54 protein-coding genes and 2 pseudogenes (1 of these 56 cut by a window edge) are annotated in these 55,375 nt (G+C 71.8%); 34 read left to right on the top strand and 22 right to left on the bottom strand.

The window, feature by feature from the left end; genetic code table 11:
- Positions 1–43: 43 nt before the first annotated feature.
- The gene (locus tag ACFW2G_RS11595; protein WP_030009772.1) at positions 44–232 is read right to left on the bottom strand and encodes a DUF5999 family protein; all 189 of its coding nucleotides are present in this window, start codon (positions 230–232) and stop codon (positions 44–46) included.
- A gap of 261 nt (positions 233–493) precedes the next feature.
- Positions 494–1,114, bottom strand: coding sequence for a hypothetical protein (locus tag ACFW2G_RS11600; RefSeq protein WP_037929261.1), 621 nt, complete (start codon positions 1,112–1,114; stop codon positions 494–496).
- 495 nt (positions 1,115–1,609) lie between these two features.
- On the opposite strand from ACFW2G_RS11600, the gene ACFW2G_RS11605 reads away from it, so the two are divergent.
- The 3 genes from ACFW2G_RS11605 to ACFW2G_RS11615 all read left to right on the top strand — a co-directional run bounded on the left by ACFW2G_RS11605 (position 1,610) and on the right by ACFW2G_RS11615 (position 4,885).
- A complete protein-coding gene (locus ACFW2G_RS11605; RefSeq protein WP_037929259.1) occupies positions 1,610–3,142 on the top strand; it encodes a glutamate-cysteine ligase family protein in 1,533 nt (510 codons plus the stop codon).
- A 111-nt stretch (positions 3,143–3,253) separates the two neighbouring features.
- Positions 3,254–4,054, top strand: coding sequence for a CPBP family intramembrane glutamic endopeptidase (locus ACFW2G_RS11610; protein WP_384582140.1), 801 nt, complete (start codon positions 3,254–3,256; stop codon positions 4,052–4,054).
- Positions 4,055–4,138: 84 nt separating this feature from the next.
- Positions 4,139–4,885 carry a hypothetical protein gene (locus ACFW2G_RS11615; protein WP_157840319.1) on the top strand — a complete coding sequence of 249 codons (747 nt, stop codon included), beginning with the start codon at positions 4,139–4,141 and terminating at the stop codon, positions 4,883–4,885.
- A 54-nt stretch (positions 4,886–4,939) separates the two neighbouring features.
- On the opposite strand, the gene ACFW2G_RS11620 is transcribed toward ACFW2G_RS11615, so the two are convergent.
- Positions 4,940–5,764 carry a PhzF family phenazine biosynthesis protein gene (locus ACFW2G_RS11620; protein ID WP_384451861.1) on the bottom strand — a complete coding sequence of 275 codons (825 nt, stop codon included), beginning with the start codon at positions 5,762–5,764 and terminating at the stop codon, positions 4,940–4,942.
- Between the two features lie 278 nt (positions 5,765–6,042).
- Positions 6,043–6,591 (bottom strand): hypothetical protein, encoded by a 549-nt coding sequence (locus ACFW2G_RS11625; protein ID WP_384582138.1) that lies wholly within the window; start codon positions 6,589–6,591, stop codon positions 6,043–6,045.
- 247 nt (positions 6,592–6,838) lie between these two features.
- Between ACFW2G_RS11625 and ACFW2G_RS11630 the strand changes: the two genes are divergently transcribed.
- Positions 6,839–7,243 (top strand): hypothetical protein, encoded by a 405-nt coding sequence (locus tag ACFW2G_RS11630; RefSeq protein WP_384582136.1) that lies wholly within the window; start codon positions 6,839–6,841, stop codon positions 7,241–7,243.
- A 66-nt stretch (positions 7,244–7,309) separates the two neighbouring features.
- On the opposite strand, the gene ACFW2G_RS11635 is transcribed toward ACFW2G_RS11630, so the two are convergent.
- The gene (locus tag ACFW2G_RS11635; RefSeq protein WP_384582134.1) at positions 7,310–7,738 is read right to left on the bottom strand and encodes an SRPBCC family protein; all 429 of its coding nucleotides are present in this window, start codon (positions 7,736–7,738) and stop codon (positions 7,310–7,312) included.
- A gap of 179 nt (positions 7,739–7,917) precedes the next feature.
- Between ACFW2G_RS11635 and ACFW2G_RS11640 the strand changes: the two genes are divergently transcribed.
- Together ACFW2G_RS11640 and ACFW2G_RS11645 are read left to right on the top strand one after the other, a co-directional pair.
- On the top strand, positions 7,918–8,874 hold the full coding sequence (locus ACFW2G_RS11640) for a DMT family transporter (protein ID WP_384451868.1): 957 nt from the start codon (positions 7,918–7,920) through the stop codon (positions 8,872–8,874).
- A gap of 160 nt (positions 8,875–9,034) precedes the next feature.
- Positions 9,035–10,018: a DMT family transporter gene (locus ACFW2G_RS11645; protein ID WP_384582132.1), complete on the top strand. Its 984-nt coding sequence runs from the start codon at positions 9,035–9,037 to the stop codon at positions 10,016–10,018.
- On the opposite strand, the gene ACFW2G_RS11650 is transcribed toward ACFW2G_RS11645, so the two are convergent.
- Entirely contained in the window at positions 10,000–10,698 is a 699-nt protein-coding gene (locus ACFW2G_RS11650; protein WP_384451874.1) for a pyridoxamine 5'-phosphate oxidase family protein, read from the bottom strand. The genes ACFW2G_RS11645 and ACFW2G_RS11650 overlap by 19 nt on opposite strands.
- Before the next feature lie 37 nt (positions 10,699–10,735).
- Between ACFW2G_RS11650 and ACFW2G_RS11655 the strand changes: the two genes are divergently transcribed.
- Positions 10,736–12,070: an aminotransferase class I/II-fold pyridoxal phosphate-dependent enzyme gene (locus ACFW2G_RS11655; RefSeq protein ID WP_384582130.1), complete on the top strand. Its 1,335-nt coding sequence runs from the start codon at positions 10,736–10,738 to the stop codon at positions 12,068–12,070.
- 89 nt (positions 12,071–12,159) lie between these two features.
- Here ACFW2G_RS11655 and ACFW2G_RS11660 read toward each other — a convergent pair whose 3' ends face one another.
- Complete coding sequence (locus ACFW2G_RS11660) at positions 12,160–12,417, bottom strand: hypothetical protein (RefSeq protein ID WP_384451880.1); 258 nt, start codon at positions 12,415–12,417, stop codon at positions 12,160–12,162.
- Complete coding sequence (locus ACFW2G_RS11665) at positions 12,414–13,466, bottom strand: DMT family transporter (RefSeq protein ID WP_384582128.1); 1,053 nt, start codon at positions 13,464–13,466, stop codon at positions 12,414–12,416. The genes ACFW2G_RS11660 and ACFW2G_RS11665 overlap by 4 nt, the downstream gene beginning before the upstream one ends.
- A 74-nt stretch (positions 13,467–13,540) precedes the next feature.
- Here ACFW2G_RS11665 and ACFW2G_RS11670 point away from each other — a divergent pair, with 74 nt between their 5' ends.
- Positions 13,541–14,461, top strand: coding sequence for a LysR family transcriptional regulator (locus ACFW2G_RS11670; RefSeq protein ID WP_384451886.1), 921 nt, complete (start codon positions 13,541–13,543; stop codon positions 14,459–14,461).
- Between the two features lie 69 nt (positions 14,462–14,530).
- On the opposite strand, the gene ACFW2G_RS11675 is transcribed toward ACFW2G_RS11670, so the two are convergent.
- Positions 14,531–14,989 carry a pyridoxamine 5'-phosphate oxidase family protein gene (locus ACFW2G_RS11675; protein WP_037929233.1) on the bottom strand — a complete coding sequence of 153 codons (459 nt, stop codon included), beginning with the start codon at positions 14,987–14,989 and terminating at the stop codon, positions 14,531–14,533.
- A gap of 76 nt (positions 14,990–15,065) precedes the next feature.
- On the opposite strand from ACFW2G_RS11675, the gene ACFW2G_RS11680 reads away from it, so the two are divergent.
- Entirely contained in the window at positions 15,066–15,686 is a 621-nt protein-coding gene (locus ACFW2G_RS11680; protein WP_052031319.1) for a cysteine hydrolase, read from the top strand.
- Between the two features lie 303 nt (positions 15,687–15,989).
- Positions 15,990–16,418 (top strand): subtilase-type protease inhibitor, encoded by a 429-nt coding sequence (locus ACFW2G_RS11685; RefSeq protein WP_037929227.1) that lies wholly within the window; start codon positions 15,990–15,992, stop codon positions 16,416–16,418.
- A gap of 124 nt (positions 16,419–16,542) precedes the next feature.
- Here the strand turns inward: ACFW2G_RS11685 and ACFW2G_RS11690 are convergent, their stop codons facing one another.
- Complete coding sequence (locus ACFW2G_RS11690; protein ID WP_384582126.1) at positions 16,543–17,973, bottom strand: DUF2252 domain-containing protein; 1,431 nt, start codon at positions 17,971–17,973, stop codon at positions 16,543–16,545.
- A gap of 195 nt (positions 17,974–18,168) precedes the next feature.
- Positions 18,169–18,507 carry a carboxymuconolactone decarboxylase family protein gene (locus ACFW2G_RS11695; protein ID WP_384451896.1) on the bottom strand — a complete coding sequence of 113 codons (339 nt, stop codon included), beginning with the start codon at positions 18,505–18,507 and terminating at the stop codon, positions 18,169–18,171.
- 344 nt (positions 18,508–18,851) lie between these two features.
- On the opposite strand from ACFW2G_RS11695, the gene ACFW2G_RS11700 reads away from it, so the two are divergent.
- On the top strand, positions 18,852–20,486 hold the full coding sequence (locus ACFW2G_RS11700; protein ID WP_384451899.1) for an MFS transporter: 1,635 nt from the start codon (positions 18,852–18,854) through the stop codon (positions 20,484–20,486).
- Positions 20,487–20,507: 21 nt separating this feature from the next.
- On the opposite strand, the gene ACFW2G_RS11705 is transcribed toward ACFW2G_RS11700, so the two are convergent.
- Positions 20,508–21,968: an MFS transporter gene (locus tag ACFW2G_RS11705; RefSeq protein ID WP_384582124.1), complete on the bottom strand. Its 1,461-nt coding sequence runs from the start codon at positions 21,966–21,968 to the stop codon at positions 20,508–20,510.
- A gap of 54 nt (positions 21,969–22,022) precedes the next feature.
- Here ACFW2G_RS11705 and ACFW2G_RS11710 point away from each other — a divergent pair, with 54 nt between their 5' ends.
- The 9 genes from ACFW2G_RS11710 to ACFW2G_RS11750 all read left to right on the top strand — a co-directional run bounded on the left by ACFW2G_RS11710 (position 22,023) and on the right by ACFW2G_RS11750 (position 30,238).
- Entirely contained in the window at positions 22,023–22,868 is an 846-nt protein-coding gene (locus ACFW2G_RS11710) for a TetR/AcrR family transcriptional regulator (RefSeq protein WP_384582122.1), read from the top strand.
- A 372-nt stretch (positions 22,869–23,240) separates the two neighbouring features.
- On the top strand, positions 23,241–23,849 hold the full coding sequence (locus tag ACFW2G_RS11715) for an NADPH-dependent F420 reductase (RefSeq protein WP_384451908.1): 609 nt from the start codon (positions 23,241–23,243) through the stop codon (positions 23,847–23,849).
- A gap of 339 nt (positions 23,850–24,188) precedes the next feature.
- Complete coding sequence (locus tag ACFW2G_RS11720) at positions 24,189–25,037, top strand: HipA family kinase (RefSeq protein ID WP_384582120.1); 849 nt, start codon at positions 24,189–24,191, stop codon at positions 25,035–25,037.
- Positions 25,034–25,417, top strand: a complete 384-nt coding sequence (locus ACFW2G_RS11725) for a DUF3037 domain-containing protein (protein WP_384582118.1) — start codon at positions 25,034–25,036, stop codon at positions 25,415–25,417. The genes ACFW2G_RS11720 and ACFW2G_RS11725 overlap by 4 nt, the downstream gene beginning before the upstream one ends.
- Before the next feature lie 132 nt (positions 25,418–25,549).
- Positions 25,550–26,311, top strand: coding sequence for a 3-oxoacyl-ACP reductase FabG (gene fabG / locus ACFW2G_RS11730; protein ID WP_384451917.1), 762 nt, complete (start codon positions 25,550–25,552; stop codon positions 26,309–26,311).
- A 29-nt stretch (positions 26,312–26,340) separates the two neighbouring features.
- Positions 26,341–27,102, top strand: coding sequence for an SDR family oxidoreductase (locus tag ACFW2G_RS11735; protein ID WP_384451920.1), 762 nt, complete (start codon positions 26,341–26,343; stop codon positions 27,100–27,102).
- 152 nt (positions 27,103–27,254) lie between these two features.
- The gene (locus tag ACFW2G_RS11740) at positions 27,255–28,838 is read left to right on the top strand and encodes an ABC transporter substrate-binding protein (RefSeq protein WP_037929205.1); all 1,584 of its coding nucleotides are present in this window, start codon (positions 27,255–27,257) and stop codon (positions 28,836–28,838) included.
- 111 nt (positions 28,839–28,949) lie between these two features.
- Positions 28,950–29,618, top strand: coding sequence for a uracil-DNA glycosylase (locus tag ACFW2G_RS11745; RefSeq protein WP_384451961.1), 669 nt, complete (start codon positions 28,950–28,952; stop codon positions 29,616–29,618).
- Between the two features lie 95 nt (positions 29,619–29,713).
- Positions 29,714–30,238: a hypothetical protein gene (locus ACFW2G_RS11750; RefSeq protein ID WP_037929478.1), complete on the top strand. Its 525-nt coding sequence runs from the start codon at positions 29,714–29,716 to the stop codon at positions 30,236–30,238.
- Positions 30,239–30,326: 88 nt separating this feature from the next.
- Here the strand turns inward: ACFW2G_RS11750 and ACFW2G_RS11755 are convergent, their stop codons facing one another.
- Complete coding sequence (locus tag ACFW2G_RS11755) at positions 30,327–30,866, bottom strand: hypothetical protein (RefSeq protein WP_384582116.1); 540 nt, start codon at positions 30,864–30,866, stop codon at positions 30,327–30,329.
- Between the two features lie 143 nt (positions 30,867–31,009).
- Entirely contained in the window at positions 31,010–31,534 is a 525-nt protein-coding gene (locus ACFW2G_RS11760; protein WP_384451927.1) for a DinB family protein, read from the bottom strand.
- An 84-nt stretch (positions 31,535–31,618) separates the two neighbouring features.
- Here ACFW2G_RS11760 and ACFW2G_RS11765 point away from each other — a divergent pair, with 84 nt between their 5' ends.
- Positions 31,619–32,533 carry a Gfo/Idh/MocA family protein gene (locus ACFW2G_RS11765; protein ID WP_384582146.1) on the top strand — a complete coding sequence of 305 codons (915 nt, stop codon included), beginning with the start codon at positions 31,619–31,621 and terminating at the stop codon, positions 32,531–32,533.
- Here the strand turns inward: ACFW2G_RS11765 and lnt are convergent.
- The 3 genes from lnt to ACFW2G_RS11780 form a co-directional block, all read right to left on the bottom strand.
- Positions 32,469–34,043, bottom strand: coding sequence for an apolipoprotein N-acyltransferase (gene lnt / locus ACFW2G_RS11770; RefSeq protein ID WP_384582114.1), 1,575 nt, complete (start codon positions 34,041–34,043; stop codon positions 32,469–32,471). The genes ACFW2G_RS11765 and lnt overlap by 65 nt on opposite strands.
- A gap of 77 nt (positions 34,044–34,120) precedes the next feature.
- On the bottom strand, positions 34,121–34,594 hold the full coding sequence (locus tag ACFW2G_RS11775; protein WP_384451933.1) for a nuclear transport factor 2 family protein: 474 nt from the start codon (positions 34,592–34,594) through the stop codon (positions 34,121–34,123).
- Between the two features lie 69 nt (positions 34,595–34,663).
- On the bottom strand, positions 34,664–34,840 hold the full coding sequence (locus ACFW2G_RS11780) for a hypothetical protein (RefSeq protein ID WP_106967693.1): 177 nt from the start codon (positions 34,838–34,840) through the stop codon (positions 34,664–34,666).
- Between the two features lie 1,492 nt (positions 34,841–36,332).
- Here ACFW2G_RS11780 and ACFW2G_RS11785 point away from each other — a divergent pair.
- The 9 genes and pseudogenes from ACFW2G_RS11785 to ACFW2G_RS11825 all read left to right on the top strand — a co-directional run.
- Positions 36,333–40,469 (top strand): amino acid adenylation domain-containing protein, encoded by a 4,137-nt coding sequence (locus tag ACFW2G_RS11785; RefSeq protein WP_384582144.1) that lies wholly within the window; start codon positions 36,333–36,335, stop codon positions 40,467–40,469.
- Between the two features lie 25 nt (positions 40,470–40,494).
- A complete protein-coding gene (locus ACFW2G_RS11790; protein WP_384451936.1) occupies positions 40,495–41,439 on the top strand; it encodes a pseudouridine-5'-phosphate glycosidase in 945 nt (314 codons plus the stop codon).
- The gene (locus ACFW2G_RS11795; RefSeq protein WP_384451939.1) at positions 41,436–42,167 is read left to right on the top strand and encodes an HAD family hydrolase; all 732 of its coding nucleotides are present in this window, start codon (positions 41,436–41,438) and stop codon (positions 42,165–42,167) included. The genes ACFW2G_RS11790 and ACFW2G_RS11795 overlap by 4 nt, the downstream gene beginning before the upstream one ends.
- A gap of 24 nt (positions 42,168–42,191) precedes the next feature.
- A complete protein-coding gene (locus ACFW2G_RS11800) occupies positions 42,192–42,680 on the top strand; it encodes a DMT family transporter (RefSeq protein ID WP_384451942.1) in 489 nt (162 codons plus the stop codon).
- Entirely contained in the window at positions 42,677–43,216 is a 540-nt protein-coding gene (locus ACFW2G_RS11805) for a DMT family transporter (protein WP_384451945.1), read from the top strand. Before ACFW2G_RS11800 ends, ACFW2G_RS11805 begins: the two co-directional genes overlap by 4 nt.
- A complete protein-coding gene (locus ACFW2G_RS11810; protein WP_384582112.1) occupies positions 43,213–44,421 on the top strand; it encodes a questin oxidase family protein in 1,209 nt (402 codons plus the stop codon). The genes ACFW2G_RS11805 and ACFW2G_RS11810 overlap by 4 nt, the downstream gene beginning before the upstream one ends.
- Before the next feature lie 38 nt (positions 44,422–44,459).
- Entirely contained in the window at positions 44,460–45,152 is a 693-nt protein-coding gene (gene upp / locus ACFW2G_RS11815; RefSeq protein WP_384582110.1) for a uracil phosphoribosyltransferase, read from the top strand.
- Between the two features lie 12 nt (positions 45,153–45,164).
- Complete coding sequence (locus ACFW2G_RS11820) at positions 45,165–45,584, top strand: NUDIX domain-containing protein (RefSeq protein ID WP_384582108.1); 420 nt, start codon at positions 45,165–45,167, stop codon at positions 45,582–45,584.
- Positions 45,585–45,633: 49 nt separating this feature from the next.
- Positions 45,634–45,942 (top strand): annotated as a pseudogene (locus tag ACFW2G_RS11825) (MFS transporter); the annotation flags it as partial.
- 81 nt (positions 45,943–46,023) lie between these two features.
- Here ACFW2G_RS11825 and ACFW2G_RS11830 read toward each other — a convergent pair.
- From ACFW2G_RS11830 to ACFW2G_RS11840, 3 genes and pseudogenes are all read right to left on the bottom strand, one after another.
- Positions 46,024–47,034 (bottom strand): annotated as a pseudogene (locus tag ACFW2G_RS11830) (transposase); the annotation flags it as partial.
- Positions 47,035–47,287: 253 nt separating this feature from the next.
- Positions 47,288–48,166, bottom strand: a complete 879-nt coding sequence (locus ACFW2G_RS11835) for an undecaprenyl-diphosphate phosphatase (RefSeq protein WP_037929191.1) — start codon at positions 48,164–48,166, stop codon at positions 47,288–47,290.
- Between the two features lie 48 nt (positions 48,167–48,214).
- Complete coding sequence (locus ACFW2G_RS11840) at positions 48,215–48,943, bottom strand: TVP38/TMEM64 family protein (RefSeq protein WP_037929188.1); 729 nt, start codon at positions 48,941–48,943, stop codon at positions 48,215–48,217.
- Between the two features lie 49 nt (positions 48,944–48,992).
- Here ACFW2G_RS11840 and ACFW2G_RS11845 point away from each other — a divergent pair, with 49 nt between their 5' ends.
- From ACFW2G_RS11845 to ACFW2G_RS11860, 4 genes are all read left to right on the top strand, one after another.
- Positions 48,993–49,709: a DNA alkylation repair protein gene (locus ACFW2G_RS11845; protein ID WP_384455077.1), complete on the top strand. Its 717-nt coding sequence runs from the start codon at positions 48,993–48,995 to the stop codon at positions 49,707–49,709.
- 262 nt (positions 49,710–49,971) lie between these two features.
- Positions 49,972–51,153: an elongation factor Tu gene (tuf, locus tag ACFW2G_RS11850; protein ID WP_384455078.1), complete on the top strand. Its 1,182-nt coding sequence runs from the start codon at positions 49,972–49,974 to the stop codon at positions 51,151–51,153.
- 97 nt (positions 51,154–51,250) lie between these two features.
- Positions 51,251–52,108, top strand: a complete 858-nt coding sequence (locus ACFW2G_RS11855; protein WP_384449455.1) for a patatin-like phospholipase family protein — start codon at positions 51,251–51,253, stop codon at positions 52,106–52,108.
- Between the two features lie 151 nt (positions 52,109–52,259).
- On the top strand, positions 52,260–53,051 hold the full coding sequence (locus ACFW2G_RS11860) for a spermidine synthase (protein ID WP_384449607.1): 792 nt from the start codon (positions 52,260–52,262) through the stop codon (positions 53,049–53,051).
- On the opposite strand, the gene ACFW2G_RS11865 is transcribed toward ACFW2G_RS11860, so the two are convergent.
- Both ACFW2G_RS11865 and ACFW2G_RS11870 read right to left on the bottom strand, forming a co-directional pair.
- Positions 53,038–54,438 (bottom strand): MFS transporter, encoded by a 1,401-nt coding sequence (locus tag ACFW2G_RS11865; RefSeq protein ID WP_384582107.1) that lies wholly within the window; start codon positions 54,436–54,438, stop codon positions 53,038–53,040. The genes ACFW2G_RS11860 and ACFW2G_RS11865 overlap by 14 nt on opposite strands.
- A gap of 76 nt (positions 54,439–54,514) precedes the next feature.
- Positions 54,515–55,375, bottom strand: partial view of a hypothetical protein gene (locus tag ACFW2G_RS11870; protein WP_384582105.1) — the 3' portion only. 177 nt of this gene lie beyond the right edge of the window; the window shows 861 of its 1,038 coding nt (coding positions 178–1,038); its start codon lies beyond the right edge, outside the window — the gene reads right to left on this strand; its stop codon occupies positions 54,515–54,517.

Consider the following 55,375-nt stretch of genomic DNA (forward strand, 5'->3'; position numbering starts at 1 on the left):
AGACTCTCCCGGGGCCGGCCCCTTCACCGTCCTGCGTCCTCGCCTACGCCGCCGCGAGCGGGCGGTGCGGGGCGATGATCTGCCCGTCCGGCAGCAGCTCACCGGTGTCCTCGAAGAGCAGGACGCCGTTGCACAGCAGGCTCCAGCCCTGTTCCGGATGGTTGGCCACCGGGCGCGCGGCCTCCCGGTCGGCGGATTCGGCAGACGGGCAGGCTGGCTGGTGCTGGCACATGGATGCGTTCTTTCGCTGCGGTGTGGTCTGAGTGCTACGGCTCGATACCTGGTTCATGGCCGTCCCCCTGGGTCATCCCCGCAGCCGCGGGGCGCTTGCCATCAGTGTTCCCCCACGACAGCTGCTTCGCAGGGATTTCCCGGCAGCTGTCCTCATGGATTGATGACGCATCACTCGTGCGGGCGGTTCAGGCCAACTCCCCTGTCATTTCGGATGGTTCACGGGTGGCCCGGGTGGACTAGGCCGAATGGGTCCATCGGGTCAGGCGGCGGGCGCGGCCAGCGAGGGAGGGGCCGGCGCCGTCGCCGGCGTGAGCCGGTGGGTCAGCACCGGCAGGAGTTCGGAGACCGGATGCGGTCGGTACGCGGCGATGCCGGGCGGGGCTGGGGCCAGCGGCACCAGCAGGTCCTCGCCGGCGGGCAGCCCGGCGGCGGGGTCCGCGCCCACCGCCCCGTGCAGCCAGAGCGTCAGCATGTAGAGCTCCGGTACGGAGAGCAGCCGGGGCTGGTAGCCGGTGGTGAGCAGCTCGGCCTGGCGCAGGGCGCGCTCGGTGGCGCAGACGTAGGGGCCTTCGAAGAAGTGGGAGAAGGCCCAGCCGTCGGGTGTCAGTCGGGTGTCCGCCGCCGCGACGTGCCGGTCCCCGCTGCGGATCAGGAACCGCCACCCGACGAGCCGTGTGCGGGGCGGCCGGCCGACGGACGCCAGGTCCGAGAGGTTCAGCCGGTCCATGACGTGGACCGGAAGGGGGAGCTCGGCGGTCAGCGGCCCCTGGACGGCGCGCAGGGACGGAGTGTGCGCCTCGTTGACGGCGGTGGGGGAACCGAGTGCCGTGAGGATGCTGCGCAGGGCGGGTGCGGGAGCCGGGGGGACATGCAGCGGCATGGTGGGTCGCCTCTCACTTGGGAGACCTGTGGAAACGGGGCAGGTGCGGGACGGCGCTGTCGCATTCTGGGGCCAGAGGGGGGCCGAGGGGCAATGGCCGCGCGCCAACTCTCTGCCTCGTTTGCGGAGTTTATACGACATGTGTTCACGCAGTGTTTCGGCTAGCTGTCCCGCCTATTGCCGACAAGGCGCTTACCGGTCCCACTGACATGGCATTCATGCCGGATGTGCGCGCACATGTCGCGCTGACCTCGGAGGTTACCGGAAGGGGGCTCGGCTGGAAAGCGCCTGTTTTCAGGAGCGGGCAAGTGCCACGATGAACTTGCACAATTCCGCTTGCCAGGTGAATGTGCCGAAGCGCCCTTCGGCCAACCCGGCGCGCGCTCCTCGCCACGCACGCCTCCTCCGCGTTATGGATCACGATGCCGGGGCATCATCGACCGTAACGCGCGCCTGGGTGCCCCGGACCAGGCCCACTCGAGGAGGGACGCTTCGATGGGGGAGAAGGTCGTGGCGGGAGGGTTCGACCTGTCCGATCGGCAGCGGTATCGAAGGAAACTCCACGAGTGTCTGGAGGGACTGGAGCGACTTCTGGCGGAGAAGAGGTTCGATCGCCCGAAGAACATGATGGGGCTGGAGATCGAGCTGAATCTCGCGGGAACCGACGGATTGCCGCGCATGGTGAATGCCCAGGTGTTGGAGCGGATTGCCAGCCCTGATTTCCAGACCGAACTGGGAATGTTCAACCTGGAGGTGAACGTTCTGCCGCACCGGCTCGGCGGCCGGGTATTCGACCGGCTCGCCGAGGAGCTCAGCGCGGGGCTGGGATACGCCCACCGGCAGGCCGCCGAGATCGATGCCGGAGTGGTGATGATCGGCATCCTGCCGACGATCTCCCGCACGGACCTGGTCACCGCGAACCTCTCCGCGGTGGACCGGTACTCCCTGCTGAACGAGCAGATCCTGATGATGCGCGGGGAGGACTTCACGCTCGACATAGACGGCGTCGAGCGGCTGATCTGGACCTCCGGGTCGATCGTGCCCGAGGCCGCCTGCACCTCGGTACAGCTGCACCTCCAGGTGACGCCGGCCCGGTTCGCGGCCGTGTGGAACGCGGCGCAGGCCGTGACCGCGGCGCAGATAGCCGTCGGCGCCAACTCGCCCTTCCTGTTCGGGCGGGAGCTATGGCGGGAGTCGAGGCCGCCGCTGTTCACACAGGCCACCGACACCCGGCCGCCGGAGCTCCAGGCGCAGGGGGTGCGGCCGCGCACCTGGTTCGGCGAGCGCTGGGTGGACTCGGCGTACGAGCTCTTCGCCGAGAACGTCCGCTACTTCCCCTCCCTGCTGCCGATATGCGACGAGGAGGAGCCCCTGCGGGTGCTGGCCGAAGGCGGGGTGCCGAGACTGCAGGAGCTGGTCCTGCACAACGGCACCGTCTACCGGTGGAACCGGCCCGTGTACGGGGTCGCCGACGGGGTGCCGCACCTGCGCGTGGAGAACCGGGTGCTGCCGGCCGGGCCGACGGTCACCGACGTCGTCGCCAACGCCGCCTTCTACTACGGGCTCGTCCGCACCCTCGCGGAGGAGCCGCGACCGGTGTGGACCCGGCTGCCCTTCGCCGAGGCGGAGGCGAACTTCGACGCGGCCTGCCGGTACGGGATCGACGCCCGGCTGCGGTGGCCGCGCCGGGGGCGGGCCGGAGGCCTGGTCAGCGTGCCCGCGGTACGGCTGGTCCTGGACGAGCTGCTGCCGATGGCAGCGGCGGGCCTGGACGCCTGGGGCATCGAGCCCAGCGACCGGGACCACTACCTCGGCATCATCGAGGAGCGCTGCCGGCGGCGGGTCAACGGCGCGACATGGCAGGTGGACACCTACCACCGGGCCCTCGCGACGGGGCTGGGCCGGGAAGAGGCACTGGCCGCGACCACCCGGCGCTACAGCGAGCTCATGCACAAGGGTGACCCCGTGCACACCTGGCCCGTCGGGCTGGCTGAGGAGGTGGTTGCGGCGGTTCCCGTCGTGAGCTGAGGCGCCCCGCCGCGCCCGGACACCTCCCGTGCCCGCCCTCGGTGATCCCCCCGCCCGACCGACGGGGCAGTATGGGGGCATCACAACGGGACGGCAGGACGGGAGTCGGGCGTGCGGGCGGAGCCGGAGCCGGTGTTCGTGGAGCTGGGCGAGGACGGGCGGCGGGACCTCCTGCGTACCGAGACCCTGCTCGTCCTGGCGCTTTCGCTGGGCGCCAGCGGGGTCTCGGCGCTGATCAGTTTCATCGGTTCGCTGACCAAGCCGGGCGGTCTGAAGGACCAGGCCGCGACGCTCAACGGCTCCTACGCGCCCGGTCGGCCGTGGCTGGACCTGGCCTGGCAGCTGTTCGGGATCGCGAGCGCGCTGGTCCCCGTACTGCTGGTGGCGCACCTGCTGACCAGGGAGGGCGCGCCCGGGCTGCGGGTGCTCGGCTTCGACCGGACGCGGCCGCTGGGGGACCTGGGCCGCGGCGCGCTCGTCGCGGCCGGCATCGGAAGCGCGGGTCTGGCCTTCTACCTGGGAGCGCGGGGGGCCGGCTTCAACCTCACGGTGGTGCCGGAGGCACTCCCCGACGTGTGGTGGAAGTTTCCCGTCCTGATCCTCTCGGCGATCCAGAATGCGGTGGTGGAAGAGGTCATCGTCCTGGGCTACCTGCTGCGCCGGCTCGGGCGGCTCGGCTGGACTCCGCTGGCGGCGCTGGCCGCCAGCTCATTGCTGCGCGGCTCCTACCACCTCTACCAGGGCATCGGCGGCTTCATCGGCAACGTGGTGATGGGCGTCGTGTTCGTGCTGGCCTACCGCCGCTGGGGGCGGATCGGGCCGCTGGTCGCCGCGCACGCGCTCCTCGACATCGTGGCCTTCGGCGGGTACGCCCTGCTCGCGGGGAAGGTGGGCTGGCTGCCGACGCCGTGACACGGCGCCGCACCCGATCGGCCCCGCAGGGCGGGGCCCCCGGCCGCGACGGTGCGACGCTGGGGGAGTGAGGAGGCGCGTGCGGTGGCTGTCATGGACTCGCTGGTGTCGTTCGCCCCGTTCCTCGTGCCCGTGATCAGTGGCCTCGTCGGCGGGGCCAGCCTCCTCATCCGGGACCGCCGCGAGGCGCGCAGCGCCGACCACAAGTACCGCAGACGGCTGGAGAAGGCCCAGCTGGAGATCCAGTTCATCACCGGCTGGATCCAGGCCAAGCAACTGGCCCCGTCGGACGGCCCCGATCCCGAGCCGGAGCCGGGGCGCTGGCTGGACGACTGCTACGCGTCGGTGCGGCGTGCCCAGGCCGAAGCGGGCGGGCGCCGCCGTTCCGGGCCGGTGTCGCTGCGGCGCCTGTTGCTGCTGGGCGAACTGGCGGGACCGGCCCGGAGCATGCGCGTCGCCTACTGGATCTGCCTCGCCCTGTTCAACCTGGCGCTCGCGTGGTGGGTGAACGCGCTCGTCTCGGGTGTGCCGGGCTTCCTGTACGAGGAGGGTGTCCCGGAGTCCGAGCAGGTCGGCTCCTACCTCCTCACGGCGTTGGTCCTCTTCGTGGTGTCGGCCGTCCTGTGGCTGTGGACGGTGCATCTGGGCGCGGCCGAGCCGGGGCAGGTCTACCGCAAGCGCATCGACTCGGGTGCCTGGGCGGAGACCGAGCGCAAGCGGCGCGACGCGACGCGCGCGAAAGCCGGCGCCAGGGTGCGCCCGGAGGCGGGCGCGGGTGCGAAGCCGGCGGACGCGGAGCGGGGCGGGTCATCCGGCGGGTCCTCCGGATGACCCGCCCCGCGGGCCGTGACCCACGGCCCGTGTCCGTGCCGCTTCCCGGGGCGGTCACGGGGCGATGAGGAGCTCCCCGTCCAGGACCGTGACCGCGTGGCCGGTCAGCAGGGTGCGGTCGCCTGCGAGAGTCACCCGAACAAGCCCCTGTCGGGCTCCGCCCTGGAGGCCGGTCAGCCCGGTGCGGCCCAGGCGCCGCGCCCAGAACGGGGCGAGTGCGGTGTGGGCGCTGCCCGTGACCGGGTCCTCGTCGATCCCGAAGGCCGGGAAGAAGCCCCGGGAGACGAAGTCGTACCCGCGGGAGGGGTCCTCGGCGGCGGCGGTGACGATCACACCCCGCTTGGCGAAGGCGCGCAGGGCGGCGTGGTCCGGCTCCAGCTCGCGGACGGTCTTCTCGTCGGCAAGCTCGACGAGGAGGTCGCCGACGTGCGCGGCGGTGTCGTGGACGGAGAGGACCGGTGCGCCGCCGAGTGCGTGCGCCACGGCGGGCGGCGTCGGGACCGCGGTCAGCGACGACGTCGGGAAGTCCATCGTGATCGTGCCGTCCGCGGCGGTCTCGGCGGTGAGGGCTCCGCATCGGGCGGAGAAGCGGATCAGTCCCCCGGCGAGTCCGCCGGTGGCCAGTACGTGCGCGGTGGCGAGGGTGGCGTGGCCGCACATGTCGACCTCGGCGGCCGGGGTGAACCACCGCAACGCCCAGTCGGCGTCCCCACCGGGCGGCAGCGGGTGGGCGAAGGCGGTCTCGGAGAGGTTCACCTCGGAGGCCACCTGCTGGAGCCAGGCGTCCGGGGGGAAGCCGCCCTCGTCGAGGAGCAGGACTCCGGCGGGGTTGCCGTGGAAGGGGCGGTCGGTGAAGGCGTCGACGATTCGGATGCGCATGGGCCGACGTTAGGACGGTTCCCCGATGGTCGACAAAGGCCAATCCGGGATGACTGGTCTCCCACCCGGGCTGCTCGGCTGTCCTGTGACAGCGAAGCTGGAGCAGTTGCCATCGAAGTTGGACCACCGGCCGGTTTGTGACAGTTGAGATGGGTCTCTGCACGTCAGGTGGCCTGTTGCTCGGGGCGCCGAGCCTTTCCGAGCCCTCCGCCTTGGCAGACCTGGGACAGGGTGATCTCGAGCGGTTGCACGACGGTTTGACCGGCCGGGGCCCGCGTCTACGCGTCCGGTTCTACCTGGTGGGCGTGTATCCACTGGTCCTCGAACTCGCGCCGGCTGATCTCCTGGCCCACCAGTGCGGGATCGAAGAGGTCCACGATCGGCGGGTTGAAGGGCCAGTTGTCGGGGCCACTACGCAGCGCGGTTCCGTCCTCGGCGAGCTCCACCTGGCGAATCCGGCGTCCGTCGGACCCCACTTCCATCAGATAGACGACTGGTTCATCGTCTTCCTCGTCCCAGCGGCGCCGCAGGTACACGATGTCCCTGTCCGCGAGCGCGCCGAAACCCTCACGCTCACGCTGCGCGTCGCGCTCGGCACGTAGGCCGTCCAGTCCGGGAGGCATCACAGGAGCGTCGATATCGACCTCCTCCAGCCCGTCGTGTTCGAACCGGGCCACCGCCTCCAGGTCGGTGATGACCTCGACCCAGGCGAACGTTTCGAGGACGTCCTGCGCAGACCGTGCATGGACCCACCACCACGCACCGCCCATGCCGTAGTCGTGCAGGACGAGGAAGCGGCGCTTGTCTGCGCTGTTGGTGCGGGTCATGGGGACTGAGCCTAACGAGGAGGGGCGGGGCCGTGAGCCTGATCAAACTCACCGGGCAAGCTGGTCAGCAGGTCTCAGAGTCCGGGCATTTCCATGAGGTGCGCGTCGCGGGAGTCCCCACGCGTGGAGCGTGCACGCTCGGAGATGTGTCGTGCCTGCTCGGCGGACAGACGCCGAGCCTCCCACAGCACGTCTGCGGTATCCGTTGGGTACGCGACCACCGCGGCGACGGCAACTGGGTCCAGGCATGCGTGTACCCGGACACCAGCACGGGCACGAGCACGGCCACTGCGGGCCGGACCGTCGGGAGGGTTTCCAGGGATTCCGTGCGGCCTTCGGCCCGTTCGGGCCGCCCTTCGGTGCGGGCCCCTTCGGCGGTCGCGGGGGGTCGCGGGGGAGAGCTCGGCGCGGTGACACGCTCACCGAGGCCGGTCGCGCCGACGCCGAGTCGGGGCCGGACGCGCCGTGGGAGGACGCGGGGCGGGGCTTCGATTTCGAGGCGATGCACGAGGTCCGGCAGGCCGGAGCGGGCGTGATGGAGGCCTTCGGACAGGTCTTCAGGACCGGCACGCCCGAGCAGCGGGAGAAGGCGCTCGCGGTGCTGGGTGACGCCCGCAGGAAGCTCTACCTCATCCTGGCCGACGAGCACTGAGTGCGCCCGCCCGCGTGCGTACGGCGGCATGCGGGCGGGCGGGAGCGGGGCGATGTGGGCGTGGGGTCAGGCGACCAGGCCGGCGAGCTTGCGCAGCGACTCGTTCAGGGCGGCGGTGGCCGAGTCCTTCAGCTTGCCCGCCATCAGGGAGACGGCGGCACCGGTGAACTCGCCGTCGATGCGCACCGTGGTGGCTCCGCCGTCCGGGGTCAGGGTGTAGCGGGTCAGGACGGCGACGCCCATCGGGCCCTTGCCGGTGATGGCGAAGAGGCGCTGGTACTCCAGCTCGGAGACGGTCCAGAGGACTTCGGCCGGGAAGCCCATCATCTTCATGTTCTCGGCGAAGGTGGATCCGACGGCCAGTGTCTGCGGACCGCCCTGCGGGAAGTCGGTGTGGGTCATGCTCCACTGTCCGTACGCGTCCCAGTCCGTCAGCTGGGACCAGAGCTTCGCGGCGGACGCCTCGATGCGTGATTCCGCGGTGACTTCGGCCATGCGGCCACCCCTTCTCGTCGGGTACGTGCGCGGAAGGTAACCTCGGCGACCGGAACATTCAATACTGACGAACCGTCAGATGTGTCGGATCCGCCGGAATCCGGCGGTTGTGATCTCAGCTCTGTCTCAACAGGTGTCACGGCAGTGACGCTCCTGACCCGCCCTGTCATGATGACCGGATGCAAGCGTCAGGGAAGAACGCCGGACTGGGCCTCGCCCTCGTCTCGGCGTGTGCGTTCGGCGGTTCCGGAGTGGCTGCGAAGCCGCTGATAGAGGCGGGTCTGGACCCCCTCCACATGGTGTGGCTCAGAGTGGCCGGCGCGGCGCTCGTGCTGTCCCCGCTGGCTTGGCGCCACCGCAACCTCCTCCGGCGCAGGCCCGCACTGCTCGCGGGCTTCGGCCTGGTCGCCGTCGCGGGCGTGCAGGCCTTCTACTTCGCCTCCCTGTCCCGTATCCCGGTGGGGGTGGCCCTCCTGCTGGAGTACCTGGGGCCGGCGCTGCTGCTCGGTTACATCCGCTTCGTCCAGCGCAGGCCCGTGACCCGCGGGGCCGCCGCCGGCGCGGCCGTGGCCGTCGTCGGCCTGGCCTGCGTGGTGGAGATCTGGGCCGGGCTGAGCCTGGATCTGCTCGGCGTGCTCTTCGGCCTCGCCGCCGCCTGCTGCCAGGCGTTCTACTTCGTCTTCGCCGACCAGGGCTCCGACGGCGAGGACGCTCCCGACCCGCTCGGAGTGATCGCCTACGGCATGCTCGTCGGCGCCCTGGTGATGACGGTGATCGCCCGACCGTGGGAGATCGACTGGCAGGTGCTGGGCGGGGAGGCGTCCGTCGGCGGGACGATGGTGCCGGCGCCTGCGTTGCTCGGCTGGGTCGTGCTCGTCGCGACCGTCTTCGCGTACGTGACCGGAGTGGTCTCGGTCCGCAGGCTCTCTCCCCAGATCGCGGGTGTGGTGGCCTTCCTGGAGGCCGTGGTGGCCACCGTGCTGGCCTGGGTCCTGCTCGGCGAGCACCTGTCGACCTGGCAGATCGTCGGTGGCGCCCTGGTGCTGGGCGGCGCCTTCATCGCGCAGTCCTCCCGACCGGCCCCGCAGCCCGTCGCCGAACCGCACCCGGTGGACCGGGAACCCACGAGAGCCTAGGCTGACGCCCATGCATGCGACCGTGCTTCCGCCTCCCGCGTTCTAGCGGGCGGCGCCTCCACGATGACGGCCCGGCCCGGGGAGCATCCGGGCGGGTCGGTGCTGCCCGCGAAGCGATGACCCGAACCACTCATCCTTCACGCACGCGCGGAGAACACACGTGTCGAACCACTCGCCCGCCGCCGGGCGCAGTCTGCTGTACCTCGTCATCGCCGGAGCCGCCTGGGGCACCGCCGGGGCAGCCGCCTCCCTCCTCTTCCTGGCCAGTGACCTCGGTCCGCTCGCCCTGTCGTTCTGGCGGTGCGCGGGCGGGCTCGTTGTCCTGCTCGGAGTGCTCGCCCTGCGCCGGGCGCGCCCCGGGCGAGGGCGGGCCCGGCCGTCCGCGGGCGAGCCCTCGGTGGGCTCACTCGTCGTGACCGGGCTGCTGTTCACCCTTTTCCAGGCCGCCTACTTCGCCGCCGTGCGCGAGACCGGGTTGGCTGTCGGCACCGTGGTCACCCTCGGCGCCGGGCCCGTGCTCATCGCGCTCGGCGCCCGCTCCTGGATGGGTGAGCGTCTGGGCCGCGGCGGCACGGTCGCCGTCGTGGGGGCGCTCGCCGGACTCGCCGTCCTGGTCCTGGGCGGCGGCGGCGCCGAGGTGCGCCCGCGGGGTGTCGGGTGGGCGCTCGTGTCGGCCGCCGGGTACGCCGCGATGACCCTGCGGGCCCGCCGGCTCGGGCGCCGCGGTGCGGCCGGGGACCCGCTGGTGACCACGGCCTGGTCCGTCGCGGTGGGCGCGGTGTGCCTGCTCCCGCTCGCCGCCGCCGAGGGGCTGCTGCCGCACACCGCGGACCTGGGGCGGGTGCTGTGGCTACTGCTGTACGTCGCCACCGTGCCGACGGCGCTGGCGTACGCGCTCTACTTCACGGGTGCCGCCGCCGTCCGTGCCGCGACCGTGTCAGTGATCATGCTGATCGAACCGGTCAGCGCGGCGGCGATCGCCGTCCTCGTCCTCGGGGAGCGACTGACCGGCGCCGTCGTGCTGGGCACCGCACTGCTGCTGGCGGCGGTCGGCGCGTTGATCGTGGCGGAGTCCCGCCGTCCGGCGGGCGGGCCCGCCGGACCCGCCGCCGTGCGGCCGGCTCCTCAGAGCGCGGTGAGATAGTCCGGGACGGCGATGCCGGGGGCCAGGTCCGGGGCGGGCACGGGCGTCCCGTAGGTCGCGCCGACCGGGACCACGCCCGCCCAGTACGGCAGGCCCAGGTCCTCGGCGTCGTCGTTCGACGATCCCGTGCGGAGCTTCGCGGACACCTCGTCCAGGTCCACCCGGATCACCGCGGTGGCGGCGAGCTCCTTGGCGTCGGCCGGGCGCACGTCCCCGGAACGGCCCGGGGCGACGGCGTCGATCATGGCGTTCAGTGCCGTTCGGCACTCTGCCTCGTCCGTCACCTGGCGGGCGGTTCCGTGGACGACCACCGAGCGGTAGTTGAGCGAGTGGTGGAAGGCCGAGCGGGCCAGCACCAGGCCGTCGACGTGGGTGACGGTGACGCAGACGGGCAGCCCCGGGTCGGTCCGGCCGGCCGCCAGCAGCGGGCGGGAACCGGTGGAGCCGTGCAGGTAGAGCGACTCCCCGACCCGGGCGAACAGGGTCGGCAGCACCACCGGCGCGCCGTCGCGGACGTAGCCGAGGTGGCAGATGTAGGCCTCGTCGAGTATCGAGTGCACCGTCTCGCGGTCGTAGCGGGCCCGGTCGCGGGAGCGGGTGGGGACGGTGCGGTCGGTGGGCTCGTACGCACCGGGCGTCCCGGTGCTCTCCGTCGGCTGCGCGGCAGGCGTGGCGGTCATGGCGCGGACTCCATTGCACTAGTGCATAATGTGATTTGTGCTAGGAGAATATCGGATCACCGGGCGTCGTACATCTGATATCGCCGCCAGTGTCGAGGCGGGCGTGGCTTCGGGCGAGCTGCCCCCCGGATCCCCGCTGCCGCCGATGCGGGAGCTGGCGGGGGTGCTGGGCGTCAACCCCAACACCGTGGCGGCCGCCTACCGGACACTGCGCGAACGCGGGGTCATCGAAACGGCCGGGCGGCGGGGGAGCCGGGTGCGCTCCCGCCCGTCGAGCACCCCGCGGGACGCGCTGAGGATGGTGCTCCCGGCGGGGGTGCGGGACGTCGCGCAGGGCAACCCCGACGTGTCCCTGCTCCCCGCGCTGGACGGGGCGCTGGCGGCCGCCGCCCGCCGCCACGGGCGGACACCGACGCTGTACGGCGCGGACCCCGTCGCGCCGGACCTGGCGCGGATCGCCCGAGCCGACTTCGACGCGGACGCGGTGCCGCCCGGGCCGGTCGCGGTGACCTCGGGCGCGCTGGACGCCATCGAACGGGTCCTGGCCGCCCACCTGAGGCCCGGGGACGCGGTGGCGGTCGAGGATCCGGGTTGGGGCGCCGTGCTGGACCTGGTTCCCGCCCTCGGGATGCGGCTGCTGCCGGTGGCCGTGGACGACGACGGGCCCCGCGTCGACGCGGCGGCCCGGGCCCTTGCGGCCGGGGCGCGGGCGCTGGTGGTGACCTCCCGTGCGCAGAACCCGACGGGCGCGGCCGTGAGCGGGGAACGGGCGGCAGAGTTGCGGGAGCTGCTCGCGCGGTATCCGGGAGTGCTGCTGATCGAGGACGATCACGGGCACGGCATTGTCGATCTGCCGGTGCACCCGCTGGGTGGGGTGACCCGGCACTGGGCGGTGATCCGCTCCACCGCCAAGGCCTACGGGCCCGACCTGCGGCTCGCGGTGCTGACCGGGGACGAGGTGACCCTGGACCGGGTGCGGGGGCGCCAGCGGCTGGGCCCCGGGTGGGTGAGTCGGCTGCTGCAGTACGCGGTGGTGGAGCTGTGGACCTCGCACGCCGTGGACCGGGCCGCGGTCGCGCGGGCCTACGCGGAGCGGCGGGACGCCCTGGTCGAGGCCCTGTGGGAGCGGGGGGTGCGGGCGCACGGGCGCAGCGGGCTGAACGTGTGGGTGCCGGTGGCCGACGAGACGGTGGTCGTTGCCAGGCTGCTCGCCGCGGGATGGGGGGTGGCCCCGGGGGCCGCCTTCCGCGTCGAGGCGGGGCCGGGAGTGCGCCTGACGGTGTCCGGGCTCGACGTGGCCGAAGTCCCGGCGCTGGCCGACGCGGTGGTCGCGGCGGTCCGCCCCGGCGTGCCGGGCGGGCGCAACGACTGAGCACGGACCCCGGGCGGCCGCGGCGCGCCCGTCAGGCCGGTTCCCGTCGCCCCGGTGGTCCTGCCGACAGGACCACCGGGGCGCGTGGGTCAGAGCGCCTCGAGCAGACCGCCCAGGGTGAAGACGAGGCCGCACAGCGCGGTCACCGAGGCCAGGAACCGGTAGTACGTGGCGGACGCGATCCGCTGCGCCGGGCCGAGATCGCCACGCGTGTGCAGGGCGAGCTCGGTGTTGGCGGCCGATCGGCGTGCCAGGGCGTCGGCGGCGCCGCGGATGTTCAGTGACACCCAGGCGCCCGCGAGGAGGGCGGCGGGCCCGATGAACAGCAGGACGACGGCCAGGCTCAAGAGGTGTCTCCTCGGAGGTATGAAGATCGGCCGGAGAGTAGCAGGCGGGGTCGGGCCTGCGTGCGGCGGGTGGGGTGGGTCTGGGTGAGGGCGGCGCCCGCCAGGACGATCGCGGCGCCGACCGGGGTGTTCCAGTGCAGTTGCTCGCCGAGGACCAGCACGCCGGCCGTGGTGGCGATGACCGGGATGAAGTAGGTGACCATCTGGGCGGTGGTCGGGCCGACCTCCGTCACCAGGCCGTACTGCATCTGCAGGGCCATGCCGGTGCCCAGGGCGCCCAGCGCGATCACCGACAGGGTCGGCCAGAGCGGGAACGAGGCCGGGGCCGCGGTGAACAGGGCACTGACCAGCGTGAGCTGGAGGGTGGAGAGCAGGAGCTGCCCGCCGGTGAGGGCCACGGGGGAGCCCGGGGTGCCGGCCAGCGTGCGGCGGACGTAGATCCAGCCGATGGGGTAGCAGAACGAGGCCAGCAGGGCGAACGCCGTGCCCCTGGCATCGACGCCGGAGAAGCCGTGCCAGGCGCCGAGTACGGTCAGCACACCGAGGAAGCCGAGGCCCAGGCCGGCGAAGCGGCGGCGCGTCGGGCGGTCCTCGGAGAGGGCGACCAGCGACAGCGCCATGCCCCACAGCGGGGACGTGGCGTTGCAGATGCCGGCCAGGCTGGAGGGGATGCTCAGCTCCGCGTACGCGAAGAGCGAGAACGGCGCGGTGTTGAGCAGGAGCGCCGCGACGGTGAGGTGGCCCCAGGTACGCAGGCCCCGGGGCAGCGGCTCGCGGCGGACCAGCAGCACGGCCAGCAGCGCGACCGCACCGAACAGGACCCGGCCCAGCGCCACCTGGAAGGGCGCGTACGCCTCGGTGCCCACCTTGATCAGCAGGAAGCTGAAGCCCCAGACCACCGAGAGGAGGGCGAACCGCACGCGCCAGTCGAGGAGCCCGCGCCGGCGGGGGGCGGTGGTGGGGGAGGCGGCTGTGGCCGTGGTGGAGGCAGTGGCGGAGGCCGGTGCAGGGGGTTCAGGGGCCGGCCGAGGGGCGGCGGGTGCGCTCATGCCCCTTACTGTGCTGGCATCAACTTCGTAGGACAATCGAGATTTTCTCCGAGTGACGACGTAGCATCGCTTACATGTTGAACCTGGAGCGCCTTCGCACCCTCGACGCCCTCGCCCGACACGGCTCGGTCAGCGGCGCGGCCGATGGACTCCACGTCACCACCTCCGCCGTGTCCCAGCAGATGGCCAAGCTGGAGCGCGAGGTAGGACAGCCGCTGCTGGCGAAGAACGGCCGCGGAGTCCGGCTCACCGACGCCGGACGGCTCCTCGCCGACCACGCGGCCCGGATCATCTCCCAGGTGGAGCAGGCCCAGGCCGATGTCGAGGCCCAGCGCGGTCGTGCCGTCGGCGAGCTGCGCATCGGCGCCTTCCCCACCGCCATGCGCGGGCTGCTGCCCCAGGCCCTCACCGCACTGCGCGCCGGCCATCCGGACCTGCGGATCCGGGTGTGCGAGCAGGAGCCCGAGGAGAGCATGACGGCCGTCGTGCGCGGCGACCTCGACATGGCGCTCGCGATCGACTGGCACAACAAGCGCATGCCGGTGCCCGCGGAGCTCACCCGTACCCACCTGCTGGACGACTCCGTCGATATCGCGGTCCCGGCCGGTCACCGGCTGGCCGACCGGAGCGCCATTTCGCTCGCCGAGTTCGCCGACGACGAGTGGATCTCCTGGAACGAGGGTCAGTTCTGCCACGAGTGGCTGGTCTTCACCCTGCGCGGCACCGGAATCGAGCCGCGCATCGCGCACATCGCCGAGGAGCACCACACCCAGCTGGCCTTCGTCGAGGCCGGACTCGGGGTGTGCGTCGCGCCGAAGCTGGGCCGCGGCCCGGTGCCGCCGGGCGTGCGGCTGCTTCCCGTCTGCGACGCCGTACGCCGCCACGTGTACGCCGTCTGGCGTGCGGACGCCGACCGCCGGCCTTCCATCCGTGCTGCGGTCGATGCCCTGCGGACGACGGCGGCCGAGCTCCAGCCGGCGCAGGGCGTGTCGTGACGGCCCCGCCTGCTCCGCGGCGCCCGCGCCAGGTGCCCGCCGCGCCTGCCGCGGGTGCGTGGCGGGCTGTCAGATCTTGCGGAAGTCCCAGGAGACGACCGTGTCCGGAGTCAGGCGGATCCACGCGTGCCGGCCGTCGTGCGGCATCTGCGCGATCCCGAAGTTCTTGACGGGGAAGATTCGCTCGGGCTCCGTCAGTTCGGGGCAGGGCTCGCCCGTGCGCGGGGCCTCGCCCACGAAGACCGCGCTGCCGGACAGTTCGACCCCGCGCAGCTCGTCGTACGACTCGCCCGCGTCCACGACCACCGAAATCCGAGGGTCCTCACGCAGGTCCGCCCAGCGGCGGCTGCGGGTGATCGAGTACAGCCACAGCGAGCTGCCGTCCCACGCGAACCACAGGGCGCCCACGTGCGGGCGGCCGCCGGGCGAGACCGTCGCCACCCGGCAGGTCCGCTGCTCCCGCAGAAAGGCGTCGACTTCCGCCTCGCTCATCATGATGCGGCGGCCCCGCCGCTGAGTCCCGTCCATCGGCCACGCGCCCCTTCCCATCTGACTGTGTGTCAGGAATCATGAGGGCTCTTCCGACGCCACGCCAGGGGGAGTCATGCCGGATCTCGACCCCGCCACGACCGCGCTGCTCACCGTCGAGTGTCAGAACGGCGTCGTGGGTGAAGGGAGCGCGCTGCCCGAACTCGCCAGGGAGGCCCGGGACTCCGGGATGCTGGAGCGGGTGGCCGCACTGGTCGACGCCGCGCGCGGGGCGGGCGTGCAGGTGCTGCACGCGATCGCCGAACGGCGGCCGGACGGACGGGGGGCCAGCGCCAACGCGCGGCTCTTCCGGGCTGCCGGAAGGCTGCCCGTGCGGCAGTTGACCGGGAGTCGTGCGGTGGAGGTGGCCGCGCCCATCGCGGTGGCCGAGCGGGACCTCGTGGTGCGGCGGCTGCACGGGCTCTCGCCCATGGCCGGTACGGACCTGGACGCGCTCCTGCGCAATCTCGGGGTCCGCACCCTCGTCGTGACGGGGGTCTCCTCCAACATCGCCGTTCCGAACACGGTCTTCGACGCCGTGAACCTCGGCTATCGGGTCGTGGTCCCGGCCGACGCCATCGCCGGCGTGCCCGCTTCCTGCACCGCCGAGGTGATCCGCAACTCGCTCGCGCTGGTGGCGGACATCACCACGACCGAGGCCCTGCTGGGCGAATGGGCCCCCGCGAGCCGCTCCTGAGCGCCTGCATCCGGACAAGCTGGGTGGCCGTCCGGTGAACCGGGGCCGCCCCGGAGCGGTGCGGCGTCCGCAACGGTGCACGTCACCGTCCCGGGCCGTCCGTGGTCACACGGAGTGACGGTTCGATGGCACCCCGTCTGAGCTGCTCGAATGGCCATGCGATATCCGTTATGCGAACGAGGTGTCCGTAAAGCGGTCATCGAGATGCGGTGCGCCTTGGAGTCGGCGAGGCTTTGCGGCGACGGAACGCGATACCGAAAGTAATCATCGCGTTCAACCATTGAATCGAAAGAGAGTTGTCCCGTGCGTTACCGTCGCTCCGCCGCCGTCTCCGCCGCCGCGCTCCTCTGTCTGGCCGGTGCCGCCGGCATCGCGCAGGCTCAGCCCGAGAGCCTGTACGCCCCCTCCGCCCTGGTCCTCAGCGTCGCCCAGGGGGACGGTGTCACCGCGTCCACCGTCGTCCGCGCCACCACGGTCAGCTGCGCCCCCGGTGCCCAGGGGACGCACCCCGACCCCGAAGCCGCGTGCGCGGCCCTCAGGTCCACCGGCGGCACCTTCGAGCCGCTGCTGTCCACGCCGGACGAGGACCGGGCGTGCCCGATGCACTACGCCCCCGTCACCGTGTCCGCGGTCGGTGTGTGGGAGGGCCGCCGCGTGGCCTGGGACCACACTTTCGCCAACTCCTGCACCATGGCGGCGACCCTGAACGACGGCGCGGTCTTCGCCTTCTGATCCGGTACACCCCGCCCGACGGCGCCGCGGCAGGCGGCGCCGTCCGGCCGCGACCGCTCCCCAAGGGCCGCTAGGTCCCCAAGGCCCCAAGCGTCGGACGGGCCCGGGCGACCGGCCGCGCAGGTCAGGCGGCCGGGAGCACCTCGGCGGGCAGGCGGCCCGCCCGCACCGCGTCGACCAGGGCCTGGTGATCACGCTCGTTCTGGTCGGCGTACGCCTCGGCGAACTCGGCGAGCGCCCGGTCGAAGACATCGCCCCGGCCCAGGTACGCGGCGATCGCCACCCGGTCGCCGGACCGCGCGTGGGCGCGCGCCAGGGTCATCCCGCAGGCGTTTCCGAAGGTCTCCAACTGCGCGGGCGACATCGTCTCCGGCATCGCGATGCCCTTCCAGTCGCGCAGTTGTCGCACGTAGAAGTCCCGTTTCCTGCCGTCGATCCCGTCCACCCGCTCCCATCCCAGGAAGATGTCGCTCGCCGCCTGCATCAAGCGCTGCCCCGAGACCACGCGTTCCCCCTGGTTCCGGTACAGGCTGGCACCGACGTGGTCGGCGAGCACGGAGGTGTCGGCCTCCTTGGCCTGGAGGAACAGCGGGTCGCGACCGTCCCTGCCGAGCAGGAGCAGGATCCAGCACCGGGTGCCGACGCTACCGACGCCGACCACCTTGCGGGCGACGTCCACCAGGCTGTAGTCCTCCAACAGCGCCCGCCGGTTGCTCTCCAGCGTGCGGCCGTACTGGCCGACCAGCCGGCCCAGCCGGTCCACGAGCTCGTCCCGCTCGGAATCCGGCAGCAGGTCGGCGAGCGGCACCAACAGCGGGGGGTCCGCCGCGATCCTCGGCCGGCCGTCGACCACCTCGGTGAGCTTGTCGAAGACCTGCAGGTTGTCCCGCGACCGTGCCTTCCCCATCGCCGTGGCCAGCTTCTTGCGGCCCCGCTTGTCGAGCTGTTCGTCGACGAGGGCCTGAAGACCCTCCGCGTCGATCTTCGAGTACCAGACGCCGAGATTGCCCATCCCGGCGAAGCCGGACATGGCCTCGCGGTACGAGCGCACCGCGGAGTTCACGATGCGGGCGCGCTCGGCCTCGTCGAAGCCGTTCGCCCGGGCGGCGATGACAAGACTCGCGGAAAGCCGCTTGACGTCCCACTCCCAAGGGCCGGGCAGCGTCTCGTCGAAGTCGTTGATGTCGAACATCAGCCGCCGCTCCGGGGAGGCCAGCAGCCGGAAGTTCAGCAGGTGCGCGTCCCCGCAGAGCTGCACCGAGATGCCCGAGTCCGGGCTGCCGGCCAGGTCGGACGCCATGATGGCGGCGGCTCCCCGGTAGAAACGGAACGGAGACTCCGTCATCCGGGCGTAGCGGATCGGGACCAGCTCCGGCACCCGCGTCGCGGACTGCGCCTCCAGGATTGCCAAGGGGTCGGGCCGGTCCCGACGCGGCTGGTACACGGCGTGCCCCGACCGGGGGCAGCGGCGACGGGCGTCCCTGCCCATCGCGCTGCGCTCCTCGGGCGTGGCACCGGGCACCGCGCGCATCGCGGTGATCGCGTTCCGGGACATGGGGCTCTCCTGACTGCCTGGCCGGACCGGTCTGCCCGTCCGCGTGACCGGCTGCCGGTGCCGCGGACCGCCCGACACCGCCGGCGGTCGGACACGGTCGCTGGGATACCGGGTGCGGCCGGCCCCGCCCGCACCCCGGGGAATCGGCCGGGCCGGGTCTCCGGGGTCCTGCGTACGACCGCTGGCCGCTCCGGCTCAGCCCATACCGTCCATCTGCGCCTCGGCCTCCGCCTCGGCGACGGCTATGGCCACACCGAGCGCCCTGGTGATGTTGCCCGCCGCCGTCATCACGCGGGCGGTGCCGACGATCGGGGCGATGGCGACCAGGACGTCCTGCAACTGCTCGGCCGTCAGCCCGGCCTTGAGGGCGGGGTCGATGTGCGCGACGTAGGAGATCGGCGGGGCGTCCGAGGCGGCGAGGGCCGCGATCCGGACGAGGAGCAGCATGCTCGGGTCCATCCCGCAGCGCTCCAGCGAATCGCCGGTCATGGCGGCGAGGGTGTCCAGAACCGGGGTGTCAGATGCAGTGGACATGTCGCATGCCCTCCTGGGGTGTTGTCGCGCCGGGCGCGGTGGCTGGGGCCGAGGGAGCGGCCGCCCCGAGTCCCGGCACGCAGCCTCGTCCTCAACTCTAGGTCTGCCGCCCGCCGGGCGCGCGAGGGCGCCCGGCGGGTCACCGCACGGAGTGGGTGCGGTACGCAGGGGCGTCTCCGGCAGGGGCGTGCGGCCGCGCGGCCCGGGCCCGGGCCGCCGCCGTACCCCGGCCCTCCGCCGCACGCCGGCTCCGCGCCCCGACGCCCCGGTGGCCGACTGCCCGTCCGGCTGACTCCCGGGCGGGTCGTCGCGCCACCCCCGCGGCCGGCTGGAAGCATGCCCCCATGGCATCCAGGGCAGGGACGGCGACAGGAAACCCGTCGAAGGGGCGACTCGTCCTGACGACACTGGCCGCGGGCCAGTTCCTGATGGCGCTGGACAGCTCCGTCATGAACGTCTCCATCGCCACGGTCGCCGGGGACCTCGGTACGACGGTGACCGGCATCCAGGGCGCCATCACGGCCTACACCCTCGTGATGGCCATGCTCATGATCCCCGGCGGCAAGGTCGGGGTGCTGATCGGCCGCAAACGCGCCTTCCTGATCGGCTGCGTCATCTACGGCTGCGGCTCACTCGTCACGTCCGTCGCACCGAACCTGACCGTGCTGCTGCTCGGATGGTCCTTCCTGGAGGGCGTCGGGGCGGCCCTCATCCTGCCGGCGATCGTGGCGCTGGTCGCCGGGAACTTCCCCGTGGAACGCCGTCCCGCCGCCTACGGGCTCGTCGCGGCGGCCGGCGCCATCGCCATCGCGCTCGGTCCCCTGATCGGCGGGATCGCCACGAGCTACTTCTCCTGGCGGTGGGTCTTCGCCGGTGAGGTGCTCATGGTGATCGGCATCCTCGTGCTCGCCCGCCCCGTCGTGGACGCCGTGAGCGAGGAACGCCCGCGCATCGACCTCGTCGGGGTCGTCCTGTCGGCGCTGGGCCTCGGGACCTTCGTCTACGGGGTGCTCCGATCGGACGAGTGGGGCTGGTTCCGGCCGACCGACGGCGGACCCGGGCTGTTCGGGATCTCCCTGACCCTGTGGCTCATGCTGCTGGGCCTGTTCCTGGTCTGGCTCTTCCTCCGCTGGGAGGGCCGTCTGGTCAAGCGGCGCCAGGAGCCGCTCGTCGACCCGGTCATGCTGCAGAACAAGCAGCTCACCGGCGGGCTGACCATGTTCTTCTTCCAGTACCTCGTGATGATGGGTGTCTTCTTCGTCGTCCCGCTCTACCTGTCCGTCGCGCTCGGCCTGTCAGCGCTGGCCACCGGCGTCCGGCTGCTGCCGCTGTCGCTCACCCTGCTGGCCGCGGCGACGCTGATCCCGCGCTTCCTCCCGGACGTCTCGCCGCGTCGCGTGGTCCGACTCGGGACCCTCGCCCTGCTCGCGGGCGCGGTGATCCTGCTCGGCGCGCTCGACACGGACGCCGGAGCGGAGGTGGTCACCCTCCCCCTGCTGCTGATCGGGTTCGGCATGGGCGCACTGGCCTCCCAGCTGGGCGCGGTCACCGTGTCCGCGGTGCCGCAGGCGCAGTCCGCCGAGGTCGGCGGCGTCCAGAACGCCGTCACCAACCTCGGCTCGTCGATCGGCACGGCACTCGCCGGATCCATCATGATCGCGACGCTCACCTCCTCCTTTCTGACCAGCGTTCAGGAGAGCCCGGCCGTCCCGAGCACCGTCAAGAGCCAGGCGACCGTCCGGCTCGCGTCCGGCGTGCCGTTCCTGTCGGACGCCCAGTTGCAGAGCGCCCTCGCCGAAGCCGGGGTCAGCCCGGAGGTGGCCGACGCCGCGGTCGCGGCGAACGAGGCGGCCAGGGTCGACGGCCTGCGCGCGGCCCTCTCCGTCCTGGCCTTCGCCGCGCTCCTCGCACTCTTCTTCACCCAGCGCATCCCGACCGTGCAGCCCTCCGGGGCGGAGCCGGGCGCGCCGCCGGCGTGAGCCCCGGAGCGGCGGCCGCGCTCAGTGGTCTGCGGCTGCCCGCGGGTGGGGTGCGGGCCGGGCGGGGAGCCGGTAGGAGGCGAGCAGCGCGACCGCGAGGAGGGCGGCCGCCGCCCATGCGGTCCCGGCCAGCGCCCCGCCCGGTGTGCGGCCGTGGTCACCACAGGCGGCCCACACCGTGACCAGCAGAGCGACACCGACCGAGTTGGCAAGCTGCTGCACGGCGTTGAGCACACCGGCGGCCGATCCGGTCTCCGGCTCCGAGACGCTGACGAGAACCACGTCGAACAGCGGCGGGATCACCAGTCCCATGCCCATGCCGATCACCAGGGTCGCCGGAAGCAGCCGCCAGCCGCTGGTGACCCACGAGGCCGGCCCGGCAAGGGCAGCCAGCAGGACCAGGCCGCACACGGTCACGACGATGCCCGCCTGGATCGCCCGCCGTCCGCTGCGTTCCGCCAGGGCTTGGCCCGGGCCGGCGGTGAGGACGATGCCCGCGGCGAGCGGCGCGACGGCGTATCCGGCGCCTTGGGGGGACAGCCCCAGGGGGCCCTGGAGGAAGAGCGAGAGCACCAGCATGAGACCGCTGAAGGCGGCGTAGAAGGCGGTGACCACCAGGAGGCCGCCGGTGTAGCCGCGGTTGCGCAGCAGGCTGGGCAGGACCAGCGGCGAGGGCCGTCGAGGCTGGAGCCGGGCGAAGAGGACGAAGCCCGCGGCACCCGCGGCCATCAGCCCCGGACACCACCACGGCCAGCCGTACCCCGCCCCTTGCACCAGCGGGAAGATCACCGCGGCCGATGCCGCAGCGGTGAGCAGCATCCCGGGTACGTCCATGCGCAGCCCGGGGTCGGCCGGTGACCGGCGGATCCAGCGCACCGCGCCGGCTGCGGTGAGGAGTCCGACCGGCAGGTTCACCAGGAAGATCGCCCGCCAGCCCGTACCGAGCGGGTCCGCCCCGACGAGCATGCCGCCCAGGACCGGTCCGCCGACCGCGCACAACCCGAGAACAGGCCCGAAGAAGCCGAGCGCCCGGCCCAGTTCAGCCCCCTCGAAGGTCTCCTTGAGGATGCCGAAGCCCTGAGGCAGGAGGAGTGCGCCCAGAGCACCCTGGAGCACCCTCCCGCCGATGAGCCAGCCGGGCGTGGTGGCCAGGGAGCACACGGCCGAGGCCGCGGTGAAGCCGAGCGTGCCGATCAGGAACAGGCGGTGGCGCCCGTAGCGGTCTCCGAGCCGCCCCGCCGTGATCAGCAGGACCGCGAACGGCAGGGTGTAGGCCGCCTGTAGCCACTGGCTCAGCGCGGGCCCGCCGCCCAGACCGGCGGCGATCGCAGGAGCGGCGATGCTCGTGATGGTCGCGTCGAGCATGTCCATCACGTCGGCGGCGAGTACGACGGCGAGCACTGCCCATCGATAGCGGTGGGGCTGCGACGGCTGGGCAGGGGCGGGCGCCGCAACCTGCGGCGAACGTTGTTCGTTGGTCATGGCGAACAACGTTCGTGGCGAACAGTGTTCGTTGTCAAGTGCTAGGCTGCCGCCATGAGTTCTCCGGCACGTGGCACCCGTTCCCTTCCCGCCAAGCCAGCGCTCAGCGAGCAGTCCGTGGTACGGGCGGGACTGGAAGTCCTGCGCGAGGAGGGACTGACATCGGTCACGATGCGCCGGGTGGCGGCGCGACTCGACACCGGACCCGCTTCGCTGTACGTGTACGTGACCGGGCGGGAGGAACTGCTGCGGCTCATGTTCGATGCCGTGGTCGCCACCGTCCCCCTGCCCGAGGCCTCCGCCCCCGCGGCCAGGGGGAGCGAAGCTCCCTCCTCCGGCGGCTCGGGGGCCGGCGCGGGCTGGCGGGAGGCGCTGGCGGCGACCATCGCCGGGGCGGTGCGCGCCTTGAGCGAGTACCCCGGGCTCGCCCGGGTCTCCCTGGGGCACATTCCCACCAGCCCCGCCTGGCTCGACCTCTTCGATCGCGTGCTGGGGCTGTTGCTGGCCGGCGGAGTGGAGCGGCAGCGGGCCGCCTGGGGCTGCGATCTCATCGCGTTGTACATCGGTGCGGCTTCCTACGAGGTCGAGCTTCCGACGCCGCCAGGGAGTTCCGGATCCGACGGACAGGCCGGGTCCGCCCCCGACCCGGCCGCGGGGGGCCGTCTGCAGCAGGCGTTGGATCACCGGCATGCCGCCGCGGACATCGACGCGGCGCTGGACGCACTGGATCCCGTGCGTCATCCCCACCTCGCCGCGTCGGCGGGCCAGCTCCGCTCGGGCACTGCCGAAGAGCGGCTCGATCTGGGGGTGCGGGTCCTCATCGAGGGGCTCGCACCACGCGCGCACATCGACTCCGACCGCCTCGGGGACGACCGCACCGCGCAGCCGGGGACCGGCTGAACCCCGACCGCCGGCCCGCCGGCCCGCCGGCCCGCTGTCCCGCGCCGACCACGCGGGGCAAGAGCGCGACGGCCGGGCGAAAGGGCAACGGCCCCCGAAGTCCTGTGCGCCGCATACGGGCTCTCCGCCGTGAGGGTGCCCTTCGACGGGGGCGAGGGAAGCGGCGGTTGAGGATCCATCGTCCCGAGCAGCCCGGGCCGGGCCGGCCGGGGACGCCCAGCTGCCCCTCGCCCCGCGCACGGAACCGGAGGCGGCCGTCGGACGGGCGGCTGCGGATTTCCGGTGCGGCGCCGACGACACTGCCGCACCCGGGTGGCTCAGCCGGCGGGGCGCGGGGATGTGGGACCGCCGGAGGTGTGTGACCGTCGAGTCATGAACGTCGGAATCATTGGCGCCGGTCGTCTCGGCTCTGCTCTGGCCGGGGTGCTCACCCGCGCGGGGCACCAGGTCAAGCTGGCCGGCTCGCGCACCCCGGAGAAACTGACCGCGCTCGTCGACGAGCTCGGCGACAACGCCACCGCCGGAACAGCCCAGGAGGCCGCCGACTTCGGCGATGTCGTCGTCCTGGCCGTCCAGTGGGACCAGAAGGAGAGCGCGGCGGCCTCGGTCGCCTCCTGGCGGGGGCGGACCGTGCTGGTACCGCTCAACCCGCTCCGGGAGACCGCCGGCGGACTGGAGATCGTCGACACCGGGGGCCGCCCGCCCACCGAGGTCGTCGCCTCGCTCGTCCCCGGCGCCCTCGTGGTCAAGGGCTTCAACACCTACCTGGCGCAGGTCCTCACCGAGGATCCCGCCGTCAAGGGCGGCCGGCGCATCGTCCTGCTCGCGGGGGACGACGCCGGCGCCAAGCGCAGGGTCGCCGATCTCGCCGACAGCGCCGGCTTCCAGGCCGTCGACACCGGAAGCCTTGCCCAGGGCGCCCCGCTGTTCGACAGCGGCGGTCCGCTCAACGGCCTGGACCGGGACCTCGTAGCCCTCTGACCTTCTCCGGCACCGGGGGACCGGAGTCCGTCACGACCCCGGCTCGACGGCTCGCAGACTCATCGCCGGCGATCACTCTCGATTACCATGTTCCCTTCAAGCCGGAAGCCGGAAGCCGGAAGCCGGAAGCCGGAAGCCGGAAGCCGGAAGCCGGAAGCCGGCAGCACGGGGGCGCGATACCGCCGTGGGTACGTCGGGGGCGCGGGGAGACGGGCTCGCCGGCCGGGACTCCCCGGATTCTCCCAGCGCCGCAGCGCCGTTGACCCGTGATTCCTGCCTCTGCGCTCCGGAGCAGTCGTCCGCGGATCGTAGGGCTGAAGAGATGGGTGGCCTGGGGAAGTGCTGAAAGAGGTCGTAGCGACCCGCTATGTCACGCCTTTGCGTGAGGGCGGCTCGCTCCCGGGGATCGTCGAGGCCGACGACTGCGGAACGTACGTCATGAAATTCACCGGAGCCGGTCAGGGCCGCAAGACCCTGGTCGCCGAGGTCATCTGCGGCCGCCTGGCCCAGCGGCTGGGACTCAGGGTCCCCACGCTGGTGCAGATGCAGCTCGACCCCGTCATCGGGCTCGCCGAGCCCGACCAGGAGGTCCAGGAGCTGCTCAAGTCCAGCGGCGGACTCAACCTCGGCATGGACTACCTGCCGGGCTCCATCGGCTTCGACCCGCTCGCCTACCGGGTGGACCCGGCCGAGGCCGGGCGCGTGGTCTGGTTCGACGCCCTGATCAACAACGTCGACCGGTCGTGGCGCAACCCGAACATGCTGGTCTGGCACGGGGACCTCTGGCTCATCGACCACGGCGCCACCATGATCTGGCACCACAACTGGCCCACGGCCCAGGCCGCCGCCGCGAAGCCCTACAACGCCTCCGACCACGTACTGGCCCCCGTGGGACCGGACATCGAGGCAGCGGCCGCCGCACTGGCGCCGCTGGTCACCGAGGAACTGCTCACCGAGGTCACCGCCGAGGTGCCGGACGAGTGGCTGGTCGACGAGCCGGGATTCGACTCCACCGACGGGCTGCGCCGCGCCTACGTGGAGGCGTTGCTGCCGCGCGCGGCCACGATCCACGAGAGGATCTCGCTGGAGGCCGAGGTGAAGGCGCCGACCGGGCCTCCCGGCTGGCTCACCGACCACCTGCCGGAATGGCCCCACAAGACCCACCAGAAGAAGAGCGGCGACGAGTGACCGAGCGGGACGTGTTCGAGTACGCGCTGGTGCGTGTGGTGCCCCGGATGGAACGCGGCGAGTGTTTCAACGCAGGCGTGATCGTCTACTGCCGGGCGCATTCCTACGTCGCCGCGCGCACGTACCTCGACGAGGCGAAGCTCCTCGCGCTGGACCCGGCGGCGGACGTGGCCGGCGTACGGGCCGCCCTGCGCGGGGTCGAGGGCGTGTGCGGCGGCGGCGAGGCGGCGGGGCAGGCGGCGGGTGACGACGCGGGACGCCGGTTCCGCTGGTTGATCGCCCCACGCAGCACCGTGGTGCAGCCGGGGCCGGTGCACACCGGCCTGACGGCCGATCCGGCGGCGGAGGTGGAGCGGTTGCTGGACCTCCTGGTGCGGTAGGCCGTACCTCGTGGGTGTCGGACCGCTGGCCGTTGACACGGGGTGCCAGGGCTCCTAGCGTCTCCTCAGCTGAAGCTACTAAGCGGTTGCTCACCTCTGGGTGGCCGTCTCTCAAGGGCGAGGAGAACCACCATGTCCACCACCGAGCAGCGCGTCGCGATCGTGACCGGGGCGGCCCGGGGCATCGGCGCGGCCACCGCCGTGCGCCTGGCCGCCGAGGGTCGGGCCGTTGCCGTGCTCGACCTCGACGAGGCGGCCTGCAAGGACACCGTGGACGCTGTCACGGCGGCCGGCGGCCGGGCCCTGGCGGTCGGCTGCGACGTGTCGGACGGCGCACAGGTGGAGGCGGCGGTCGAGCGCGTGGCCGCCGAACTCGGCGCCCCCACCATCCTGGTCAACAACGCGGGCGTGCTGCGCGACAACCTGCTCTTCAAGATGAGCGAGTCCGACTGGGACACGGTCATGAACGTGCACCTGCGCGGCGCCTTCCTGATGTCGAGGGCCTGTCAGAAGTACATGGTGGAGGCCACGTTCGGCCGCATCGTGAACCTCTCCAGCAGCTCGGCGCTCGGCAACCGCGGCCAGGCCAACTACTCGGCCGCCAAGGCCGGTCTGCAGGGCTTCACCAAGACCCTGGCCATCGAGCTCGGCAAGTTCGGCGTCACCGCCAACGCCGTGGCCCCCGGCTTCATCGTCACCGAGATGACCGCCCAGACGGCCGCCCGCGTCGGCATGGGCTTCGAGGACTTCCAGGCCGCCGCGGCCACCCAGATCCCCGTCCAGCGGGTCGGCCGTCCGGCAGACATCGCCAACGCCATCGCCTTCTTCACCGGCGACGCCGCCGGCTTCGTCTCCGGCCAGGTCGTGTACGTGGCCGGCGGCCCCCTCAACTGAAGCGACCGAAGAGAGGCGGGGCATACGTCATGGCGTACAGCGGCACGGACAGCGGCAAGGTCGCACTGATCACCGGAGCGAGCCGGGGCATCGGCTACGGCATCGCGGAGGCACTGGTCGCCCGGGGCGACCGGCTCTGCATCACCGGGCGCAACGAGGAGGCCCTCAAGGAGGCCGTGGAGCGCCTCGGCGCGGACCGGGTGATCGGGGTGGCCGGGAAGGCGCACGACGAGGCCCACCAGGCCCTTGCCGTCGAGCGCACGATGGAGGCCTTCGGCCGGGTCGACTTCCTGGTGAACAACGCGGGCACCAATCCCGTCTTCGGCCCGATCGCGGACCTCGACCTCGGGGTCGCCCGGAAGGTCTTCGAGACCAACGTGATCTCCGCGCTCGGCTTCGCCCAGCGGACCTGGCACGCCTGGCAGAAGGAGAACGGCGGGGCGATCGTGAACATCGCGTCGATCGCCGGCATCTCCGCCTCGCCCTTCATCGGCGCGTACGGGATCAGCAAGGCGGCCATGATCAACCTGACCCTCCAGCTCGCCCACGAGATGGCCCCCGGGGTCCGGGTCAACGCGATCGCTCCGGCGGTGGTCAAGACCAAGTTCGCGCAGGCGCTCTACGAGGGCCGGGAACAGGAGGCCGCCGCGGCCTATCCGCTCGGCCGGCTCGGGCTCCCGGAGGACATCGGAGGGGCCGCGGCTTTTCTTACATCTGCACAAGCGGAATGGATCACGGGGCAAACTCTGGTCGTCGACGGTGGGATGTTCCTCAATTCCGGGGTGCACTGACCGATAATCGGACGTATTTGCCTCCGAAAGGGAGGTAAATGTGTATCGAATGTGCACGGAACCGGTCAAGTGCCTCACGAAACCAACCCATTGGATTCGTGAGGCACTGCGGTAGGGTCTGCCGCACCCCTGGCTGATCGAGGAGCGTGCACGTGTTCAACCGGACCAGATGCCTGCAGATCTCTGCGGCCCTTGCGTCCATATCCCTGCTCGCCGGATGCGGCCTGCTGTCGGAGGACGACGGCGACGAAGCGAAGCGGATCGTCGTCGGGACTACGAGCGCGCCGAGCACCCTTGATCCCGCCGCGGCGTGGGACGGCTCCTGGGAGCTGTACCGGAACGTCTACCAGACCCTCCTGGCCTTCCCCACGGGCTCCACCAAGCCCCAGCCGGACGCCGCCCAGAACTGCGAGTTCACGGACGGCGCGAGCCAGGCCTACCGGTGCACCCTGCGCAAGGGCCTGAAGTTCTCCAACGGCGAGCCCCTCGACGCCAAGGCCGTCAAGTACTCCCTCGACCGGATCATGACGATCGGGTCCAAGGTCGGCCCGAAGGACCTCTTCGGCAGCCTCGACAAGATCGAGACCCCCGACGCGCTGACGGTCGTCTTCCACCTGAAGACCTCCGACGCCACCTTCCCGTACGTCCTCGGCTCACCGGCAGCCTCGCTGGTCGCGCCCAAGGACTACCCCGCCGACAAGGTGCGCGAGGACGGCAAGATCACCGGATCGGGCCCCTACGTGCTGGACTCGTACAAGGAGGGCGGCGAGGCCGTCCTGTCCGAGAACAAGGGCTACGCAGGCTTCGCGAACCGCCAGAACAAGGCCGTCACCATCCGCTACTACGCGGATTCCGAGAAGATGGTCGCCGACCTGAAGGCCAAGGAGCTGGACGCCACCTACCGAGGCCTTTCCGCCTCGCAGGTCACCGACCTCCAGAGCCCCGCCGCACACGGACTCGGCGTCCAGGTCGTCGAGAACGTCGGCGCCGAGATCCGCTACCTGGTCTTCAACCCGAAGGACCCGGCGGTCAACAAGCTCGCGGTCCGCCAGGCCATCGCCCAGGTCATCGACCGCGGCACCCTCGTCTCCAAGGTCTACCAGGGCACCGCGGAGCCGCTGTACTCGATGGTTCCCAAGGGCGTCGTCGGCCACAAGACGCCGTTCTACGACAAGTACGGCGCGGCGGACGTCAACAAGGCGAAGAAGATCCTCAAGGAGGCCGGGATCAACCAGCCGGTCGACCTGACCTTCTGGTACACCACCGACCGGTACGGCGCCTCCACCGCCGAGGAGTTCACCGAGATCAAGCGGCAGCTCGACGAGAGCGGCCTGTTCCGCATCACCCTGCGCAGCCAGCCCTGGAAGACCTTCCAGGAGGGCTACAAGAGCCAGGAGTACCCGGTCTTCGGCCGAGGCTGGTTCCCCGACTTCCCGGACCCGGACAACTTCATCGCGCCGTTCGTCGGCAAGGAGAACGCGGTCGGCACCCCGTACGAGCAGAACGAGATCCTGACCGAGCTGCTCCCCAAGTCCCGCCGCGACAGCGACCGCTCCTCCGGGGTCCAGCAGTTCGAGAAGGCCCAGCAGATCTTCGCCGAGGACGTGCGGCTGCTGCCCCTGTGGCAAGGCAAGCTCTACGTCGCCGCACGCGAGGACATCGCGGGCGCCGAGCGGGCCCTCGACCCGCAGACCGCCATGCAGATGTGGGAGCTGTACCGCAAGACCAGCTGGTAGCCGCGGTCCCGCCCGGGAGATCTCCCGGGCGGCCGACGCGTTGTCAGTGGCCCCCGGTAGGTTCTGGAGCAGTTGCACGAACTTGTACCGGAGGTTGTCGCCGTGACCCAGATGCTGCCCGAGTCCTGGCTCCCCGTCCTCGGCGGGGAGCTGGAGCAGCCCTACTTCAGAGAGCTCACGGAGTTCGTCGAGAAGGAGCGGGCGAACGGGCCGGTCTACCCGCCCCGCGACCAGGTGTTCGCGGCACTGGACGCCACGCCCTTCGAGCAGGTGAAGGTGCTGGTCCTCGGCCAGGACCCCTACCACGGCGCCGGCCAGGGCCACGGCCTGTGCTTCTCCGTGCAGCCCGGCGTCAAGACCCCGCCCTCGCTCCGCAACATCTACAAGGAGATGAAGGAGGAGCTGGGCCTGCCCGTCCCCGACAACGGCTACCTGATGCCGTGGGCCCAGCAGGGCGTCCTGCTGCTCAACGCCGTGCTCACCGTCCGGGAGGCCGAGCCGAACTCGCACAAGGGCAAGGGCTGGGAGAGGTTCACCGACGCGGTGATCCGCGCGGTGTCGGAGCGGCCCGACCCGGCCGTGTTCGTCCTGTGGGGGGCCTATGCCCAGAAGAAGATCCCGCTCATCGACGAGGAGCGGCACGTGATCGTCAAGGGTGCCCACCCCTCCCCGCTGTCGGCCAGGAAGTTCTTCGGCTCCCGCCCCTTCACGCAGATCAACGAGGCCATCGCCGCCCAGGGGCATGAGCCGATCGACTGGCGGATCCCGGACCTCGGCTGACGCCCCACCGCGCCTCGGCGCCATCGCCGGTGCCTCCGGCTAGCGTCTTGACGACCGGACCGGAGCAGGTCCGGCAGAGCAAGCCGGAGGCCGCCGTGACCGAGCAGCAGGAGGCGTCGGAGGACGCCGTCATGACGAGGATCGGCCAGGCGGTCATCCTGCTGCACGCCGGAGACCGGGAGGAGGCCCGCAACCGGCTCGGCGAGATCTGGCAGGAGATCGGCGAGGAGGGGGACTGCCTGCACCGGTGCACCCTGGCCCACTACATGGCCGACGCCCAGGACGATCCCGCCGACGAGCTGGCCTGGGACCTGCGCGCCCTGACCGCCGCCGACTCCCTGGGTGACGGGCACGGGGACGGGTGCCCCGCGCAGCGGGAGCCGCGTCCCGCGATGCGCGTGTTCTACCCGTCGCTGCACGTCAGCCTGGCCGCCGACTACCTGAAGCTCCAGCGTCCCGGCGCTGCCCGGGTCCACCTGGCGCGGGCCCGCGCGGCAGCCGGGGCCCTCTCCGACGACGGTTACGGCGACGGCGTACGGGCGGCCATCGCCCGGCTGGAGCACCGCCTCGCCGCGGAACCGGGCGGCGGCGGCCCCTGGCCCTTCCCCGAACAGGCGTAGGGGGCGTCCTGCCGGTCGGGACGGGCAGCCCGCGGCCCCGGCCCCCGTCGGCCGCCCCCCGCCCGCCGGGCGGCCCCCTGGCGCGCCCTCAGCCGCCGTGGACGCCCGCGCAGATCCGGGCCTCCGGGCTGTCGGGGTGCCAGCGGCCGTGGCGCCGGCCCAGCGCGCAGACGTCGGCCGGCCGCACCGGCAGCTTGCGCAGCAGCTCGCGCTCCGCCTCGGCACCGGGCCGGTCGGGGTGCCGGGAGCCGTCAGGACGGCCCGTCGTGGATCCGGCGGCCCGGCGGGGCTCCGGGATGTCCGGGACGGGCGCAGCCTCCTGCACGGCCCCGCCGGAGGCGCCCCGGGCAGGGCGCTGCGAGTTCCGTGCGGCGGGGGTCGGGCCCGCCTGACGGGCGGGCTGCTCCGGGGCCGCAGCGACCGCCTCCAGCGCCTCCAGGGCGGGTGCCCGGACGGCCACGGGGGCGGCACCCGGGCCGCCGCGCGGCTCGTGCCGGGGCGGGACCCCGGCGGCGGGGGCCGCCGCGGGAGGCGCGGTTCCGGGGCTCACATGGACACAGCCGGAGACCGCCGAAACGGCGCAGGCGACTCCGAGCAGCAGCTTTGTCGTGGTTCGCGTTGGATGCACCCGCGCAACTCTGCTGTGCGAGGACCCCGTTGCGGAAACCCGGAGCCCATATTCACCCCGCACGGGTGACGGGCAGCGGGGTGACCGGCGGATCGCGGGCCGCCCCGGGCCGGCCGCCGGGCAGTCGTCGGGTAGTTGTCGGGTCAGTCGCCGGTGGCGCCGTCTATCTGCTCGCGCAGCAGGTCCGCGTGGCCGTTGTGGCGCGCGTACTCCTCGATCATGTGGGTGTAGACCCAGCGCAGGCTGAACACCTCGCCGCGGTGGTGGTTCCGGGCCTCCGACACCAGGTCCAGCGAGCGGCCCGCGGCCGCCTGCCGTGCCCGTTCGACCTCCGCCCGCCACACCCGCTCGGTCTCGGCCCGGGTGGCCGCCTCGGTGAAGTGGAAGTCGCCGTCCCGGTCCTCGTCCGTGACGTACAGCTCGGGCAGCTCCTCACCCAGCATGATCTCCCGGAACCAGTAACGCTCCACCTCTGCCATGTGCCGCAGCAGCCCCAGGAGGCTCAATTCGGAGGGCGCGAGCGGAGTCCTGCGCAACTGCTCGTCCCGCAGCCCCTCGCACTTCCACAGCAGGGTGGCGCGGTGGTAGTCGAGCCAGCCGTCGAGCATCTCCCGCTCGGCGGCGGTGGTGGGGGGTTCGGTGCGGTGTGATCCTGAACTGGTGGTCATGGGGCCCATCCTGTGCGAACCGGAGCCCCGGCCACCAGGGATTAAGCTGCGAGGATCCCGCAAGGACCGAATTTGGAGGCCCCGGTGAAGGTCGGCTGCATCGGACTCGGCGACATCGCGCAGAAGGCGTACCTGCCCGTCCTCACCACGCGTGCGGACGTCGAACTGCACCTGCAGACCCGCACTCCCGAGACTCTGGAACGGGTCGGCGCGATCCACCGGGTCCCGGCAGCGCACCGGCACACCGACCTCGACGCCCTGCTCGCCGAGGGGCTCGACGCGGCCTTCGTGCACGCGCCGACCGCCGCCCACCCCGAGATCGTCACCCGGCTGCTGCAGGCCGGTGTCCCCACCTACGTGGACAAGCCGCTCGCCTACGAGTTGGCGGCGTCCCGGCGCCTGGTGGAACTGGCCGAGGAACGCGATGTCTCCCTGGCCGTCGGCTTCAACCGCCGTTACGCGCCCGGGTACGCGCAGTGCGCCGACCACCCGCGCGACCTGATCGTCTTGCAGAAGAACCGGGTCGGCCTGCCGGAGGACCCACGCACGCTGGTGCTCGACGACTTCATCCACGTCGTCGACACCCTGCGCTTCCTGCTGCCGGGCGAGGCCGACTACACCGGGGTGCGGGCCGTGGTGCGCGACGGACTGATGCACCAGGTGGTGCTGCACCTCTCCGGCGCCGGCTTCAACGCGCTCGGCATCATGAACCGCCTGTCCGGATCCAACGAGGAGGTCCTGGAGGTCTCCGGCACCGACACCAAGCGGCAGGTCGTCAACCTCGCCGAGGTCATCGACCACAAGGGCCAGCCCACCGTGCGCCGCCGGGGGGACTGGGTCCCCGTCGCCCGCCAGCGCGGCATCGAGCAGGTGGTGGACCACTTCCTGGAGGCGGTGGCGGCGGGCCGGATCCTCGGTGCCCGCGACGCGCTGCTCACCCACGAGCTGTGCGAGCTGGTGGTGAACTCGGCTCTGGAGCAGGCGGAGAAGGCCTCCTGAGCACCCGTGCGCCCGCCGCACCGCAGGCGAACGCCAGAGCTGCGAGGGCCGCGGTCACGGGCCAGTCCCCGAAGCGGACGTAGAGGGTCGAGCCCCGGGCGAGCGGTACGTCGTACACCTCGGCGGTCCGCGCCGAGGTGGGCAGTGCGGTGCCGACGAGCTCGCCCGACGGGCCGTTCACCACACTGATCCCGGTCAGCGTCGCATGCACCATCGGGCGGCCGTTCTCGGCCGCCCGCAGGGCCGCCAGCGAGGCGTGCTGGGCCGGTGCCCAACTGTGCTGGAAGGTGGAGGTCGCCGACTGGGCGATCAGCACGGAGGCCCCGTCGTGGGTGAGGCGCCGGCTCATGTCGGGGAACGCGGACTCGAAACAGACCAGCGGTCCCAGACGGACGACCGTGCCTTCGTCCCGCCGGCCCGGCAGGTCCATGACCACCGGCGCGTCCCCGCGCACGCGGTCCTCGCCGGCGGCCCTGCCGACCGAGGTCGCCCAGCCCAGCAGAGCCCGGGCCGGTACGTACTCCCCGAAGGGGACCAGCCGCATCTTGTCGTACCGGTCGCCCGTGAGCCCGCCCGGGCCGACCAGCACCGCGCTCTTGTGGATCCCCGGGCGGTCCGCCCTCCGCGCGTCCACGTTCACCAGCAGCGGAGCCCCGACCTCCGCCGACAGCGCGGCCAGCCGGCGGGCCAGGTCCGGGCGGGCCGTCAGGTCCTCGCCCACGCTGCTCTCGCCCCACACCACCAGGTCGACCCGCTGCCCGGCCAGCGGCCGGGTCAGCCGCTCGCCGGCCGCGAACCGCCGCTCCGCGCTGTCGGGGCCGTCGGGCACCGGTCCCGGTTGTACGACGGCCACCCGCAGCCCGCCCGACTCCGCGGGCCGAACCGCCCACACCCACACCGCGCCCGTCAGCAGCGCACAGCCCATGAGCCCGGCCACCGCCGGGACCCTGGCCCCCGGTACGGCGACCAGCAGCACCAGGGCGCAGTTCACCGCCACCAGCAGCAGACTGATCAGCCACACCCCGCCCACCGACGCCAGCCGGAGCGCCGGCGGAACCTGCCACTGGCTGGCCCCCAGCAGCCCCCACGGCCCGCCGAGCCCCTGCCAGGAGCGGACCAGCTCCGACAGCAGCCACCCGGCCGGTACCAGGACCAGAGCGCAGGCCGCCCGGCCACGGGACGGGCGGCCGCCGAGCAGCTCCCGCACCAGCAGTGCCCAGGGGATCCAAAGCACCCCGAGCAGTGCGGCCACCGGAAGCAGGAACACGTGCAGGCTCGGCAGCAGCCAGTGGTGCACGGCCAGGATGAACCCGGCGCCGCCGAGCCAGCCCTCCAGGGCCGCCCGCCGCCCTCCGGAGGCCGATCTCAGCAACAGCATCCAGGGCACGAGGGCCACGTAGGCGAACCACCACAGCGCGGGGGCGGGGAACGCCAGGGCGGGCAGCGCCCCGGCGGCGACCGCGGCGGGCCCGCGCCAGTGGCGGGACCACCCGTCGTGCTTCGGGATCATGGCGCGCCTCCGCTTCCAGTGTGGCAGTGCAGGGCGGGACCGCCCCCGGGCCGCGCGGACGGAAGGGGAGGAAGCGCTCACGCGGTGGTGTGTCGCCACTTCTCGTGCACGGTGACACGCGTGAGCCGCCAGCCGTCCCGGGTGCGGGCCAGGGCGAAGGCGTAGCGGCCGGCGGCCACGAAATTCGGAGAGGTGACCGCGCCGCCGCCGCGGGCCTCCGGTGCCTGCAGCCGCATCGGGTTGAAGAAGTCCGCCCGGACCTCGGCGCTGTCGCCCGGCGAGCCGGCCACGTCCTCCAGCCGGACCAGCCGGTTGACGATCAGATGCTGCCTCACCGGGAAGAGCTCCATGGTCCGTGCGAGCCATTCCGCGACCTGCCCCACCGGCCCCTCGATCCCGCCGGCCGATCTGTAGTCGGCCCGCCCGCCGGGGGTGAACAGGGCCCGGTAGGCGCCCCAGTCGCCGTCGTCGACGGCCATCGCGTAGCCCGTGACCACGTCGTCGATCGCCAGCCGGTCCATCACCGTCGCGAGATCCACACGCTGAGTCATCGGGTCAGTGTGGGGCTGCGCGGGCGGGAGGCCAAGGGGCGTGCGCGGACCGGACCTCCGTCCCGCCCGTCAGTGACCGGAACGCGCCTCCCGCTGCCGGACCACGACCAGGAACGCGTCGCTCGCCAGATCCATGACCACCTCCGCGGGCACGCCCTCGCGCATCCGCTGGGCCGCGTACTCCTCGGCGGGCCAGCTCCCCCGCGGACTTCCGGCCGGAAAACGCTCCAGTACCACTCGACCCATGGGACACCCCCTGCTGCTTGCCTTGCGCTCTTTTCGTGAACAACGACGCGGAGGCCGCCCGGGAACGTTCCCGGGCGGCCTCCGATTCACGCGAAGTGGTGGAACGCCTCCGCTACGAGCCGGACTCGCCGGCTTCATGAACGTTGCTCACAGGTCGGGGGTGCCCCTATCTGTTTCGTCAACCTCGGCGGGGTCGGTTTGAAGGGGTTGATCATGGATGTCGGGAACGTCCCGCGAAGCGGGATGTTCCCGGTGGATCGGGTGCCTGGTGGGCAGTCCGGTGGCCGGCCGGGCCTTGGTGGCCGCGCCGGTGTGCGGGCGTGATCGGGGTCTGGAGGGTGGCGGGGGTGGGGTTGTCAGGCGGCGAGGTCGACGTCGTCGGGGGTGCGTGGTTCGTAGAGGACGCCGGTGCGGATCACCGCGTGGATGACCTTCACCCCTTGGCAGGCAGGCGGGGGCCTGTCCAGCCAACGGAATCCACGTCCCGGTGTTCCAGCCCCCACTTCAGGGCGGTCACGGCGTCCTGGGCGCCGTAGGCCAAACACACGTGCTGTTCGGCCGGGGTGAGGTTGCGCCCGAAGCCGTCGCAGAAGGCGGTGCGGGTGGGAGGCGGGGACGCGCATCCGGAAGCGGGGGAGTTCGCGCTTCACCGCGGGCTCGACGCAGGACCGCTTTGTGTCAGCGAGATCGTGTCCCCTGCAGGTTGTGTCGCTTTGCGCCAGGGCTGAGCCCTTGATGTGCGTCGCGTTACGGCGCGCCATCGTGTCGCTTTTCCAACTGCCCCCTGTGGCGGACATCACGGGGTCGTCCGGCCGCTCTCGTAGGGCCGGAGACTGGAGACGGAGCGTCAGCCACCACGCCGGTCCTCGACCCTACTGAGTGGAAGTCGCCACGCCGTGGTGACCGGATATCGACTCTGTGGATCCGGTCAGCGGGGCGCGGTGGACGAGCGGGAACCGGTGGGCCTTCCGGCTTCTGTGCAGTTCCTGTGGCATGTGCCACGTGGCCGGGAGGCGGCCTTTTAGGTCATCCTCCTGGCGCCTGTTGACCCACCTATGGCCACGGCATAACGTCTCGATTGCTCCGCGCCGCAGACCAGCCATGCGGATGCTTGAGCGGATACCTGTCCTGTGCAGGGGTCTCAATTCACGGGGGAAGATCCCGGCCGTTCGGCGGCCAGGAAGGACAGCGGGGGAAAGCGATGCCCAAGACGGGCGTGATTCGAAGAGGCGTGCCCCGCCACACGTGGAAGCGGACCCAACCGGTGAGCGGTGCGGGAATTCCTTCACCGATGTGCAGGCTGCGCTCCGGTGCCTTCCGGACATCACCGACGGAAGTCGTATGAGCCGACGGGCGGAAGGGCCCGTCGGTCACACAGGCGTGGGCGGGATTCCGGGTGGCGACGATGCCGCCGCGGGTCGGCGCCACGCGTATCTGACGTATTTGATCGGGGGCGTACATGGTGAATTCGGCTGTCGAGGGAAGTAGGGACCTGCCGCACATAACCGGCGGCGGTGACACGGGGGAGAGTCTGACCGACCTGTTGAGAGCCCAGGTCAGGTGGCATCCCGACAGGACCGCGGTGGAGTGCGGCCCAGAGCGGCTGACGTTTCGGGAGCTCGGCCGGTACAGCGCGGAAGCCGCCGCGTACCTGCGCGGGCTCGGGGTGGGGCGGGGCGACTGCGTCGGTCTTTTCGTCGAGCCCTCACTTGATCTCATGACAGGCGTGTGGGGAATTCTCGCGGCCGGCGGAGCGTATCTTCCGCTGTCACCGGACTATCCGGAAGAACGTCTCCGGTACATGGTCGAGGATGCCCGGGTCTGCGTGGTCTTCACGCAGGAACGGCTGCGGGAACGACTGGAGAGAATCGCTCCCCCCGGAACCACGGTCGTCACGCTGCGGGATGTGCTGAATTCGGCGGCGGGGGATACCGGAAAGACGTGGCGGGAATCCGGGCTCGGGCTGCCGGCGGAAGACGATCCGGCGTATGTCATTTACACCTCGGGCAGTACCGGAAAGCCCAAGGGTGTAATGGTCGAACACCGTGCGATCGTCCACCAGATGAACTGGTTACGGACGGCGCACGGACTCGACGAGAACAGAATCGTCCTGCAGAAGACGCCCGCCAGTTTCGACGCCGCGCAGTGGGAGATCCTCGCCCCTGCCTGCGGCAGCCGCGTCGTCATGGGCGCCCCCGGCATCCATCGCGACCCCGAAGGGCTGATGCGGACCGTCGACGCCTATGGCGTGACCACCCTGCAGTGCGTGCCGACGCTGCTTCAGGCGCTCCTCGACACCGAGGAGTTCGGCCGCTGCACCTCCCTCACCCAGCTCTTCAGCGGCGGCGAGGCGCTGTCCAGGAATCTGGCGAGACTGCTGCTCGACACCCTGCCGGACTGCTCGCTCGTGAACCTCTACGGCCCGACCGAGTGCACGATCAACGCCTCCTCGTACCGCGTGGAGCGGGCGGACGTGGAGTCAGGGCCGCAGTCCGTGCCGATCGGCTCCCCGGTCGACGGCATGCGCTTCCACATCCTCGACCCGTCGCGGTCGCCGGTCGCGGCCGGCGAGATCGGCGAACTGTACATCGGAGGCGTCCAGCTGGCCCGGGGCTACCTCCACCGGCCGGACCTCACGGCGGAACGGTTCGTCGACGACCCCGAGCGCGGGCGGCTGTACCGGACCGGGGACCTCGCGTACGGGAACGCCGACGGGAGCGTGCAGTTCGCCGGCCGGGCGGACAGCCAGGTGAAGCTGCGGGGCTTCCGCGTCGAGCTGGACGAGATCCGGCTGGCCGTCGAGTCCCACGACTGGGTCAGGAACGCGGCCGTGATCGTCAAGGACGACCCGCGCACCGGTTTCCAGAACCTCGTCGCCTGCGTCGAGCTGAGCCCCCGGGAAGCCGCGCTGATGGACCAGGGCCGGCACGGTACGCACCACCAGTCGAAGGCGAGCAAGCTCCAGGTCAGGGCTCAGCTGGCGGCCGCCGGCTGCCGGGACACGGATGACGTGGCGGCCCGCGCGTCGGTCGCGCTGCCCGGTGCGGAGCCCACGCCGGAGCAGCGGCGCCGCGTGTTCGCGCGCAAGACGTACCGGTTCTTCGAAGGCGGCGACGTCACGGAGGACGACATCCTGCGGCTACTCGACGAGGACCGGGAGGACCGTACTGCCGCGCGCCCGCCGCGTGAGCCCGCCGGGCTCGGTTTCGGCGAGCTGGGGGAGATCCTGCGCTACTTCGGCCGGTTCCTCAGCGAGGAGCGGCTCCTGCCCAAGTACGGGTACGCCTCGCCGGGCGCGCTCAACGCCACGCAGCTCTACCTCGAGCTTGCCGGCGGTCCCGCCGAGGTGCCCGATGGGCTGTACTACTACCACCCGCTGGAGCACCGGCTCGTCCTGATGGGCCCTCCTGCCGGCTCCGCGGCGCCCAGGGTGCGTCTGCACTTCCTTGGGCGGACCAGCGCCATCGAACCTGTCTACAAGAACAACATCCGCGAGGTCCTCCAGATCGAGGCCGGCCACATGGTGGGGCTGTTCGACGAGGTGCTGCCCCACCACGGGCTGGCGGTACGCGAGCTGGACTTCACCCCCGGGACGAAGGAACGGCTCGACTGCGCGGACGAGGACCACTACCTCGGCGGCTTCGAGGTGGTGCCCGCCGGACAGGGCGACCGCGACGCGGCCGCGCTCGACGTGTACGTCCAGGCGCACCCGGGGCGTGTGCCCGGGCTGCCCGGAGGCCAGTACCGGTATCGCCACGGCTCCGCGGGAGGCGGCGGTGCCCTGGAGCGGGTCGCCGACGACCTCGTACGCAAGAGGGACGTCATCGCCATCAACCAGGCCGTGTACGAACGCGCGAGCTTCGGCATCACCGTGTTCGGCGCGGCGGAGCGGGGCTGGCTCGGCTACCTCGACCTGGGGCGCAAGCTCCAGCGCCTCCAGATGAACTGCCTCGACCTCGGGTTCATGTCGTCCGGCTACAGCTCGGAGACCGGCGAGGACCTGCCCGCGGCCAAGCGGATGGCCGCCCTGCTCCCGGTGGCGGGGAGGCCCTCGTACTTCTTCGTCGGCGGGCGTGTGAGCGAGGAGCAGTGGCACAGCGAGGGCATGAAGGAGGACACCGTCCACATGCGGGGGCCCGCGGAGATGATCCGCGACGACCTGGTGACCTTCCTGCCGGACTACATGGTGCCCAACCGGGTCGTCGTCCTCGACGCCCTGCCCCTCACCGCCAACGGCAAGATCGACGTCCGGGCCCTGGCGAACTCCGAGGCGACGGACGTGACCGGCTCCGACCGCCCCTTCGTCCCGCCGAGGACGCGGACCGAGAAGCGGATCGGCGACATCTGGATGAAGGTGATGAAGCGCGACACCGTCTCCGTCCAGGACGACTTCTTCGCCAGCGGCGGGAACTCGCTCATGGCGGTCGCGCTCGTGAACCGCGTGAACCGGGAGCTGGGCGGCTCCCTCCCCCTCCAGGCGCTGTTCGACGCGCCCACCGTCGAGCAGCTCGCGCTGCGCGTCGCCGGCGGCGGCGCGCAGGAGGGCACCGACCAGGACGTCGCGCGGCTGGTGAGGCTGCGGGACGGGGAGGACGAGGCCGACGGGGCGGCGCCCGTGTTCTGCTGGCCCGGCCTCGGCGGGTACCCCATGAACCTGCGGCTGCTCGGCGACCGCCTGGGCCTGGGACGGCCGTTCGTCGGCGTCCAGGCGTACGGCATCAACGAGGGCGAGACGCCGTACGCGACGATCCGCGAGATGGCCGAGCGCGACGTGCACGCCATCCGGCAGGTCCAGCCCTCGGGCCCGTACACGCTCTGGGGCTACTCCTTCGGCGCCCGCGTCGCCTTCGAGGCCGCACACCAACTGGAGCAGGCGGGGGAGCGGGTCGAGAACCTGTTCCTGATCGCCCCGGGCGCGCCCGAGGTGCGGGCGGACGCCGCTGCCGTACACGGCCATGAACCCTCCTATCGCAACCGGGCGTTCGTCACGATCCTGTTCTCCGTATTCGCGGGGCGGATCAGCGGGCCGCTGCTGGAGGAGTGCCTGCGCACGGCGACGGACGACGAGAGCTTCGCGGCCTTCGTGGCCGGAGCCTTCCCGGGGCTGGACGGCGAACTGGTGCGGCGGATCGTACGGATCGTCCGCCTGACGTACGAGTTCACCTACACCTTCCCGGAGTTGAGGGGGCGGCGGATCGCCGCGCCGGTGACGCTCTTCAAGGCGCGCGGCGACGACAACTCGTTCATCGAGAGCGCCCGCGGCTACGCGGTCCGCGAACCGGCCGTCGTCACCCTCGACACCGACCACTACGCGCTGCTGCGCGACCCGGGAGTCGACGAGCTGGTCCATGTGATCCGGCGCCGCCTCCGGGACCAGGAGAACACACGCAAGAAGGAGTTCACCTTGCCGCACGTCAACATCAAGCACTTCCCCGTAGCACTGAACGAGGAACAGGAGTCCGAACTCGTCGCCGCCGTGACGAAGGCCGTGCACTCCGCCTTCCAGTGCGACGAGGGCGTCATCTCCATCGCGCTCGAAGCGGTGGAGCAGGACGCGTGGAACGAGCAGGTCTACCTCCCCGAGATCGTCGAGCGGGCCGAGCTGCTCCGCAAGACCCCCACGTACTGAGTCATTCAAGGAGAGCCAGGACATCATGACGATTCCCCTCGCGTTCAGCGACGAGGTCGCCCAGGCGCTCGACACCGGTGCTCCAGTCGTCGCGCTGGAGTCCAACGTCATCACCCACGGCCTGCCCTACCCGCACAACGCCGCCACGGCCCGCAAGGTCGAGGCCGCCGTACGGGCGGGCGGCGCGGTGCCCGCCACGATCGGCGTCGAGGGCGGCCGCATCCTCGTCGGCATGACCGACGAGGACATCGAGCGGTTCGCGTCCACGCCCGGTATCCCCAAGGTCAGCAGCCGGGACCTGTCGCTCGCGCTGGCCGGGGGCGGGATGGGCGCCACGACCGTGGCCTCGTCGTTGGTCGCCGCCGAGCTCGCGGGCATCCCGTTCTTCGCGTCCGCCGGGATCGGCGGGGTCCACCGGGGCGCCGAGACCACCATGGACATCTCGTCGGACCTGATCCAGTTCACCCGCTCGAAGGTCGCGGTGGTCTGTGCGGGTGCCAAGAGCATCCTGGACCTGGGACTGACCCTGGAGTTCCTGGAGACCCACTGCGTCCCGGTCACCTCGTACCGCTTCGACGACTTCCCGGCCTTCTACTGCCGTACGAGCGGCTTCCGCAGCCCCCACCGGCTGGACGACGAGGAGCTGATCGCCCGCGCCATCGACACGCACTGGGCGCTCGGCAACCCGGGCGGGTTCCTCGTCGCCACGCCGATCAAGGAGGAGGACGCGATCGACAGCGCGGATGTGGACGCGGCGATCGCCGAGGCGACGGTCACGGCCGAGCGCGACGGCATCACCGGCAACGCCATCACGAAGTACCTGATGCGGGCGGTGGACCGGGTGACCGACGGCCGCTCCTCCCAGGCCAACATGTCCGTGCTGATCAGCACGGCGGAGCTGGCCGGCCGGCTGGCCGTGGCCCACGCCGGCGTACGGGCGGCTGCCGCACAGGCGGAGGCGGTCCGATGAGCGCCGATGTTTCACGTGACACACGAACGGCCCGGCCCCTCTCCGCCTCCCGCCCCGCGGCACTGTTCGACCTCGACGGCACGCTCGTCGACACCCCGCGCGGCATCGTGGAGTCGTTCACCGCCGTCTTCGCCGCCCTGGGCACCGCGCCCGCGCCCGCCCCGGCCGAGATCCGGGCGACCATCGGGCTCCCCCTGGAGCAGGCGTTCGCCAAGCTGCTGGGCGTCGCGCCCGACGATGCGCGCGTGGCGGAGGGCGTACGCCGCTACCAGGAGGCGTTCCGCGAGATCGTCCTGCCGCGGGCGGTGGAGCTGCTGTTCCCCGGCGTCCCGGACGGCCTCGCCGCGCTGCGCGACCGCGGGCTCGCCCTGGCCGTCGCCACCAGCAAGTTCTACGCCAGCGCGGACGCGTTGCTGCGGGCCGCCGGAATCCGGGACCTCTTCGAGGTCGTGCTCGGCGCGGACCAGGTCGAGCGGCCCAAGCCGCACCCCGACTCGGGCCACAGGGTGCTGCGCGAGCTGGGCGGCATACCGGCCGAGCGGGCGGTGATGGTCGGTGACACGACGCACGATCTGCTGATGGCACAGGCGTGCGGGATGCGCTCGATCGCCGTGACATACGGCATCCACGGCCCGGCCGAACTGTCCACGGCCGAACCGACGTGGCTGGCGGACACCTTCGACGACGCCGTCGCACACATCATGGCCGCGTACGGAAACGACGGCTGACGAAGCGAACCGAAAGGCGGCGAAGTGATCGGACGATCGAAGGACTGGCTCCTGGGCATCGCGGGCGGTGTGCTGCTCGCGACGATGCTCCACTACAACAGCCTGCTGGCGAAACACACGACGCCGGCCTACGCGTCGTGGGTGGCCCACGGGGTGGGAGCCGTCGTGGCGTTGCTGCTCGTGCTGCTGACCACGTCGGGAGTCAGGCTGCGCCGCGCGGAGCGGGGCGGCGAGGCGGAACCGGCGGCGCCGACGAAGCGGCCTCTCTGGTTCTACCTGGGCGGCATCCCCGGCGCCTTCACGGTCATGCTGGGCGCGATCACCGTCAACGGGAGCCTGTCGCTGTCCGGGACGATTGCCTTCATGCTCGTGGGCCAGATCCTCTTCGGCCTCGTGTCCGACCACTTCGGGCTGTTCCAGACGCCGAAACGGCGCATCGTCCCCATGGACGCCCTCGTGGCGCTCTGCGTCCTCACGGGCAGCGCGCTGATCCTCTTCGGAGGCACCCAGTGATCCTCTCCATCCTGCTGGCACTGCTCAACGGCGCGTTCATCGTGGCGAGCCGCGCCATCAACGGTCGCCTCAGCACCGTCATCGGCCCGTTCCGGGCCTCGCTGTGGAACCACCTGGTGGGGTTCCTCTTCCTCACCACTGTCCTGGTCCTACTCAGCCAGTGGGAGTTCGGGGCGAAGCCGCCGCTCGTCGCGTACATCGGCGGTGTGGTCGGGGCGCTGTTCGTGGTCGTGAGCAGCTACGTGTTCCCCCGGCTCGGCGCGATGAACGCGGCACTGCTGGTGATCAGCGGCCAGATGATCACCGCCGTCCTCATCGACTGGCAGAGCAAGAGCGTCACGCCCGGCCCCCTGCGCTGGCTCGGGGTGGTTCTCGTACTGCTGGGCGTCTACCTGTCCCGGGTCGCGCAGACGTCGCGTGAAGCCAGGAACGAGGACGCCGAGAACAACGACCCCACGAGCGAAGACCCCAAGAACAAGGACGCCGACGCCAAGGGCGACCAAGACGACGACAAGCACAAGGAGCAGGCGAAGTGATCGACTCGCCCGTGGTCAAGAAGCTGCTGAACGACCGCAGCCACCACATCGAATTCAACGGCCACCTCAGCAACCACGTCAAGCACGCCGTGGTCGCCCTGGCCCGCCTCGGCATGTCCCCGGAGCGCATCCAGGACTACTACGAGAACTACGCACGGCTGACCACGTACGGCCACGGCCTCGAACCGGCCCGCCCCTCCACGCTCGACATCACGGACGACAACTGGCGGGACTTCCTGGGCCGCCGCACCGGCTTCGCCTCGTACTACGCGTACTTCGACCGCAAGGTGGCCGAACTGGGCATGGCGGAGGTGCTGCGCCGCTACAGCCCGGACCTGGTCCCTGGCTGGGTCGGCGCCTTCACGCACGCTGCCATCCACCTCGGCTGGGCGCTGGACGCCGAGAGCCGCTGCATGGCGGTGGAGGGCCTCGCATACATGGCGTTCGCGTCCGTGCCGAGCCACCCCGACCGCATACGGCGCGAACAGGCCGCGCACCGGCGCCCCGAGGACGCCACCCCCATGGACTCCCTGCTGCGCGTCGCCGCCGCCTGGGATGCCGACCGCGAAGCGCTGCGCACCTGGGCGCAGGACGTCGGCACCGTCCCGGAAGCGGGCGCTCCGGAAGGCGTCCACCCCGAACTCGTACGCTCCGGACTGCAGTTCCGCAATGCCCGCATGCTCGACGTCGGACACCCACTCATGTACGACGCTCCCGCCTGGCTGGACGCACCGGACACCGCGGCCACCTGGGAGCAGCTGTACTACGCGGTCACGCTGCTCTACCTGGCCCGGCCGGGCGACTTCGTCCTGCTGCACCTCATCACGTCCCTGTACGCGATGGAGCAGATCGCCGAGCACCTCCCGGAGGAACAGCGCCGCGACGTCATCGCCTGCTACTGGACCGGGATGCTGGGCGTCGTCCTCGCCCAGGCCCAAGTGCCGAAGCGGGCCAAACTCGCTGCCCTGCACGCGCTGTTCCAGGGCGTCGTCGACGCCGGACCGGACGGGCTGCGCCGCATGGACTGGGAGCTCATCACCGCCCGTTCCTTCGAGGAGGAGGAAGAGCACAACCCCAAACTCGTCCACGTCATGCGCCGGATGTGGGAGCGCACGGGCGGGCTCTCGGTCTACCGGACGGCCGCGGGCCAGTTCACGGACACGCCGCCGCTGCCGCCGTCCTTTGAAGAACCGCCGAACGAGTGACCACAAACCCGAGCGACCACCGAAAGGACCAACACGACATGGTGAGCACGACCGCCGCAACCACGACCGCCACGGCCACCGCCGATCCGACCGCACTCGTGCACCTGCTGCCGCAGACCAACCAGCTGCGTGCCCTCCACACCGTCATGCGGAACCGCCAGGCCCGCCGCGAGGACTTCGTCTTCGCCGCCGAACGGGTCGTGCGGCTGCTGGTGGAGGCGGCCCTGGAGTTCGTCCCGTACGAGAAGGACGACGTCACCACGCCGGTCGGCGCCACGTACGAGGGGCTGCGCCCGTCCCGCCAGGTGTGCGGCGTCTCCGTCGTGCGGGCCGGCGAGAGCATGGAGGGGCAGCTGCGCGCCGTGTGCCCGTCCCTGCGCATCGGCAAGATCCTCATGCAGCGGGACCCGGAGACCAAGCTCCCCCGGCACTACTGGACGAAGCTCCCGGGCGACATCGCCGACTGCCACGTGCTCCTGCTGGAGCCGATGCTCGCGACGGGCGGCACGGCCGTCGCCACCATCCAACTGCTGCTGGAGCAGGGCGTGGCCGAGGAGAACGTCGTGTTCGTCAACCTCATCACCGTGCCCGAGGGCATCGAGGCGGTCACGCGGCGCTTCCCGAAGGTGCGCATCGTGACGTCGTCCATCGAGGAGCGCCTCAACGAGGACGCCTACATGGTCCCGGGCATCGGCGACTTCGGCGACCGCTTCTTCGGCACGGACATCTGAGGGCAATCAGCGATGGACTCCGTCCCCGAGGTGATCGAGAAGGCGGCGTGGCTGTGCCTGGACAGCGGCCGCCTCCTGGTCGCACGTACCCACGGCCGGGACGCCTTCTACCTCCCCGGCGGCAAGCCGGAGCCGGGCGAGAGCGTCCGGGAGGCGCTGGTCCGCGAGGTGCGCGAGGAACTGGGCGTCGAACTGCTGCCGGAGAGCGTGGCGCTCCAGTTCGTGGTGGAGGCGCCGGCCCACGGCGGGAGGCCGGGCACGGTGGTGCGGATGGCCTGCCACAGCGCCGAGCACGTGGGCGTACCGGCACCGCACAGTGAGATCGCCGAGGTCGCCTGGCTCGGGTACGGCGAGGGCGACCGGGAACGCCTGAGCGTGGCCGCCCGGACGGTCATGGCCCGGCTTGCGGCCCAACGAATGGTGTTCGTCTGAAGAACTGCCCGCCGGCACCCTGGTTGACCGCTGTGACCGCCGCAAGGTGATGCTGTGGTGCGACGCGATCCGGCTGCCGGCCTTCCTCGCGGTGGGCGCCGCGGCCTTCGCCGGGCAGGTGTGGGTCCCGTTCGTGATGGCCGCGGCCTTCGTGGAGGGCTCGCTGGGCATCTTCTACCAGCGTGCCGAGCAGGCCGTCGTACGCAATGTCGTGCCGCCGGGCCGGCTGCCCGCGGCCCTGTCGCAGAACCAGGCCAGGGGCGCGGCGATCGGGCTCCTCGGACAGCCGCTCAGCGGACTGATGTTCACGATGTCCCGCTGGATGCCGTTCGCGTTCACGGCGGTGGCGAACGTCATCGGGCTGCTGTGCGTCCTCTTCCTGCGCCGCGACCTGCGGCCCGCACCGACCGAACCGCCGAAGAGCCTGCACGTCGACATCAAGACCGGTGTGGATCGTCTCGCTCATCACGCTGTCGGGGACCGTGGCGACGGTGGTGGCCACGTTCGTGATCAGGTTCGGGGCATCCGCCTGACCGCAGGTCTCGGTGAGGTGGACTTTGTATCCGTCCCACATCGTGTCGTGCTTCACGCTGCCGCGCGCCTCGATGTCATAGGGGGTGACCAGGCGCGTCGCGCCCGGCGGCCGGTCTTTTGGGTCCCGCCGCACCACCTCGCCCCCGGCCAGGTGGAAGTGCTGCACCCAGACCTGCCGCAGGATCTCCACCTGTTCCAGGTCGCGCAGTCCGGCGGGTGCGTCGGGCGAGGTCACGGCCGTGAGCAGCCGCATCCCGTCCGCCCCGATCCGCAGGCCGATCTCGTCCCGCTTGGCGTGGGCCTTGGGGAAACGGGAGTCCTCGGCCCGGGTGGCGTAGTGCCTGAACCAGTTGGGGTCGGCGACCTCCCGCAGCCGGTCGGGAGCGGCGACGGCCGTTGCGTTCAGTGCCGAGCGCAGCGTCTCGGCGACCATCTCCAGCCAGTTCAGTTCGCGGGCCGCCGACAGCACATGTGTGGAATCGGTCCGGGCCTTCCCGCCTGTGACCAGCAGGTTCTTCTCCCGGGCCGCGGCGAGGATGCCGTCCAGTACCTGCCGTGCGGCATCCGCCCCGGCCAGACGGTCCCGGAACTCCGAGAAGACCGAGAAATCGAAGCCCGGATCGCCGAGTTCCTATCCGAGCGCGTACTTGAAGTCGATCCTCGCCCGCACCGCCTCCGCGGCCTGCCGGTCGGTGAGCCCTTCCACGAACTGCAACACCAGCACGAGTGCCAGCCGACCCGGTGACCATGCAGGTTTCCCCCGAGCCGGGAACAGATCCGCGAACTGCGCATCGGTGAACAGCATCCCCAGCTCGTCCCGGACCCGGATCGCCAGGCTCCCCTTACGGAAGGCCGCCCGAGCCACCCGCACCGTCTCCGCCGGAATCTCCCCCGGCTCCTTCGGCTGCAACGACATCGACACCCTCCCCAAAAGACAACGTCGGCTCCCAAGACCACAACCGGGTCTTGGGAGCCGACGTCACGCACGGGCCCGAATAGACCAACAGCGTCAGCTGCTGTGCGGGCCCTCCTTTCTGCTCCCGACTTCGCAGGTGCGCACCTCTGGCTGCTCGTTTCCCGGTCTCCTTGGTGGGCAGGAAATGATCATGGTGCGGTGCTGCAATCAGGCGCTGGGAAATGCTGGACAGCGCTACCTGCGCGGCCCGGTTTCAGCTGCCGGACTCGCCCGCGTGCGGGCTCAGCACGTCCGTGCCCATCAGCACGAACAGCACGATGCCGAGCAGGATCCGGTAGATCACGAAGGGCATGAAGCTCTTGGTGGTGATGAACTTCATGAACCACGCGATCACGGCGTAGCCCACGCAGAAGGCGATGACCGTCGCGAAGACCGTCGGACCCCAGGAGATGTGGCCCGGCTCCTCGATCACGTCCTTGATCTCGAAGGCGCCCGAGGCCAGCACGGCCGGGATGGCGAGCAGGAAGGAGTAACGGGCCGCCGCCTCGCGAGTGAAGCCCAGCAGCAGACCGCCGGAGATCGTCGCACCGGAGCGGGAGACACCCGGGATCAGAGCCATCGCCTGGCAGAAGCCGAAGATCAGGCCGTCCTTGACGCCCAGCTGCTGGAGCGTCTTGCGCTCGCGGATCGCCCGGTGCCGGCCGCCCTCCTCGTCGCGCGCGGCCAGCCGGTCGGCGACGCCCAGCACGATGCCCATCACGATCAGGGTCGTGGCCGTCAGCCGCAGGTCGCGGGCCGGACCGACGATCGCGTCCTTGAAGGCGAGGCCGAGGATGCCGATCGGGAGCGAGCCCACGATCACCAGCCAGCCCATCTTCGCGTCCTGCTCGGAGCGCAGGGCCTTCGTGTACAGGGAACGGAACCAGGTGGAGACGATCCGCGCGATGTCCTTGCGGAAGTAGATCAGAACGGCGGCCTCGGTGCCGATCTGGGTGATGGCCGTGAAGGCCGCTCCTGGGTCGTGCCAGCCGGCGAATGCCGCGGTCAGCCGCAGGTGGGCGCTGGAGGAGATCGGGAGGAACTCCGTAAGCCCTTGGACGAGACCGAGGATTAGGGATTCGAACCAGCTCATGTCGGGGTGCGCTCGTCCTTGTGATCGTCGGGCAGTTCGGGTCCGATGCTAGGGCCCGTGCGAAGCGCCACTGACCACTGGGGGGTGTCCGGAGGCCAGTTCGTACGCCGGCCCGCCGGACCGAGGGGGCGCCAGACGGTGCCTTCTGCGCCAGCCCACGACCCCCGCGGCCACCACGGAGACCACGATGAAGCCGAACGAGACGAGGAACGCGGGGGATCCGGGGGAGGAGGCACTGGCCCCCGCGATCACGTAGGCCGTGGTGTTCGGGACCACGCCGAGCGCCGTCCCGAGCAGGAAGGGAGCCCAGCCGCAGCGGGATACCGCCGCGCAGTAGTTGGCCACCACGAAGGGCACGCCGGGGAAGAGGCGCACCGCCAGCATCGAGCGGAACCCGTGCCGGCTGAGCTGTCCGTCCGCCGATTCCAGCCAGCGCCCGCGCAGGAGCGGACGCAAAGCCTCCTGGCCCATCGCCCGGCCCAGCCCGAAGGCGATCCCCGCGCCCAGCACGGTGCCCCCCACCGCCGCGACGACGCCGAACTGCGTGCCGAAGACGGCTCCCGCGGCCAGGTTGAGCAGCGGGCGCGGCACGAACGCCGCCGAACACACGCCGTACACGGTCGCGAACAACACGACGGCCGTGCCCACCGGGAGTCCCGGCGGCCAGCCCTCCGAGAGGATCCGCTGGGGTTCGTAGACCAGCACGCACGCGCCGGCCGCTGCGAGCAGCACGACGAGCAGCGCCAGCCGGGCCCACGGCGAGAGGAGGAGGGACATCCCGGGAGACTAGCCCAGCCATGCGTCATCGCGCCGTAATCTGGGCCTCATGCCATCGAACGACGGGCGACCCCCCAGGGTTCCCCGCAGCACCCTGGCCGGCACCCTGCTGGAGCGGCTGACCGGGGCGTACGTGCCCGCGGCCGATCCCGCGCGGGCCGAGGCCATGACCGGTTACATGCAGCACGTGGCGCCCTTCCTCGGCATCCCCGCACCGCTGCGCCGGGAGCTGTCCAGGGCAGTGACGAAGAACACTCCCCGGCCTTCCGAGGCGGACGTCGCGGCGCTCGCACTGCGCTGCTGGCGACTCCCCGAGCGGGAGTACCACTACTTCGCGGTGGATTACCTGCGCCGCCACGTCGTCCGGTGCTCCTCCGGGCTGCTCCCGGTCGCCCGGCACCTGATCACCACCGTCCCCTGGTGGGACACCGTCGACCTGCTCGCCGCGCACACGGTCGGCCCGCTGGTGGCAGCCGACCCGGACCTCGCCCCGGTGATGGACGAATGGATCGGGAGCGAGGACCCGTGGCTCGCCCGCACCGCCCTCCTCCACCAGCTCCGCCGCAAGGGCACCACCGACGTCGGACGGCTCTTCGCCTACTGCCGCCACCAGGCCGGCCACCCGGACTTCTTCCTCCGCAAGGCCATCGGCTGGGCCCTGCGCGAGTACGCGAAGACGGACCCCGACGCGGTGCGCGCCTTCGTCGACGCCGAACGCGCCGCTCTGTCCCCGCTGTCCGTGCGCGAGGCCCTCAAGAACCTCTGACCTCCGGCCGGTTCACCCGTAAATCATTCGACGGAGGCGGAACGGTCCGCGAGTATCGGCCCATGTCCCGGTTCGCCTTCCCCGCAGCGCCGTCCGCAGTCGCGGACGCGCCGAAGGCTGCCGCATTCCCGGACGCAACCGTCCAGGCCGCCTTCGACGGCGCACGAAGCTGACCCTTCCCGGATCGTCCGGCGGACCCCGCAGGGGGAGGGTCGGCTCGGTTCAGGGGTCCCGTCCACGCTTCGAGCAACGGGAAGAGATCATGGCCAAGACGGCCTTCGTGCGGACCAAGCCGCACCTCAACATCGGCACCATGGGACACGTCGACCACGGCAAGACCACTCTCACCGCCGCCATCACCAAGGTCCTCGCCGAGCGCGGTGGCGCGTCCTTCGTGCCCTTCGACCGCATCGACCGGGCCCCCGAGGAGGCCCGGCGCGGCATCACCATCAACCTCACCCACGTCGAGTACGAGACCGACACCCGCCACTACGCCCACGTCGACATGCCGGGGCACGCGGACTACATCAAGAACATGGTCACAGGAGCGGCGCAGCTCGACGGCGCGATCCTCGTCGTCTCCGCGCTCGACGGGGTCATGCCACAGACCGCCGAGCACGTGCTCCTCGCCCGCCAGGTCGGCGTCGACCACATCGTCGTCGCGATCAACAAGGCCGACGCCGGGGACCCCGAGCTGACCGACCTCGTCGAGCTGGAGGTGCGCGAACTGCTCACCGCGCACGGCTACGGCGGTGAGGGCGCACCCGTCGTACGGGTCTCCGGGCTCGGGGCGCTGGAGGGCGACCCCCGGTGGACCGGGGCGATCGAGGCGCTGCTGGACGCGGTGGACACGTACGTACCCACGCCCGTGCGGTACACGCGGGCGCCGTTCCTGCTGCCCGTGGAGAACGTGCTGACCATCACCGGGCGCGGGACGGTCGTGACCGGCGCCGTCGAGCGCGGCAGCGTGCGCCTCGGCGACCGCGTCGCGCTCCTGGGCGGAGACGGCGAGCCGTCCGAGACGGTCGTCACCGGCCTGGAGACCTTCGGGAAGCCGATGGAGTCCGCCGAGGCCGGGGACAACGTCGCGCTGCTGCTGCGCGGGGTACCACGCGACGGCGTGCGCCGCGGGCACGTGGTGGCCGCCCCCGGCAGCGTGCGGCCGAAGCGGCGCTTCAGCGCGCAGGTCTACGTGCTCTCCGGGCGCGAAGGCGGCCGCACGACCCCGGTGGCCACCGGCTACCGGCCGCAGTTCTACATCCGCACCGCCGACGTGGTGGGGGACGTGGACCTGGGCGTTGCGGGCATCGCCCGGCCCGGCGAGACGGTCACCATGACCGTCGAGCTCGGGCGGGAGGTCCCGCTGGAGGCAGGGCTCGGCTTCGCGATCCGGGAGGGCGGACGGACGGTCGGCGCCGGGACGGTGACGGCCGTCCTGGACTGACCCGGCCGACCCGGACCCCGCTGTGGTGACGGCAGGATGGCTGCGCCAGACTGCCGTCACCACAGGCACGCGGACACGACCAAGGGGGCGGGCGGGCATGGGCGGCGACACGGCGCTGGTGCTGGGCGGCGGCGGACTGACCGGCATCGGCTGGGAGTGCGGAATCCTCTACGGCCTCGCCCGCGCGGGAGTGGACCTCACCACCGCCGACCTGATCGTGGGCACCTCGGCCGGCTCGGTGGTCGGCGCCCAGCTCGCCTCCGGACGGTTCAGCCCCCAGGAGCTGTACGAGCGCCAACTCGGCGACGCGGCGGGGGAGGCGGCCGCAAAGCTGGGGGCGGCCGTCTTCGCCCGGTACGCGCTGGCGATGGTGCGCTCGCGCAGCGACGCCACCGCCTACCGCCGCCGGGTGGGGGCCATGGCCCTGGCGGCGGACACCGGCCCCGAGGCGGACCGCCGCGAGGTGCTCGCGGCCCGGCTGGTCTCGCACGAGTGGCCCGAGCGGCGGTTCGTGGTCACCGCCGTGGACGCGCTCAGCGGTGAGCTCCGGGCCTTCGACCGGGAGGACGGCAGCGGGCTGGTCGACGCGGTGGCGGCGAGCTGCGCGGTGCCCGGGGTATGGCCCCCGGTGACCGTCGGCGAACGCCGCTTCATCGACGGAGGTGTCCGTTCCGCCACTAACGCGGACCTTGCCGCCGGATACGCCCGTGTGGTGGTCATCGCCCCGATCGCACTCGGCTCCGGGCTCGTCCCCGCACCGGCCGCCCAGGCGGCCCGGCTGCGCGAGGCGGGGGCGAAGGTCCTGCTCATCACCCCGTCGGCCACGGCCCGCAAGGCTTTCGGGCGCAACGTACTGGATCCGGCCCGGCGGGACCCGGCGGCCCGGGCCGGCCTGGCGCAGGCCGCGCAGCACACGGCCGCGGCCGCGGCCGTGTGGTCGGGCGGCCCGGACTGACGTCCGGGCTGGAGGACCACACGCCCGGGGGACCGGCGGGCCCCGGACCCGGACCCGGCCTCCGGGGTCCCGGGGCCTGCCGGACAATGGAGCGGTGAGCGACGAACGGATCCCGGTGACCCGGGACGTGGGCCAGGGAACCGCCAAGCTGATGCCGGACATCGACCGGGAACGGGCCTGGCTGCTGACCGTCGACGGGGCCCCTCAGTCCTATGTGGACCTGAACGATCCGCAGCACCTGGAATTCGAGTACGTCCGCCGCCTCGGGCACGTCCTGGACTGCGCGGCGGAGCCCGGGCTCCCGCTGGACCTGCTGCACCTGGGTGGCGGGGCCCTCACCCTGCCCCGCTACGCCGCGGCCACCCGTGCCGGTTCCCGGCAGGCGGTGGTGGAGTTCGACGCCGGCCTGGTCGAGTTGGTGGCCGAACACCTGCCGCTGCCGGAGGGGTCCGGGATCACCGTGCACACCGCCGACGCCCGGGCCTGGCTGGAGGCGGCGCCGCGGGGGAGTGCGGACGTGGTGGTGGCCGACGTGTTCGGCGGCTCGCGGGTCCCGGCGCAGCTGACCTCGCTGGAGTACGCGCGGGAGGCCGCGCGGGTGCTGCGGCCCGGCGGGCTGTACGCGGCGAATCTGGCCGATGGGGCGCCCTTCGACTTCCTGCGGGCACAGTTGGCCACCTTCGGCGCCGCCTTCGCGGAGCTCGCCCTGCTCGCCGAACCGTCGGTGCTGAGGGGGCGGCGCTTCGGGAACGCCGTGCTGCTGGCCTCCGACGCCCCGCTGGACGTGGTGACGCTGGCCCGCCGGTGCGCGTCCGACGCCTTTCCCGCCCGCGTCGAACACGGTGCCGGCCTGGCCCGCTTCGCCAGGGGCGCGGTCCCCGTACCGGATGCGGACGCGACCCCCTCGCCGGCTCCGCCGGAGGGCGCCTTCAGCCTGGGGTGATGTCGGACGAGGACGAGGACGGGGCCGCGGACGGGTCCGCGGACGGGAACGGTGTCGTGAACGGGGCCGGGACGGGCGCGGACGGCGTGGCGGCCGGCTCGAAGGCGACGGGGCCCCCGGTCGGGCGGACGGGCGGCTTGCGCGTCATCCGGCGCACGTCCGGGACCAGCAGGACCAGAGCGGTGACCACGACGACCAGGGATGCGCAGCCCCACAGCGCCTCGGTGCGGCCGAAGGAGGATTCGGCGGGCCCGGCCAGGGCCGTGGCCAGCGGGAGCATCGACACCGAGCCGAACCAGTCGTAGGCGGAGACCCGGGAGAACTTCTCCTCCGGGATCTCCTGGTGCATCGTCGTCATCCAGTTCACGCCGAAGACCTCGATCGCGGCTCCGCTGACGAACATCACCGCGCACAGCGCCCACACCGGCAGCGGCACTGCGAGTCCGGCCGACGGCAGCGCGAGCGGGAACACGCACAGCGTGCCGACTAGCAGCAGCCTCCGCGGTTTCCACGCGATCATCAGGACGGCCCCGGCGATGGTGCCGACGCCGAACAGTGCCAGGGCCAGACCCCAGGGAGCCGGCCCGCCCAGCCGGTCCCGGGCGACCAGCGGACCGTAGACCGCCTCCGCCGCGCCGACGACGGCGACGACGACGGAGAACTGGAGCACGATGCTCCACAGCCAGGGCCGGGTGCGGAACTCCACCCAGCCCTCCCTCAGGTCGGCCAGCAGGCCGCCGCCGGGTGACCGGTCGGGGGTGTGGCCGACGTCGAGGAAGGCGCGCAGGGCCCCGGCGATCGCGAAGGCGGCGGCATCCACGGCCAGCACCCAGCCCGGGCCCATCGCGGCAATCATGGCCCCGCCGAGGGCCGCTCCGCCGATGCCGGCGCCGTTCACGGCCAGGCGGAAGAGGGCGAAGGCGCGGTTGGCGTGTTCGCCGGAGACGGTGGAGAGGAGCATGCCCTCGGCCGCCGGGTTGAAGAAGGCCGTACCGGTGCCGCACAGCGCCGTCAGCAGCATCATCTGCCACAGCTGCGGGTCACCGGTGAGGACGAGCAGGGCGAAGACGGCCTGCGAGAGGCAGTTCAGGGCATTGGCGGCGACCATCACGCGGTGGCGCGGCAGGCGGTCGGCCACGGCGCCCCCGACGAGCAGGAAGAGGACGAGCGGCAGCGTGCGGGCGGCGGCGACCAGTCCCACGTCGCCACCCGAGCCGCCGGCCTCCAGGACGGCGAAGGCGGAGGCGATGAGCGCCCCGTGACTGCCGAGGTTCGTGACCACCGCCGCGCCCGTGAGCAGGGTGTAGTTGCGGCCCGCCCACTCCGGTCGGCCGCGGCTGTGGCGGGGCGCCGGGGTACGGTGCGGTGCGTCGGGGGGAGAACTCACTCCCGGACTATCCCCGGCCCGGCCGGGGAAGTCCAAATGGATTACCGGTCCGGGCCGGGGCGCCGTGCGCCGCAGATCATCCGGTGGTGAGCCGGATGGAGCTGAGGATCTTGTCGGAAACCTCGGTGGGGACCTCTTCCTTCACGCCGGCCGCGGTGATCAGGGCGAAGCTGGCGAAGTCGCCGGCGGCGTTCCGGAAGGCGAAGCCGACCGCCTTGCCGTCGGTGGAGCACTTGTGCTCCTTCTTCACGTTGGGCGCAGTCGCGACGACCATGTGGCCCTTGATCCCGGAAGCGGTCGTGAACTCCTTGGGGTCGGTCACCTTGACCGTTCCCTTCGGCTCCTTCTGGGCGAAGCCCGCCCACACCCAGGTGCCGGTGTTGTCGGTCGCGGCCTGGGCGGTGTCCTTGGCGCCCTGGGCTCCCTTGACGCCGGCGTCCGCGATCGAGAACTTTTCGAGATTGCCGTCGGCGTCCTTGTCGACCGTGCACCACTCCCGCTTGAGGGTGGCGGTGCCGGACATGGTGATGACCGGCTTGCCGTCGTTCTTGACCTCGTCGTCGTAGTACAGCGAGACGCCGGGGTCGTTGACGTTCCACTCCGGGGGTACGTCGTAGGCGACGTTGTACTTCGTGTTGGTGACGACTTTCCACCCCGGGATGACGGGCTGCAGGGCGCCGCCGGCCCGCGGGTTGGGGCTGCTGCCGGCCGGGGCGGGCTCCTCGGCGGGTGCGGAGGAGCTCGTGGCCGGCTTGCCGTCAGCCTCGGTCTTCTTGTCGTCCCGGGTCAGGACGTATGCGCCGGTCGCGGCCGCCGCCACGACGACCGCGGCGGCCGCGACGATGGCCACGGTCTTCGTCGAGTACGCGCTGCCGCCGGAGGGCTGGGCCTGCTGCGGTGCCTGGGGCTGCCCCCAGGGCTGGCCCGGGGTGCTCTG

It is taken from the genome of Streptomyces sp. NPDC058880 (assembly GCF_042742535.1).
GTDB lineage: Bacteria > Actinomycetota > Actinomycetes > Streptomycetales > Streptomycetaceae > Streptomyces.

Bases quoted from the DNA above. Each gene is read 5' to 3' on its own strand.
- ACFW2G_RS11595 (WP_030009772.1), bottom strand. From the start codon at position 232: ATGTGCCAGCACCAGCCAGCCTGCCCGTCTGCCGAATCCGCCGACCGG.
- ACFW2G_RS11600 (WP_037929261.1), bottom strand. From the start codon at position 1,114: ATGCCGCTGCATGTCCCCCCGGCTCCCGCACCCGCCCTGCGCAGCATC.
- ACFW2G_RS11605 (WP_037929259.1), top strand. From the start codon at position 1,610: ATGGGGGAGAAGGTCGTGGCGGGAGGGTTCGACCTGTCCGATCGGCAG.
- ACFW2G_RS11620 (WP_384451861.1), bottom strand. From the start codon at position 5,764: ATGCGCATCCGAATCGTCGACGCCTTCACCGACCGCCCCTTCCACGGC.
- ACFW2G_RS11625 (WP_384582138.1), bottom strand. From the start codon at position 6,591: ATGACCCGCACCAACAGCGCAGACAAGCGCCGCTTCCTCGTCCTGCAC.
- ACFW2G_RS11630 (WP_384582136.1), top strand. From the start codon at position 6,839: ATGCGTGTACCCGGACACCAGCACGGGCACGAGCACGGCCACTGCGGG.
- ACFW2G_RS11635 (WP_384582134.1), bottom strand. From the start codon at position 7,738: ATGGCCGAAGTCACCGCGGAATCACGCATCGAGGCGTCCGCCGCGAAG.
- ACFW2G_RS11640 (WP_384451868.1), top strand. From the start codon at position 7,918: ATGCAAGCGTCAGGGAAGAACGCCGGACTGGGCCTCGCCCTCGTCTCG.
- ACFW2G_RS11650 (WP_384451874.1), bottom strand. From the start codon at position 10,698: ATGACCGCCACGCCTGCCGCGCAGCCGACGGAGAGCACCGGGACGCCC.
- ACFW2G_RS11665 (WP_384582128.1), bottom strand. From the start codon at position 13,466: ATGAGCGCACCCGCCGCCCCTCGGCCGGCCCCTGAACCCCCTGCACCG.
- ACFW2G_RS11670 (WP_384451886.1), top strand. From the start codon at position 13,541: ATGTTGAACCTGGAGCGCCTTCGCACCCTCGACGCCCTCGCCCGACAC.
- ACFW2G_RS11675 (WP_037929233.1), bottom strand. From the start codon at position 14,989: ATGGACGGGACTCAGCGGCGGGGCCGCCGCATCATGATGAGCGAGGCG.
- ACFW2G_RS11680 (WP_052031319.1), top strand. From the start codon at position 15,066: ATGCCGGATCTCGACCCCGCCACGACCGCGCTGCTCACCGTCGAGTGT.
- ACFW2G_RS11690 (WP_384582126.1), bottom strand. From the start codon at position 17,973: ATGTCCCGGAACGCGATCACCGCGATGCGCGCGGTGCCCGGTGCCACG.
- ACFW2G_RS11695 (WP_384451896.1), bottom strand. From the start codon at position 18,507: ATGTCCACTGCATCTGACACCCCGGTTCTGGACACCCTCGCCGCCATG.
- ACFW2G_RS11700 (WP_384451899.1), top strand. From the start codon at position 18,852: ATGGCATCCAGGGCAGGGACGGCGACAGGAAACCCGTCGAAGGGGCGA.
- ACFW2G_RS11705 (WP_384582124.1), bottom strand. From the start codon at position 21,968: ATGACCAACGAACAACGTTCGCCGCAGGTTGCGGCGCCCGCCCCTGCC.
- ACFW2G_RS11710 (WP_384582122.1), top strand. From the start codon at position 22,023: ATGAGTTCTCCGGCACGTGGCACCCGTTCCCTTCCCGCCAAGCCAGCG.
- ACFW2G_RS11715 (WP_384451908.1), top strand. From the start codon at position 23,241: ATGAACGTCGGAATCATTGGCGCCGGTCGTCTCGGCTCTGCTCTGGCC.
- fabG (WP_384451917.1), top strand. From the start codon at position 25,550: ATGTCCACCACCGAGCAGCGCGTCGCGATCGTGACCGGGGCGGCCCGG.
- ACFW2G_RS11735 (WP_384451920.1), top strand. From the start codon at position 26,341: ATGGCGTACAGCGGCACGGACAGCGGCAAGGTCGCACTGATCACCGGA.
- ACFW2G_RS11745 (WP_384451961.1), top strand. From the start codon at position 28,950: ATGCTGCCCGAGTCCTGGCTCCCCGTCCTCGGCGGGGAGCTGGAGCAG.
- ACFW2G_RS11760 (WP_384451927.1), bottom strand. From the start codon at position 31,534: ATGACCACCAGTTCAGGATCACACCGCACCGAACCCCCCACCACCGCC.
- lnt (WP_384582114.1), bottom strand. From the start codon at position 34,043: ATGATCCCGAAGCACGACGGGTGGTCCCGCCACTGGCGCGGGCCCGCC.
- ACFW2G_RS11775 (WP_384451933.1), bottom strand. From the start codon at position 34,594: ATGACTCAGCGTGTGGATCTCGCGACGGTGATGGACCGGCTGGCGATC.
- ACFW2G_RS11780 (WP_106967693.1), bottom strand. From the start codon at position 34,840: ATGGGTCGAGTGGTACTGGAGCGTTTTCCGGCCGGAAGTCCGCGGGGG.
- ACFW2G_RS11790 (WP_384451936.1), top strand. From the start codon at position 40,495: ATGACGATTCCCCTCGCGTTCAGCGACGAGGTCGCCCAGGCGCTCGAC.
- ACFW2G_RS11795 (WP_384451939.1), top strand. From the start codon at position 41,436: ATGAGCGCCGATGTTTCACGTGACACACGAACGGCCCGGCCCCTCTCC.
- upp (WP_384582110.1), top strand. From the start codon at position 44,460: ATGGTGAGCACGACCGCCGCAACCACGACCGCCACGGCCACCGCCGAT.
- ACFW2G_RS11820 (WP_384582108.1), top strand. From the start codon at position 45,165: ATGGACTCCGTCCCCGAGGTGATCGAGAAGGCGGCGTGGCTGTGCCTG.
- ACFW2G_RS11835 (WP_037929191.1), bottom strand. From the start codon at position 48,166: ATGAGCTGGTTCGAATCCCTAATCCTCGGTCTCGTCCAAGGGCTTACG.
- ACFW2G_RS11840 (WP_037929188.1), bottom strand. From the start codon at position 48,943: ATGTCCCTCCTCCTCTCGCCGTGGGCCCGGCTGGCGCTGCTCGTCGTG.
- ACFW2G_RS11845 (WP_384455077.1), top strand. From the start codon at position 48,993: ATGCCATCGAACGACGGGCGACCCCCCAGGGTTCCCCGCAGCACCCTG.
- tuf (WP_384455078.1), top strand. From the start codon at position 49,972: ATGGCCAAGACGGCCTTCGTGCGGACCAAGCCGCACCTCAACATCGGC.
- ACFW2G_RS11855 (WP_384449455.1), top strand. From the start codon at position 51,251: ATGGGCGGCGACACGGCGCTGGTGCTGGGCGGCGGCGGACTGACCGGC.
- ACFW2G_RS11860 (WP_384449607.1), top strand. From the start codon at position 52,260: ATGCCGGACATCGACCGGGAACGGGCCTGGCTGCTGACCGTCGACGGG.